The organism is Mycolicibacterium stellerae (genome assembly GCF_003719305.1).
GTDB classification, from domain to species: domain Bacteria; phylum Actinomycetota; class Actinomycetes; order Mycobacteriales; family Mycobacteriaceae; genus Mycobacterium; species Mycobacterium stellerae.
In genome coordinates, this window is record NZ_RARC01000035.1 from 1 (window position 1) to 57,671 (window position 57,671).

A 57,671-nucleotide genomic window follows, 5' to 3' on the forward strand; every position below is an offset into this window, starting at 1 on the left:
GGGCCGGCCCGGTGGCGGTGCTGGGGGTGGAGCCTCGGGGGGCGCCTGCTGGTCATCAGCCATCCCGGAGCCTCGCTTTCATGACGAGTTCGTCTTGCACTGGTCGGTGCCGATTGCGCCACCTGCTGCTTTCGAGGGTACGACGAACCGGACGTCCGGAATGCTGGACACACCCGTTTGACTGGGCGTGTCCGGCGGAAACATCAAGGTTGGCCATGCCACGCGGGTGATCTCGGTTCTGCGGCAGCGAACCGCCTGGCATCAGCCGCCCGAACGTAAGACGGGCTGCAGGCACCCCGGTGCACCCAACTCGATCAGGACTCCGACTGCTCGATCTGCTCCACCGATATGAACGCGGCTAGATCAGTCACGTCCCGACGTTGATCGAACGCGCGTAGCAGCGGGATGTAATACGGCTTGTCCAGATCCCAGTCGTATTGCTGCTCGGCGTTCCTGGGCGGCGGCCGACACAATGTCGGCGAGAAGCCTTGTAGTGCGCCCGTTTCCGTCCACAAATGGATGGATGCGGACTGTCTCGGCATGGACGACAATTCCCAGCTGCCGCGCCGTCCAGTCGCTGGTGTGCTCCCATCGCAAGGCGATCGTCCTGAGCGAGTTGTGTAGCTCCACCGCAATCTGCTCGGGTGCTACGCCGATGTTGCCTTCAAGCTGCCGTGGCTGGCCGGCCCACTCCCGAATCGGCCTGAACAGCCGCGTGCGCAAGTCGCGCACGAAGTGATCTTTCAGAAGATCGTCGAGCGGCAACGACCCGTCGAGCGCCACCGGCTCAACTTCCTCGACCACCTGATCCTGCATGCCTTGTTCGAGGTCGTAAACATCCGCGCGCGTGATCGGCTTGTCCAGGATCTCGACGATCTCAGGTAGCGGAGCGTTAATTTCGTCGTGCGGTGTAGGGGTTTTCCGTATCCGAGCGTCAGCGGCGTCAGCGCTTCGGCGGCTGCTGCTTCGCAAGGTAGGCCTTCACAGCGGCCGATCGACGATGGCCGGCGGGCACGACACGGCCCGCCAGCTTGGCCGATGCCTTCGTAGCCCGCATACCGGCCTTCTTGACCGCAGCCGTCGACACCACAACCTTCTTTGGTGTGTTGCGCTCCATCACGGCACCTCCCTCAGGGCCCGACCTGAAGGGCCGATCGTACCGGCCCGGCACCTGCGATGACCACGGCATTTAGTCGAGCCAGGAGTCGTCGCCGGTCGATAAGCGCAAATCAGTCCTAGCCCGGCGGGAGCGTACTAGACGAGAGCTGGGGTGACCGTGTCCGTCCAGGACCAGGCAAGAAAGGGGAAAACGGCAACAGAGCATCTAGCTCAAGGGGCGGAGTCTAAGCCTCCGCCTACCGGTTCGCCGCGTCGCGGCGCCTGAGAATGCGAACCTTGAGGCGGCGGCGAAAGCGAAGTCGAATGTCGGACTACCGCGCGAGACTGAACGCGTGAAGAAGATCGCCCGCTTAGCCGCGCAGCGGTACCGTCTGGCTCGCCGGACGCAACGAATGAATGTGACAGATGACTGTTAGTCGATCCAACAGAGATCGCGTCAGGAAAGACCCTCGCGCTGAAGTTGCGCGGGCGGCGCGCGCAGCTTCGCCGAATGCGCGCAGACGCGGGGGTGGCCGAGGTTCGGGTCCGGGTAAACCGCTGAGCGAGCAACCCGGTAACTCGTTTCGGTATCTCTATCAGCGCCTGAGCGAGAAGGAGTTTCAGCAGCTTTGTAGCGCACTGATTCGCATCGCTTACCCCGATGCTCGGTGTTTTCCCGTCGGTATGAGCGACGGAGGCCGTGACATCAGCGGCTCTGACGGAGAACTTGCGGTCATCTTTCAGGTCAAATGGACCAGCAAGGCGCTGCAGAATCCGGTGACCTGGCTCAAGAGCGCCGTCGAGGCCGAGCGGGCGAACATCGAGCGTCTCATTCGCGAAGAGGGTGCGACCGAGTACCGGCTTATGACCTGTGTGGCAGGTACCAGCACTCCCAGGACGGGCACCATTGATCGCCTCGACGAGGAACTGGATAAGCTCTCCGAGCAGTACGGCATCCGGATGCGTTGCTTGTGGCAGTCCGACTTGGATTCGATGGTCGACAGTGCGCCCGACGCAACCAAGTGGTCTTACGCCCCAATGCTCGTCGGCCAAGATCTCATTCGCTACCTGATCGACGGGTCTCAAGCCGAAGGGCGCGCCGCCGAGATGCGCCGAACGCTGCTAGCTGTGATGTCCGCTCAGTGGGGCGAGGACGCGAAAGTCAAGTTCAGCCAGGTGGATATGGACCACCTCAACATCGTGGACCTGTTCGTAGACGTCGAGGAAACGCTGGAGGAGCCGGCCGGTAACGCGCTGGACGCCTTCGTAGGTCGTCAGCAGGCTCGCGGCGAAGGCGCTGTGCAGTACCTGCTGCGCACGACGATGCCGTTGACGCTCATTCGTGGCGAGCCCGGCCAGGGTAAGTCAACACTCGGCCAGTACCTCTGCCAGGTTCACCGAGCTGCTCTCCTGCCAGCCAGCGAGATCACGATGGGTAAGGCGCCCGATCACCGGCCTGCGGATGCGAAGCTGGCGCTTCGCGCTGACTTGAAAGAGTATGCGACCTGGCTGCTCGGGCAGGACCCCTGGGGCCACGATGAACAGAAGGTTAAGAGGCCGAGGGCCGCCGAACGAAGCGTTGAGCATTTCCTCGCGTCGCTTTGCGCTTATCACAGCGGCGGACGGTCCGTAAGTGTCGAACAGATCTACGACCTTACCCAACGCTATCCACTGCTGGTCGTCCTGGACGGCCTCGACGAGGTTGCAGACTCCGCGTTGAGATCTGAAGTCGTACAACAGATTGACGCATTCGCGCGCAGGCTGGGCGGCACCTCGCAACGCCGTTTTCAGGTCGTCGTGACGACTCGACCGAATAACGGCGGGTTGAAAGAGCCGTCTGCAGAAATGTTCGAGACGGTCAGGCTGGTACGCCTGTCACCGACACTCCAGCATGAGTACATGCGCAAATGGACCTCTGTTCACCGCATCCGGGGCCGTAAACAGCGACAGTTGATGAAGGTCTTCCGGGACCGTAGTGCTCAGGATCACGTGGCCGAACTCGCCAAGAACCCAATGCAATTGACGATTTTGCTCTTTCTCGTGAATCGTCGTGGCGAGGGAGTCCCGGACGCGCGTACCGCGATGTACAGGCAGTTCATGGAAACCTTGCTGGATAGGGAAGTCGAGAAGGACCAACTGGTCAAGGACAACGTCCCACTGGTCTATGAATTGACCGCGTATCTCGGCTGGCTCATGCAGTCCGGAGTCGAGGCGCGCACTGTGCCGGATCGCCTGGAAACCAAACGTATCAAACGCCATCTGCGCAACTACCTCGATGAAGTAGAAGGCCCGATGGACCTGGTGGACCAATTGTTCAGCGCCATCTCGGACCGCTTCTGGGCGCTGTCCAGCAAGGTGGACGGCACGTTCGAGTTCTCTGTCCATTCGGTCCGTGAGTACTTCGCGGCGCTGTTCCTGTCGGATTACGTCGGTCTCTTCGGAGAGGCCGTAGTGCTGCGAAGTGATGTGCTCCACGCGTTGGTAGATCGCTCATACTGGTCCAACACCGCAAGGTTTTACGCGGGCTTTGCCAACCCGAACGAGCTCATGACGCTAGTCGCCGGGTTGGATGAAGCGATCGAGTCGGGTCGGCATCCGCTACAAGCCCGCGCAGCCGTCCTCACACTCTTGGCCGACGGTGTGTTCGCGCCCGTGGCTAGATCGCAGCGCGCAACTGCAAACCTACTGTCGGATCCATTGTCGATACGGCTCCTAACCGCGACAGGACTGCAATCCCCGCTGACCGATCTTCCTGCCGAACGTGGCGGCAGCGACCTCGCCGCAGCATTGATGGGGGCTAGCGCTGCGGCACCCCACGAGATGCTCTCGCGGGACAGAGTGCGAGTCCTTCCTCGATTGGGAGTCGATCGTGCCGCATTCGAGTCTTGGTGGATCCCGCGATTGATTGCGGCCGTTGGTTCTCCGCATGAGGTGAGCTGGGTTCAACTCGGTGTCAGTTTTGCGGGCGCGACGCTGGACGATGCGACCGCTGCGGCCATCGTGCTCGATGGTGCCGCCAGTCGTCGCGCGGCCATCGCTCTCAAGGCTCGACCGCCGGCCGATTCCACAGCGCATGAAACTCTGATTCGAAGTGTTCTCGACAATGAGGCGAGCGACATCGCAGTAACCGGTACGAGCGTGGCTGGCGACCTGCTCAAAGTGCTACGGCCACAACACTATTTGCGACTAGCGACTCCAGCTGCCGACCCGATCTACCTCGTCGCTGTCGGGCACCTGGTCGATAACGAGGCCGAAAGAAAGGCACGCTCCAGCATATATAAACGCCTGACGACGGTTGATAGACGTTACGAGCGGATCATGCGGGCAAGCGCCGTCCGACGCGGCGAGGCCAAGTCGACCGCTCCTTGGCAACACACCGCACGTGAACTCGCCGCAATACATGGCCAATGCCTGATTGGCGCCGAGATCGCGCTCATTGGCGCCATTCAGCTAGACATCGTGACCGGCGGATCAGTCACCCCTGGTGCTACGGCGTTTGGCAGCTCATCTGATTACGGCATGCTCGTTCAAGAGACTCGCGCTAACAAGTCGTCGGGGCCATGGTGGAGGGGCCAGATCGACTTATGTGATGACGACTTATCCCGCACGACATGGGCGTTGGCTTTCGTTGCGATAGCGGACGCGGAAGTGGTAGCGGAGCACATCGCCGCGTTCGATGAGGTAGTTGAGCAGATCGAGGAGGATACGTTCTTCAGTGCTGCGCAGACCTCCAGCCGCTTGGCGGCCAGTGCCATGGGCCGACGCCTCCGTTCAGAGGTTTGGGAGGCGGCGCAATCTGCGACCGATAGAGCTCGACTACTGATTGCGCACCACACTGCCAGGTTCGATGCCTTCGATCCGCTCGTGGGCTTGAGTGCTAGCCAGTTGAGTCATATGGCACGCTACGAACACGCGTCGTGGCCGGCGGTCCGGGCAATCAGCGTCCGTTTACTCACTGGCGAGCCAATGACTCCTCTCCTCGAGGCGCTGGAGGCATGCGGACCTGATGCGCACATCGTCATACCTGAGGGAACAGCTGAAAGTTCGTCATTGCTAACCGATTCCCTTCTCGAACAACCTCAGAAGTTCCCGCTCGGTTGGGTCGTCGCTGCCGAGCGGTGGAGATCCTCACGGTACGTCGAGCCGCCGCTGTCCAAGCTTGCAATCGCGAACGGGTGGGTTCCTGACCTCTAACGACCGTCAGAAAGAAGCGCGCGTGCACGACTGGATCCCGAGGAGTTCGAGCGTTCGCCGATGAATGCGATGCCAAGGCCGCGTCCACTAGCGGCGCGACACGGATGCGTTAACGGGTTCCGGACGCCATTGATATACCCCGGGTTGGGAACGACCACCAGCAAGTGGGCGCGTACTTCAACTGCGTACCACTAGTAGTACATTTTCAGAATGGCCTCGACGATCAGCGTGAGCGATGCGCGGAAGCGGCTGTCTGCTCTGTTAGAGCAGGTCAACGCCGATCATGAGCCAGTCCATATCACTTCGAAGGTCGGCGATGCGGTGCTCATGTCTGCACAGGACTACGACTCATGGCAGGAAACGGTGTACCTGCTGCGGTCCGCGGAGAATGCGAGTCTTCTCATGCAGTCCGTAGGCCGAGACAAGGTACTTCGCGTCGCACCCGGCGAGCCTCGTTCAGGCGATCAACGAGCCTGAGAAGCGGCCGGGGGGCAACGACTCGCTGGGTCGGCGTCCATAGCTTGCCGGTGAGCGCCGCTATCATGAGCTTCTGGTGCCGCCGATAGGGCTGGCGATTGATGAGCAACATAACAACACAACAAGTCCACATCGACGTCTTCTACGGTGATCGACCCGCGCACGAATCCGAGCGGCGGGCGATCAGCGCGATCCGCACCGAACTGCAGCGGCGCGGCGTATCCGCGGTGCTGCTGGTCAATTTCTTCGTGCTGCGCGGCGCCCGCCAACTCGACTTGGTGATCATCACCGCCACGCGCTGCGTCGTCGTGGAACTAAAAGCACTCGACCCCACCCTGCCGCTGATTGCAACGGCGAATGGGCCGTGGCAACAGGGCCTGCCCAACGGGACGCGCCGTGCCATCGGGCACCGCAATTTCTACCATCAGGCGAAGGAACAGACCCTGGCTCTGTCCGATGAGATGGCAAAGCTCGCCAAAGCCCGCCGCGTGCCTACCCCGCTGAAGAAGGACTTCTACCGCCAGATCGACACCGTGGTCGCGATCGCTCCCCGTGTGCCGGCGGGCTCGCAGTTGCAGGATTTCGACTATGTCGTAGCGCTCGGCCTGGATGGCTTGGTGGACTACCTCACCGCGCCAGGGCGCGGTCTCACCCAGTGGGCGCCCGCCGACTGGGATGAACTTATCCGGGAGTTGGGGCTGTACCCAGAGGCTGACGACGAAGATGAGGTACGGCGCCTCCGCGCCGACCGGGCCGCCATTGAGGACTACCAGCGGCGGTTTCGTGACCGGTGGTCGGGGCGACTTCATCCGCTCATACCCGCCGCTGGTCTGCTCGACGAGCAGGCAATCACCGTCGATGCGGACAGGCTGGCGTCGGCGCTCACCGAGCCTGTCAGCCGGGTGCTGCTCGTGGGGGCGTCAGGCGACGGCAAGACCCACGCCGCCCAGCACGCCGCGCTACGGCTCACCCAGCAAGGTCGCCTCGTAGTGTGGGCTTCGGCCGACGACTACGCGAAGAACGACTTCGGCGTGCTGATCAAACGCGCCGTGAGCCCCTACAGCACCGAACCTGCCTGGGCGTTGCTGCGCAAGGCTGCTGACTCCGGGGCCGGCGTCACCGTCGTCATCGACGCGCTACAGGCCAGCGCGCACCGGCACGATCTGCTCACCCAGCTCAACGCCCTGCTCCTACAAATCCCGGCGTCGGTGTTGGTGACGACATCGTCCGATCACGACATCGTTGAGCTGTTCTCGCCGACCGCGCGCATCCAGCTCGCCTCGCCGCAGGGCGAAGAACGGACCCAGCTTGCCGACACCTACGGGACTGCCGCGGGAGTCGCGGAATTCGCCGAGTACCGCACCCGGTACGACATCAGTGTGGCCGCCCAGGTCATTGGCGAATTGCCCGCCGGGGCGTCGCGCGCCGACGTCCTCGACGCTTACATCAGCCGCCTGACACGCAGCGAGGCGGTGCGCGCCGGCCTTCGCTGCGTTGCCATCGCGATGGACGCCAAGGTGAGCACCGTTATGCCGCTCAACGAAGTGATGGCGATGCTGCGGCGCTGCCCACCTTTGATGAACACCCCCACCGCATTGGATGAGGTGCTGGGCTGCCGCCTGGTTGCGATACACCAAGGGCGGCTGCGCTTTAGCCACGAACGGCAGGGGCGATTCCTGGCCGCCGAACAACTCGTCGTGTCATCGCAGGACGGAGCAGCCCTGGGGCAGGTACTGGCGCAGCCGGCACACGAAGATCTCCGCCAATACGCGCTGCGGGTGGAGCGCGACCCCGCGCGCCGCTATGACGCCATCCGCGAGCTTGCCGATGACCAGTTGTTCGCGGCCGCCGCGCGCGGCGTGTTCGGCGCGGAAACCGCGGCTGCGGCGCTTGCGGAGATGACTGAACTGCTCGTCACGGCGCGGATGAGGACACCGCATGCGGTGTTCGAGGGCCCCACCGACGGCGGCTTCTGGGCTGGAGGCTGGCACGGTCCGTTCCCTTGGTCACCCATCGAGCTGGCACTGTTGCGGGCGATCGGACTAGGGGTGTTGGACGGGCTGCTCCTTGATGACGTAGGCGAGCTGCTCGATGTGACCGACAAAGTGCTGCGCCCGGCGATGATTGCCCTGCGAGAGCAGGGTCACCGCACGAGCATCAGCACCGTGTTCGCCTCGGTCTACGCGGTGCAGTACCCAAGCGAAAGCGACGCCCTGGCCGCCGCCTACGTCTGCGGCGCAATCGACACCGGCCGTCATTGGGGTGATCGCCCCGACTCCGAATCAGGGTTGGCGACGCGGATGTGGCGGGCGAACCCGTCCTGGGGGCGACTGCACGTGGCCGCACTGCTGAGCCGGCCGCTGCGCCACGGCGAGGACGCCGCCAACGTCATCGACATCATCAGCAGCGGTTGGCACGCTGGCGGCTACCACTTGCGCCTAGAGGTGTTGGAGGCCGCACGCTTCGCTCACCATGTTCTGACGCCCGACGAGCGCGAAGCGATCGCAGACGTCCTGGACACCTTCGACGCCAACTACAACATCTTCTTGTCCAGCTTGCTGCTGGAGGTGTTGGGGCGATACGGGCGCATCGAACCGGTCGCCACCACCGACGACATCGAAGCGGAAATCAGCGAGATCATCGCTGACCCCGACGACCCGGATCGACAGCGAATGGCGGTGTCGATCATCTCACGACAGTATGAGGACGAATTGGTCTTCGGACCGTACGGCGAGGTGGTCTGCGGGCTCCCACTCGTTCAGAAGCTGACCCTTTACGCCATGGCCGTGCTCGCACCTGGAGACTTCGATGGCTTCGGCTATCCGGAAGCGGTCCAGGGGCTGGCCGAGGGCATCGCCCGTGCCGACGACCTGATCGGCCGCGCGGTTGCTGAGGCGGCCCGGCGGATGCGGTTGGATACCTTCAACCGACAGGACTGCGTCGCCGGGCATCTCCAGGGGTTGCGCGGCTGGGCGAAAATCAGCGACCGACTGCCCGAAGCGCCAGTGGCCGAGGAGGACGAACCCGCTGCCCTGCTCTTCGTCGGTGTTTGGCGGTTGGTCGACGAACTGCTGTTCCCGCTGCTACGCGGGGACCAATTGCCAACGGGGTTAGCGCAATTCATCTGGGATCGCCTGCAGACGACGTGCCCCGGACCCGCCACTGCAGTGCTCAGCGACATGCGCTTCGCACTAATACCTGGCTACAACAATGACACTGAATTTGCCCCCCACGATCTGCTCCTGATCTCCTACCCCGAACAGATCCGCGTTCTCATGCAGTGGGCGTTAACGCACCGCGACGAACTCAGGGAATGGCCCGAGCCCCACATCGAGCGCTATGTCGTGGACACCCTCGGCCGCGTCGGGAATGCGACCACCGCAGACATGCTGCGGCATTACGTCGACCACCCCGACCTCGGGCAATCGGCGATAGCAGCGATCAAGGCGATCGAGAGCCGCTGCGATGTCGACCGGTAGGTGATCGGCTACGTCGATCCAGCAATCCGGTTCTCGCCGCCTACCGATCCACCATCAGGTCACTGGCGGGCACTCCGAGCGCGTCGGCGATATCGAAGAGCCGCTCGTAGAGCAAACCGCGTTGCCCACTCTCCACCGCGCTCAGAATGGGGCGGGTGACGCCGGACTCATGGGCCAGCTGCTCCTGCGTCATGCCTCGCTCGACGCGGAGCTCGCGTATTCGCTTGCCGACGGACTCTCGTCGACGCTCCCATGCAGCCACACGCTCCGGACTGTTCTGGCTCGGTCGGGTGGGCACGCACATACGTAACTGTGAGTGCACCGTAAAGTCTGTACTACTAGTATTACATTGCCATGATGCACGCCGACACGCCACCAGTTCGACGCGAATGGGTGACCAAACGTGGCCTTCAGATGCTCGACGAACTCGTCGGTGCCCTACAAGAGACCCAGCTCGCGCTGCGCTCAATGCGTGTAGACGTCGGCCTCACCCTTAATGATCTAGAGCGAGACCTGCGGGCGGCGCGAGAATCCGCACGCTTGGCGTACGCCGCAGCCAGTCTTGTCTCCCAAGGCGCTGAACTGGCCGCGAGCTGGTCCGACTATCCATCCCGCCCGAAAGCAGTGCTTGCACGGCATCGTGTAGCCGTTGACTACGGCGCCGCAGCGAAGGTCCCCGCAACGCCGGCAGCTGACCGGTACGGGGAAACACTTCGGGAACCATACGAACGCATGGTCCAACAAGCCCGCGAGTCTCAACCGGCACCAGCGCGCTCGGATCGACGGTGTGGGCATCCAAAACTCGACGGGAAGATTTGCCGCCGACGATTAATACGGATTCGTCCGAACGAGTTCGCCAATCACTGCCCGGATCATCTGGAAGACAGCGAACGGGAACTCTATGAGCGCCACAGGCGACAGGCTGGGAGAGCGATTGCTCACGCGCAACGCGAAGAGTCTCGCAGGATCGCCGACGAATGGCTCGCAGAGCGGGAGGGGCATCGCTTGTGGATCGAGCGGGTGGTCCACTCGACCGGGTGGGTCGATTAATCGGGTTTTGTGTAGCCAGGAGCGCGTGCCGCTATCACCTTGGGATGGTGCATACGCGACCGGGCTGGTATGCCGTCAGCCCCAACAGCGATGAACTCGTCGCCTCAGCGACGCAGCTGCGTGCGGTGACCGCCACTGACACCAGGATCAGCGCGGCCCACGTCGGCCCGGTCACCGAAGCAGCTCTGCGCGGAATATGAAGACTGCGGTGTCGAACGCGTCGTCTTCGACCTGGACACACTGAGCGTGCCCGACACTCTCACGCGGCTCGATGAGTATGCCGCCCTTGCCCGTTCCCTCGGCTGGTCGCCAGCCGAACCGGCCCGCACAGACACCCCAGCCGCGGTGGGTCGTCGCGCACGCGGCACCCCTTCAACTGCTGGATCACGTGACGGGAAGCGATGGCAGAGGTCGACGCGAAATGCGCGCGACACGCTGGCTTCTGTCATGCGACGCTCGACACCGTGAACGAAGAACCGGAGATCTACGTGTTTGATTTCTCCGCCTCTCACGGCGCGGCAGAATACCGGGAGCGGTTGGAGCGCACTCGAACGGAGGCGCGCCAGCGATACCGCGTCCACCTAGCGGCGGCGTTCGACCTGTACGGCGCCCCGGATCCCGAGGCCCTCGCAGACACCGCACTCGACGCACTCACGGACTCGAAGTACGTCGACAGCGGCGAACGTTGCCGGTGCTCATGTCACCCGCGGCTCCCCGAGAGCGACCTTCATGACTACGGATTCGGCTGCGTGTGCATGCAGGCACCGGAGGATCGTCGCCGCGCATTTCATGCGTGGCGCAGTCACATTGGTGCGTTCTGGCGGTCACCCGAAGGAAAGCAGATCACGGCCGCGGAGCACGCCGCAGAAGCCGAACTTGAAGCGTGGCTAGCAGAACAGCCCGGTGTAGTCGTGCGCAGCCACGGCGGGCAGGCCCCGGAACAGTGGCGCGGGGCAGTGGATGGTCGAGTGTTCTACTTCCGCGAACGCCACGGCGAATGGCGGATCGAGCTGAATCTGCGGCCCAGTGGTCGCTTCGCGCGCGCCTTGGTCGGTACGGATAGCGAAGGCGAACCTCGCTATGAGGAGCGCGAGTTGGACTCGGGCGACGTGATTGCCGATGGCACCACCGCTATCGACGGTTACGGCAGCACACCGGTCGAGCGGGCGAAGTTCATCGTGGACACGATCCGCGTGCACCTCTCCCGCGAGGCGTGCGCACTACACGTCGACGATCTGTCATCCATCGAAGCGCTGCTCGGGTGCGCGGTCCGCTGGTGCCCATTCTGCGGCACCCGTATGTCCACCGACTGACTAAGCGCGGTGCAGCTATCGGTGCTCCGCGTGTGCTCACGTGCTGTTAGCTGAGACGAGACGTACTCAGGTGCTATTGGCAACGCTCGATGGTGGGGCGGATCCAGAACTCAGTGTCAATGGATTGGTAACGGCTTCACCCGCCACGTATTCCCGACGAGTGGTATCCAGCGCGGAGCAGGAGTGCCGCGGCTTCGCCCAACACGACGCTGACCAAGAAGAGCATCGCGTCTCGGAACTCCGCACCGTGCCAGCGGGTTCCATTCGGCGTAGTAGTAAGCCCCTCGCTCACTGACAGATGGTGAGCCAGTTCATGCAACACAGTGCTCTCGCGACCAAAAGCTCTGTCCTTCAGGGGAAGTGCCACGGTTGCGGTCGACGGCTCGTAGTGCGCCTTGCCTTGCCCGCGGCGCTCTCTGACATGGACAGGGCCGGCCTTCGGGAACGCCTCTCGGATGGGGCCCAGGGCCAGCACCGCGTCAACGTACCTCTGCACCGAAGGTATGTCGGCGAATCGCTTCTGCAAAGGAACGTAAATTTCCGAACCGAAGAAGTTCACCAGTCCGCCCCTGTCGAGCACTGCGGACCACTGATGTTCGGCCCCGTAGACCGCTGATGCACTCACTTCCGACGCTTACTACTGATTGGAGAGACGTTCGCGCCAGTCGTCGGATCTAGGTCGTCAAGGGCTACGTTGGCGATGATGGCGTCCAGTCGTGCACTGGCGGTGGCATAGAGCATCTGTAGAGCGGCAACCGTTCGTGCGAGGTCACGGGCTGCGCCCTCCCAATGAGTGGCTCGCGTCTGTATGTCGCGGTTCTTCTTCTTGAGGTTGTCGACCTGCTCTTCGAGCGCTACCTCGTTGGGGGAACGGAGGTTTCGAGCCGCTTGTTCGCGCTCAGCGGCGCAATCGAGAAACAAGTCCTTGAGATCGATATGCCGATGTGTAAGAGCCGACCGGGTCACGTCGGCTTCTCGGCGGAGCGTGTCAATCACAAGGCGGTCTTCGAGCGGTACGACGCGGGGCTTCGCGGTGATGAGTAGCCGGCGCATAGCGGCGATGATCTTCTTCCGCTCCGCGTCCCTCTCGCTAGCAACCTGTGGGATGGTGTCGCGGTGAAGTGTCATCTTGGGGTGCTCCGTCGCTTCTTCTTGCGCGCTGTCACAGGAAGCCCCGAATCGGCGATCTGTTCTTCGTATGCGTCGATCAGGCGGTCAGCCCGAATGACCTCTTCGGTAGCGGCACCTTGCTTTGACGCTTCTAGTTCCTGCTGACGCTGCTGCAGCCCTTTGACTGAATCCATGGTGAGCGCCTTGTTTGGGCACACGATTTTGCAGCCGGCAACGTCGGGTTCCTCTCCCTCCTTGGTGCAGGCCGACCACGGTAAGTGGAAGATGCAGTAAGCATGTGTGCCGCCGGCCAGCGGAACTTCGTAGACGGCTTGGCCGACCGATTTCGTAATACGCTTCCACTCGTTGCTGAGTACCGGGGTCATTAGGTTAGCGGGATCGACCAACTCCAACTCAGCTGCTGCGAGGTCGGCTACGCCGAGGGCGCGATCTGCGGCGGGTCCACCGATAACTCCTTCGCGCGACTCGACCACCAAGTGCGCAAGTGCCTGTCCGGTGCGATCTGACGTACGGCGTCCGAGCTTTGATTGTGTGGCGAGTCCGCCGTAACCCTCTGTGACCTGGGTGTCGTAAGGGTCGCGAAGTCGGTGTCCTGCCTGATGTGCCCCCGCGAGGACGCCGCCGATCTCTTGCTGGGTGAGGACCTCAGAGGTGCGGCGAAGCACACCCAGCGTCATAAAGTCTTCGGCGTCGTCAGGAAAGAAGTACTCATCGGGAAGGGCCAATTCTGTTGCAAGGCTGCGCATACGCTTTACAAACTGCCGCAAGTTGTTGGCTGCCGTTGTCGTTGTAAGTGGCCGAGCCGCAACGTCCTCGATCGTAGACCTGACAGCTGTGAAGAGTCGTCCGTGCGTTCCATTGAGTCGCTCAAGGATTCCGACGGCAGTTGCACCCATCTCTGTAATCGCCCATGTGCGTACCACCCCGTCCGCTCGTTGAATACCGTCTACTCCTTCCTGGCCCTTGAATGTTCTGCCATGCAACAGATGTCGCACCAGACCATCGGGGGCCTCGACACGTTCAGTTACTGGCTTGCGTGTCCCGTCGTCTTGGAGTGTCTCCAAGCGGAGGTTGAGCAGTTCATCCGATCTCATTGATGAGTTGAGGGCAACCAGAAACATGCAGGCGCTTTGCAGATCGATCTGGTGCGCCGTCAGACGGTAGTAGTCCAGGCCATCAGGCTGCCAGCACCGCCCGTGGATCATTCCATCTACCTGAGCGGGAACAGGGCATGAAAATAACTCGCTGACCGGTATCTCCGGGTGACGGGCCAGCAGCACAGGTAGCCCGCTGCGTTGAAAGCGAATGGCCCAATTTAGGATGAAAGTCATATACCCCACAGCGATTCCCCCACTACCGGCGTCGGTGCGAGGGAGATGGTCATGGTCCTTCGTCCACGCAGCTACGAGGTCCTCGGCCTGCTGTCTATTCATAGGGGTGTCCTGCACTGTGGCTGGCACGTAGGCGTTGATCGCATCCCTTGCCGACAGGATGTCTTCTGCGAATTGTTCGACGAACGCCAGACTCCAAAGAAGCATCGGCGTAAGCACGGTGTCGGGCATGGGTGGCGTGGCGTTGTCGGAAGGGCCGCTGCGGCTGACGAATATTTTGTCGTCGGCCCACGACGGTGCCGTAAGTCGCTCGCTTGCTGACAAATTCGATGTGAGGTCGTGGAGGAGTCGAATGCTCCCGTAATGCGCGATTGCGGTTTGGGGGTCTACCTGCCCTGCAACCCTGTCTATATACGCATCCATGGTGACGCTCACGACGCCGCTCAGAGAACGGACCTCGGGTGTCTCTTCTGCCACGAAATTGAGGAAAGCTCGCATTAAGCAAACGTGGCTCATGATGCTGTGCGGGGCGACCCACTTCTTGGCATTCGTGCGGCCTCGTTGAACTGCATGACTTGGCTTTCCTTCATTGATGAGGATCCACACTGCCTTCTTGACGGCAACCCGGAATTGGAGAGGAACGGATGCGAAGTTGCAAGTGAGAGTATTTCGCTTGCGCGGCGGCGCCATCGCGGCCAGATTCCACGCGTCTTCGGAGAAGGCGGGTATTGGTGTGCCTTCGCGAAGGATGCGCTTGGCATTCGCGATAACAGGAGCGTCATCGTTCCAGGATTGGAGCGAGGCGACGCCGAAAGATTGCGTCGTCATGACTCACCCCTGTTCACGATTACCGTAGTCCAGACTTGCGACCGAAGCTCAGGACTGACTTTCGCACGCGCCGCAGAGACCGCCTCCGGATCGACGCTGCTCAGCATCGCCGTGAGTTGGTGCCACGGTGTGAGGTACTCCCTGCGCCAACGCTCTCGATCGTCATCGTCTCGCCGCTTTGCGTCCAGGAGGTCCAGCAGTGCCACCAGTGGGGGAAGGTTGCTCATCACGATGTAGGCGTTTCTGCAGCCCAGGCATGAGAGCCACGATTTCGAGCAGTAGGCGCCTGTTTCAGGGTTGTGAAGGATGTCCTGACATCGTGTGCCCTTGGCGGTGGGTGTGGTGTCGAGACCCTCTGCCGCAGCTTCATCTTCGGTTAGGAGGCGGACCGCGATGCCACGTGCCGTATTAATTGCCTTCTGCTGCGCAGTACGGTGAACATCCTCCAACTCGCGAATTCTATTGGGATCTTTGAGGATATACGCATCAATCCACGTGAGATACCGGTTGTCAACCGGGTTCTGCGCTACACGTGTGAGGTAGGTTCTGTGAAGCCGTCGAAGGTCAAGATGTAGCCCGGCCGGCATCCAGTCAATTGTTTTAGGAACGCAGGCGACGCTGTTGACAAGCGTTCCGCTTCTCCTTACGAATAGGATTAGGCTCTCGCTGGATGACTCTTTGAACGACTGGTGTGCATTCGGGAAGTTGTCCAGCAGCGCTTCCGGATTGATTTGTGCAGAACGCCGCGCGGGGGCGGTGCAGTCCATGACAAGGTGCAGTAGTTTGCCGAGTGGTGAAGTGGCGACGACGTTTTCCGCCATCAATGATCTGCTGCCGCGGCGGCGCTTGTGCCGTTCGGAGGTGAAGATCGTGACGCCCTCTGAGCCGGCTGATGCGGCGGTGCTCGGAATCCTTCGACGTGATGTGGTAGATGAGTTCTCTCCCGTTGCAGCAACGATTGCACCATAAGCCGCCAGCCCTTCGTTCGTAGTGAGGAAGAGTAGGGACCGTGCCGCCTCCATTTGAACGTTGTTGTACTGACCAAGTAGACCGAGTGCGCGACCGTCTTCCCTACTCAAACGCTTATGGGGTGCGCGAAGCAAAGCATGGAGTGCCTCCCAACGGGGATGTTCCTCTGCTGGAACTGCTACCTTGTTCCGTTGTGCCAGTGTCCAATTAGGCTCGATTCGGCGCCACGCAGCGCGTAGTGCCCTGGTTGCGTTGGATCGAACCTGCTGTAGCTCGGCGGCGGTGTAGTGATCGGGGAGGGTGGCCTCTACGGTCTCCATGCACCGTTTCGAGAGCGCCTGCGCGGCTTCGTAGGACAGCCCGTCATGCCGCAAGAGTAAGGCGCGCACCGCGAGCAGTCGAGAGTTGCGGGTCGTCGGGGTCTTGTCCGGGTAGGTGTAGCGAATCCACGAGATGAAGTCGGTCCAGTTGTCGGCGGTCAGGCAGTCGAGGTTGTCAATTCCTTGTTTGCACGCCCACCTAAGGAACACCCGACTGCGCGACGAGTTGCCGCGCGCACTTACAATCGAACGCCAAGAGCCGGCGGGTCCGCTGGCGCTCGCAATGCAGGCAACCCATTGTTTGCGCAGCTTTTCGGAGCCGGCCTCGGCTGCGAATTCCAGCGTCATGTGTTTAGTGCCGCCCTCGTCCCAGATCGTGACACTCAAGCCATCTGCGCTCACTCGGTTCTTGCGTTGTCCGTCAGGCAACGATGCGAAGCGTCCCTTAGTCATGAATGCTTGCCTGATAGCCCAAGCCTGGTAGGACGCTCTCATGGCGGGAGTGAAGCGCCTCGTAGACCGATTTGAACGTTGCTTCGCGAAAGATGTTGATGCCACGCAGATCCTTCACTGCGAGCAAGTACGCGTCCATGGTCGTCTGTAGGTCACGATGGCCGAGTTGCCACTGGACAGCCGTGTACGCGTCCTCGTACCGACTCGGGCTGTAAGCGGGAGGCGGCGATCCAATCTCCTCATCAATGACTTTGTGCCAAGCGATGAGCCAGTTCAATGCGAACGAGTAACGCAATGTATTCGCCGTTGGGTACGGGACACTGCCGACGAAACCTGCTGTCTTGCAAGCACTATCCCATCTTCGAGTCGCGCGCTGAACCACCTTTGTCATGTTGCGCTGATTGGCGGGCAGCCCGCTCTCGGTGAGCCAAAGCATGGCTGGTTCCCAGCCGTCCTCGGTCTCCGCCAGCAGCCATCGTCGATCGGGACCCAACAGTTGGTCGTGGTTCACCCAGGATCTGCGCCCGTCGATCTGGATCTCGAGTTTTCCTCGTTTGACTCGATGGTCTGTAATCCTGTGCCACCTGACGTCGCTGTAGCTGTCGTGGCGTCTCCCCAAGGCTACGGCTCTCCGTCGGTCCTGCTGGACGTATCGTCGTAATAGCCCGTCGATCAGCCAAGGCATGACAATTGTGCGTGAGCGCCCTGGCTTTGTAATGGAGCTAGGTAAGCGCATTTCAGCGAATGCACTGGCGGTCTTCTGGGGTAACTCCAAGGTCAGCAGGAGGCTCGTTTCGCCTTCTCGTGTGCCGCAGAAGTAAAGCGTCTCAACGAATGTTGCGTTGCGTTGCGTGTTGCGGCCTCGAAAAGATGGATCTTCACCCGCTCCGACGAGCTTGTTGTTCCCGCTGGTTGTTACCGCGTATCCCCTGAACGCCACATTGGACCAGAGGCGAAAGGTTTCGGGCTCGATCCAATCGACGCGGCGGATGCGAGCGTTCTTACTCCTCCATCCGCCAACCTTAGCTCGGGTCGTGTTTGAATCCCTGAATTTGAGACTCGGTCCGAACTCTTCAATTGGGTTCTCGACCGTGTATTGCTTCCTTAACGCCCACTGGAAGAATAGGGAGAGCGCCGCAACTTCCTTGTTCCATGTCGCCCCGCTGATGGACCTCTCATTACGGACGGGATCGGTGCGCCGTTCCTTCCACTCGCCGAGGTCGTTTGCGTCCATCTCGTGTAGCGCCTTTGGGAGGGAACGGCTTGCGAGCCATCGGATGATGGGGGGGTACACGGTCGCGTAAGTGGTGCGTGTGCCTTGCTTTAGGCGAGACCAACGGGAGGTCCGTAGGAACTCGGTGAAGACGCGTTCTGTCCGGTATCCCTCGGGGTCGGCGCGCAATCGCGCTAGGTCGATGATGACTGGGGTGCCTGGCCTTATGCCCGCCGTTGCTTCCAAGTCTTCGAGCGAGTCGAACCACGCCAACTCGGGGAGGAAGTGCGGTGGAGCAGACGATCCACCACCAGAAAGCACAGTCAGCCAACTGTCGCCCACAACACCCCGTTCATCGGAGATAAACTGCTCGAACATAACATCCCGTATGTCCACAGAAGTGGCGCTGCACGAGGTCGCCCATCACCTGTGTGACGCGGACCCGCCGCACGGACGCGAGTTCGTCGCGACGTTCTGCGAACTCGCCGAGGCGGTGATGGGTGCGGAGGTCGGCCACGTGCTGCGGGTCGTGTACGCCAAGGAGGGGGTGCGGTAGTCGGATGACGATCAAGCGGCGAGGTACGAGCCGCGTTGAGGAGTCCGGCAATCCCACCTAGCGGTAACGTCGAACGGGTGACCAAGCCGGACCCCAAATCCCTTGACGAGGTGTTCAACCGGGTGTTGCACACGGAGGACGACGCACTGCGCGCAGCGCGGGAATCCGCTGCGGCCGCGGATATGCCGGCCATCGAGGTGTCGGCGCAACACGGGAGGCTGCTGTCGCTGCTGGCGCGGATGTCCAATGCAAAGCGGGTGCTGGAGATCGGCACGCTGGCCGGCTACAGCACGATCAACCTGGCGCGCGGTGTCGGGCCCGACGGGCGCGTCGTCACGCTGGAATTCGAGCCGCGGCATGCGGAGGTGGCGCGGAAGAACTTCGAGCGCGCCGGGGTCGCCGACCGTGTCGAGGTCATCGTCGGTGCCGCGCTGGACTCGTTGCCGCGATTGGCGGAACGCGGTGAGGTCTTCGACATGTTCTTCATCGACGCCGACAAGGAGAACAACGTCGGGTATGTCGAGTGGGCGGTCAAGCTGGGCAGGTCGGGGTCAGTCATCGTGGTGGACAACATCTCTCGGATGGGCCGGGTGCTGAACCCCGCCGACGATGATCGCCAGGCCAAGGCCATCCGCGACATGCTCGACATGATGGGCGAAAGCCCGCACCTCGACGCCGCGGCGATCCAAACGGTCGGCACGAAGGACTGGGACGGCTTCGCGGTGGCGCTGGTCAAGTAGCCCGGACTCTCGAATTAGGGACCGACCTCGGCCCGCGTGCATGCGTGACGTGCCTTGAGTGTTGACCCGAAAGGATTAGAGGAGCACGTGATGAGTGTCGATGTCGATGGCAGTGCCATAGGGTCGCGACAGGTCGGCGAGGCCCGCCAGGATGCGCTGCGCGTCCTGGGGTTCTGCCAGTTGCGGTGTCCCGCGGCGACTGCGGGATTGATCTCGGCCCAGCGTCAACGGGTGCAGGACGGCGTCGGTGAGTACGCCGTTGGTGAAGGTGAACTCTGGCAAGGCTGATTCCCAAAATCGCGGCTCCGCGGCGTAGCCGGTCACCACGTCGTAGAGGTCGGCTGCGGTGGAGTTCAGCGGCAGGCCCTGCTGCTCATACACCTCGACTGGGAAGGCGGAGATGGTTTCGAGGTTGAACACGAAGTTGCCCAGCGAGTAGCAGATTGGCCGGCCGTGGTAGATCTCGATGCCGCGCAGCATGTGTGGGCCGTGCCCGATGATGGCGTGGGCGCCGGCGTCGATGAGTGTGTGCGCCAGTGGCTGCAAGAACTCTGCGGGCACATCGTTGTTCCAGCGGCCTTGGATGCCTTCGTGACAGTGCAGTCCGACGAGGACGATATCGGCCTGCCGGGCGGCTTCTCGCACAACGGCTTTCAACGCGTCGACGTCGCGGGTCAACGCGTCGGTCTGAATGCGGGGTGTGTCGTCGGGTACGAAGTGCACGCCGTCCACGGCGATGCCGCCTGGCGGTGGTGGGTCGTAGACGTTGCGGTCGGGGTAGGGGAAGTGGATGCCAGGGGCGGTGGTGTGGCCGGCCGTGACGTTGACCCCGGTCTCGGCCAAAGTCTCCCGCAAGACCTCGAAGCGGTCGGTGCGGACGTAATGGGTCTTCTGGACGCGTACGGGGGCGATACCCGGTCGACCGGCGTCCTCGATGCCGGGGTCGGCGGCCAGCGCAAGGCGGGCATTGCTCGAACCTGCGGCGATGAACGCGACGCGCCCACCAGCGGTGTCGAGGTAGCGGGGTTTGCGCGCCTCTCGCAAGGTGCGGCCGGCGCCGGCGTAGGGCAATTTACGGTGGTCGAATTCGTCGAGTGTGGCGGCCAGGCCGTCGGTGCCGTAGTCGGTGGCGTGGTTGTTGGCCAGACCGAAGAGGTTGATGCCGAGCCACTCGAATTCGTCGAGCAAGGCGGGGTCGACGCCGAGTGGCGTGCCATGCATCGTGGTGGCCGGGTGCCGTGGTGGTGGTGGCAGCACCATCTCGACGTTGGTGACGGTGACGTCGGCGTCGCGGAGTAGCCCGACGAGGTCGAGGAAAGAGGGCGAGGTATCGGCGGAGATGGGGTGGGTGAGGATGGCGTCGCCGGTGGCGGCCACCCGGATCGTCGTATTCACTGATACCTCCGTGGTCATGGACGCTCTTCGGCTCGCGGTTGCGGGATGTGGGGGCCGGTTCATTTTGGTGGCATCCGGATGGCGCCGTCGAGGCGGATCGTTTCGCCGTTGAGCATCGGGTTGGCGATGAGGTGCGAGACCAGCTGGGCGTACTCGTTGGGTTTGCCGAGCCGGCTGGGGTGGGGGACAGCGGCGCCAAGGGTCTTCTGTGCGGGTTCGGGAAGGCCGAGCAGCATCGGTGTTTCGAAGATGCCGGGGGCCACCGTCATCACCCGGATCTGGTGTTCGGCGAGGTCGCGGGCGGCCGTCAAGGTGAGTCCATGCACGCCGGCCTTGGATGCGCTGTAGGCGGCCTGGCCGATCTGTCCGTCGAACGCTGCGACGGAGGCGGTCATGACGATGACACCGCGGTCACCGTCGTCGGGCTCATTGCGCTGCATGCGCTCGGCCACCAACCGCAGCACGTTGAACGTGCCGACCAGGTTGATATTGATTACTTTCTGGAAGTGGTCGAGGTCGTGGGGCCCGCGCTTGCCCAGGATTCGTGCTGGTGGGGCGATTCCGGCGCAGTTGACGGCGACGCGCAGCGGGGCGTCGCCGAAGGCGTCCAGCGCCTCTTCGACGTCGCCGGGGGCGGTGACGTCGGCTCGGACGAAGTGGCAACGGGGGCCGACCTGTTGTGCAGCGTCGGTGCCCGCCTCCGCCGACAGATCGACGATCACTACGTGTGCGCCCTGGTCGTGCAGCTGTCTGGCGGTGGCCAGGCCCAGTCCCGAGGCTCCGCCAGTGATCAGTGCGCCTTGTCCATCGATGTTCATCAGAGAGTCCCGTCGGTGAGTCGTGAAAGTTCGTGCTGGTCGGATGATTGGGCGGTCAGGGCCTGCCAGATGTCGCCGTTGTAGTGGGAGCGCACCAGGTCGGAGATGTGGTTGGACCAGCTAAATTCGGTGCCGTACTCGTCGCGCCAAGCCCACAGCCGAGAGGTGTAGTGCTGCAGGGGATATTCGGTCGTCAGACCCATAGCGCCGTGGAGTTGATGCGCCGATTGCGCGACCTTGGTGGCGACGATGGAGGTCTGCACCTTGGCTGCGGCGATCGCCAGTGAAGCTTCGGCGTCCAGGGCGGCACCGGCATGGGCGGTGTGATCGACGGCGGACTGCACCGCGGTTTCGGCGGCTGCGACCTCGGTAGCCATCGCAGCCAAGCCGTGTTGGACCACCTGGTGGCTGGACAGAGGGCGGCCGAACTGGGTGCGTGCGGCGGTGTAGCTGATCGACAATTGCAGGCAGGCACGCAACGCCCCCAAGATCTGGGCGCTGCGTCCGAGCGCACCGAGCAATTCAGTCTCGACGACCACCGACGGGTCGCAGTGCAGGACAGAACCGCGCAGGAGGGCTCGGCCCGCGTGGTCAGGCTGGGTGCGCAGCAGCGCCGTCCCGCCCCCGGCTGTGCGTCCAACCACCCAGAGGTGTTCGCAGCCCGTCGTGTCACCGGCGGTGGTCGAGGCGATGTCGAGATGGTCACCAGGCAGGGAGCCAAGCCAAGAGACGCGGGCGATCCCCACCGACAATGTGCCCTCGGGCAACGCGGTGCCCGAGGAGGCCGCCAGATGCCCGGCCATCAGGAGAGGTTCGGTGAGCGGGCCGTCGAGCCCGGCTTGAGCTGCCCGCGCAATGACGCTGACGGCATCGGACAGCTCACCGCCCACACCACCAAGTTCTTCGACCAGCCCGACGCGGGTCAGGCCGCTGCCGGCCAACGCGTTCCAGGTCGCAGAGCCGACCGAACAGCCCACGCTGCCTGCCCCGGTACCGAGGATCTGGGTGAGGAGATCTTCCACTTCAGTCATGACACTCCCAAGGCACCGGCGATGATGCCGCGCATGATCTCGTTGGTGCCGCCGCGCAGCGTGAATCCCGGTGCGTGGGTTTGGGCGTGATGGAGATGCTCGCTGAGCTGTACGCGCCGCGCGGCGTCCGTCAACGTGGGAAGCCAGCGGCGGGCGATCTGAATGCTGTCGTTCTCCAGCGTGGTGCCGAGGTCTTTGACCACCGCTGCGGCCACACCGGGTGCGACAGGGCCATCGAGGTGATGGCTGATCCGCGCGGACATCGCGCGCAACACGCTGAGTCGGGCGACCAGGGAACCCACGTCGGCGTCGCGGGCGGGATTGGCGCCGATGCCGGTCAATCCGTCGACCATGGGGAAGGTTGACAAGAACCGTTCCGGCCCGCTGCGTTCGAAGCCGAGTTCGCCGAGCACCTGACGCCAGCCGTTCCCCACGGCACCGAGGACCATCACGTCCTCGACGTGTACGTCATCGAAGGTGACCTCGCAGAAATGGGTTCTGCCGCCCAGCATTTCGATGGGACGCACGGTGATGCCGGGGGCGCTCATGTCGATGATGACCTGGGTCAAGGCGTCGGTGGTCTTCTGGCCGGGGACGCCGGTGCGCACCAGCGCCAGCATGAACTGCGACTTGTCGGCGTGGCTGGTCCATATCTTGGCTCCGGTGATCGACCAGCCGGTGTCGGTGCGGGTGGCGCGGGTGCGGATCGACCCCAGATCAGACCCGGACTCCGGCTCGCTCATGCCGATGCAGAAGAAGACGTCCCCGCGGGCCAGGGCGGGCAGAAAGAACTGGCGCTGGGCTTCTGTTCCGTGGCGCAGCAGGCCGGGCCCGATCTGGCGATCGGAGAACCAGTGCGCGGCGACCGGCGCGCCGGCGGCCAGAAGTTCCTCCATGACCGCGAAGCGGGTCATCGTCGAGGCGTCGCGGCCTCCGTAGCAGGCGGGCCAGGTCATGCCGATCCAGCCGTGGCGGCCGAGTTCACGGGAGAACGCCGGCGAATGTCCGGACAGCCAGCTGTCACACGCGGGTGTCATCAACCCTTGCTCGAGGGCGTCTGCAAGGAAGTCGCGCACGCGCGCACGCTCAGCGACGGTCTCCGGCGTTTCGGCGGTGATCGACTCCCGGAAGATGTTCAGGTCAGCGGTGGCGGGTGTCGTCATCGCAACCCCGCAAACGCGTCCCGGAACGCGGCGGTGTCCATGCTGGAAAGCTGCTCGCGCAGTTCGTATTCCAGCGCCTCGTCGTGACTGCGCCAGGATTCCCCGGCGGTCAGAGTCGCCTTGATCTGCGCCACCAGCTCACGGGGTGCGCGGGCGGCCACAGCGCACATCTGCAGCGCGGTGCCCAACAACTGATCATCGGGTACGCAGTCCCAGGCCAGCCCCATCCGGGCGGCCTGCGCGCCGTCGACTTTGGCCCCGAACACAGTCAGAGCCGCGGCGGTCTGCGGGCCGGCGAGTTCGCGCAGCATCCAGGTGCAGCCCCCACCGGGATGGATGGGGATCCGCACGAAGCGGGCATCGAACACCGCCGAGACCGCGGCGACCCGCAGATCGCAGGCCAATGCAAGGTTGAGTCCTGCACCCACGGCGGGACCGTTGACCGCGGCGACCGTAGGCAGTGAACACCGGCGCACGTGCAGGAACGCCGCATAAATGGCGGTGAGTTCGCTCGCCTCGGCAGCGGCCAGCAGGCGGCGGTCCGCGCCGGCGCAGAACGTGCTGCCTGCGCCGGTCAAAACCACCGCATGCACGGCGGGGTTGGCCTGCAACTCGTCGACCGCGGCGATCAGTTCATCGGCCAGCGCCAGCGTTATGGCGTTGCGCTGCACCGGATCATCGAGGGTGATCACCCCGACCCCATCCACTTCGCGAACCTTCACTACTGCCATGTGCCACTCCTTTTCGCAAGTTACTTGCGCATTGGGCGAATCTGTCGCAAGATTAACCTAATGGCGGCGAGAACGAAACCAGCTCGCCACATCTGAGGCCAGCGCCGACCGGGATCTGCCGGTCGCACCTCGATCGAAAGGGCGGGAATGACCAGCAGGGTTGTCGTAGTGACGGGAGCCGGGCGAGGAATCGGAAGAGCGATCGCCGGATCACTGGCCAAATCAGGCTGGGCTGTCATCGTCAACGACCTGGGTGCCGGTCCGCGGGGCGCTGGGGCAGATGCCGGACCGGCCGAAACCGCCGCCCAGGAGATTCGCGATGCCGGCGGTACCGCGATCGCCAGCGGCGCCGACATCAGCGACTGGGACGCCACCCGCGCCATGGTGCACTCCGCCGTGGAGGAATTCGGCCGCCTCGACGCCGTGGTGAACTGCGCAGGCATCCTGCGCGACAGCATCTTTCACAAGATGCCCGAAGCCGATTGGGACGCAGTGCTCAAGGTTCACCTCAAGGGATGCTTCGCGGTCAGCCGCGCCGCCGCCGAAGTGTTCCGGGCGCAATCGGGTGGCGCGTATGTGCACATGACCTCCACCGCTGGCCTGATCGGCAACCTGGCTCAGGCCAACTACTCGGCCGCCAAACTCGGCATCGTCGGCTTGTCGCGGTCCATCGCTTTGGACATGGCGCGCTACAACGTGCGCTCGAATGCGATCGCGCCGTTCGCGTGGAGCCGGTTGATCGGCACGCTGCCCGAGGACACTCCCGAAGAGAAGGCAAGGGTGGCGCGGATGAAAGCCATGACGCCCGATCAGATCGCCCCGCTGGTCGGGTTCCTGCTCAGCGCCGCCGCCGTCGACATCACCGGTCAGGTGTTCGTGGTGCGCGGCAACGAGGTCATGTTGATGAGCCAGCCCCGTCCGATCAAGACGATGGCACGTCCCGACGGCTGGACCGAGGAGACACTCGCCGGCCAGTTCGCCCCCGCGATCCGCAGCAGCCTGGTCCCGCTGGAGACCTCGCCGCAGTTGTTCTCCTACGACCCGGTGTAGCCGGAAAGGCCTGGGCTGCAATGACGATCGATACCGACCGGCTTCTTGACTGGGAGTTTCCTGTCACCGAGCACACCTGCTCGGCGCGCGACGCGATGCTCTATGCCCTAGGAGTGGGGCTGGGAACCGACCCCAGCGACGGTACCGAACTCACCTACCTTTACGAGTGTGACCTGGCGGTGTTACCCACCATGGCGGCGGTCATCGGCCATCCAGGCCCGTGGTACGCCGACCCCGGCACCGGTATCGACTGGGTGCATGTCGTGCACGGCGAGCAGTCCCTGCAGATCCACCGGCCGCTGGTCGCCGACAGCACGATGCGCTGCTACACCAGGGTGGTCGACGTCGAAGATAAAGGCGAGGGCCGCGGAGCGCTGGTGCGCTGGCAACGACGCCTCGTCGGCGCCGAGACGGGCGAGCCGGTGGCCACTGCGGACAGCACTCTGTTCTGCCGCAAGGACGGCGGTTTCGGTGGTCCTTCCCGGCCCAAGAGGGCGCTGGCGGCCTGGCCGCAGGGTGAACCCACCGGCTCGGTGCGGCAACGCATCTCGCCGCGGGCGGGGCTGATCTACCGGCTCAGTGGCGACTACAACCCCGTACACGTCGACCCCAAGGTTGCGGTCGACGCCGGCTTCGATCGGCCCATCCTGCACGGACTGTGTACCTTCGCCCACGCCACGTGGGCGGTCCTGCGCGAAGTCGCCGACGGCGACGCCTCAGCCTTGGTGTCGGTTGCTGCCCGCTTCAAAGCCCCTGTGTACCCCGGTCAGGATCTGCGCACCGATATCTGGCGAGACGGCACCACGATTCGGTTCCGCAGCTTTGTCGGCGCCGACACACTGGTCCTCGACAGCGGCCGCATCGAGCTGCGGGAAGTGGAGGCACACCAGTGAACGCCACAGAGGACGACTCGCCAGACATCCGCTACAGCGTCGCCGACAACGGTGTCGCCACCATCACGTTCAATCGCCCCCAACAACTCAATGCGCTGACCACGGCCATGCTGACCGAGACCTTGCCGCAGATGTGTGCCGCCGCAGGCTCCGACCCTGCAGTCAAGGTCGTCGTGATCACCGGCACGGGACGCGGATTCTGCACCGGCGCTGATGTCAGCAACCACATTCCGTCGCTCCTGTCTGCACCGGACTCCACCACCCTGCAGCGCCCCCTTGGCTCGCTGGTGCTGCCGGTATGGCAGATCCCCAAACCGGTCATCGCCGCCCTCAACGGCGTCGCCGCCGGCGGCGGCATGTCGCTGGCATGTGCCGCCGACTTCCGCATCATGGCGCAGTCGGCGTCCTTCGTTGCCGCCTTCGTACGACGGGGACTGATGCCCGACAGCGGGCTGACCTACCTTCTGCCCAAGCTCATTCCGCGGTCGCGGGCACTGCGGATCATGATGACCGGCGCGAAGGTGAGCGCCGCCGAGGCGCTCGAGCTGGGCCTGGCCGACGAGGTGGTGCCCGACGACGAATTGGCCGCGGCCGCCCACGCCTTCGCCGCACAGCTCGCTGCCGGGCCGGCGATCGCCCTGTCGTTCACCAAACGCGCCGTGCAACGCGCCGACGAACACACCCTGGCCGCGCAACTCGAATTCGAAAGCTGGGGCCAGACCACGTGTTTCAAGACCGACGACTTCCACGAAGGGCTGGCCGCATTCGCGCAGAAACGCCCGCCCGTCTTCAGGGGACGCTGAGATGACCTTCACCGACATCCTCTACGACGCGACCGACGGTGTTGCGACGATCACCATCAACCGGCCCGAGGCGCTCAACGCCCTGCGCACGGTCACCGTCACCGAACTCATCGAAGCCTTCCGACGCGCCGACGATGACCCCACCATCGGCGTGGCCATCCTCACTGGCGCCGGTGATCGCGCCTTCTGCGTCGGCGCCGACCAAAAAGAACTGGTCGCCAAGCTCGACGCTGCAGGCTGGCGCGCCATCGCCCGCGACCTACGCGATCTGTTCGCCACCATGCGCGGGGCCGGCATCCCCATCATCGCTGCCGTCAAAGGCTGGTGCATCGGAGGCGGCCACGAGCTGCACTGCTTTGCTGACATCACCGTCGCCGACGCGAACGCCCGCTTCGGGCAGGTCGGGGCGAAAGTCGGGGGAGCGCCGATCTACATGACACGGCTGCTGCCGAAGATCGTCGGGGAGAAGAAGGCCCGCGAAATCCTGTTCCTGTGCGAGAAATACACCGCCACCGACGCATTGAACATGGGGCTGATCAATCGGGTCGCCCCGGCCGGCACCGTCGATGAGGTTGCCGCGCAGATCGCCGCCGACCTGCTCGCGAAAAGCCCCACCGTGCTGCGCATCCTCAAAGCGGCGATCGCCGGGGAGGACGTGTTGGGCGACGACGTGATCCCGATGATCGTCGAAAGTCTCGCCTCGTTCTTCGGCTCCGCCGAGCAGCGCGAAGCCACCACCGCCTTCGCCGAGAAGCGCGAACCCGACTACCAGCAATTCCGGAGGTAAACCGTGACCATCCCCCAGGCCGGTCCGGCCGTAACCGGACCTCTCAACGGCGTCAAAATCGTTGCCTTCGAACATGCTTGGGCCGCACCGTACGGCACCATGATGCTCGCCGACATGGGCGCCGACGTCGTCAAGATCGAACCGCCCGGTGTCGGAGACCACGTGCGCAATTGGACACGCAACGACCTCGACGGGCTCAGTCCGCACTTCCTGGCAGTCAACCGCAACAAGCGCTCCCTGGTGCTCGACCTGAAGAACCCCGACGGTCTGCGCACCGCGAAAGACTTGATCGCCCAAGCCGATGCCGTCGTGGAGAACTTTGCCCCCGGGGTGATGGCACGGCTGGGCCTGGACTACGAGACGGTGTCCGCCGACCATCCCGACCTTGTGTACTGCTCCATCAGCGGCTTCGGAGAAACCGGGCCCTACCGCGACCGCCGCGCCTACGACCTGCTCATCCAGGCTGAAGGCGGGCTGCTGTCGGTGACCGGCACCGACAGCGACTCACTGGCCAAGGTCGGCACCGCCGTCGTCGACGTGCTGGCCGCCATGGTCGCCGCGTTCTCCGTCGCCAGCGCGTTGCGCGGCAAGGAGGCGCTCGGGCAGGGCCGCTACATCGACGTCTCCATGCTCGACGTTGCCGCCTCGTCGATGGCGTTCAACCTGTTCAGCTACGGCCTGTCCGGGGTGATTCCCGGCCCTATCGGCACCGCGCACCCGCTGCTAGCTCCCTACGAGGTGTACAACACGGCGACCTCCCCCATCGCCATCGCCATCCTCACTGAGGCGCACTGGGGGACGTTCTGCCGCCTCATCGACCGCGATGACTTGCGCGACCGCTCCGACTTCGCGACCGCACCCATGCGGGTGCACAATCGCGAACTGCTCAACGCCGAACTGCAACCGGCATTCGACAAATGGGAAGGTGCGGACCTGGTGGCCGTCCTCAGCGAGGCCGGCCTGGCGTGCGCGAACGTCAACAATGTCGAGGCGCTACTGGACCATCCCCAGCTGCACGACCGCGACTTCTACAGCCGGTGGAACGTGCGCGGCCACCAGGTCACCGCACCCGGGGCGCCGTGGCGGATGACCGATTCCCCGCAACCGGTCGACCAGCTGCCGGCCGACCAGCCCGGCGAACACGCCGCCTCGGTGCTCGCAGACTGGCTCGGCATCGACAGCTCGGAAATCGAGGTGCTGACGCAGAAGGGAGCGCTGGGATGACCGGCATCACCGCGGCAGCCAGTTACGTTCCGCGCTACCGGCTTTCGGGTGCCGAGATCGCCCGCAGCTTCCGCCGCGACGGCAGCAACGGGCTGCGTAGTCTCGCCGGACCGGACGAAGATGCGCTAACCCTTGCGGTCGAGGCCGCGCGACGCCTCCCCGCGGGCATGCTCGACCGGGCGACCTCGGTGGTCTTTTGCTCGACGACCGCGCCATACCTGGTGAAGAACAACGCCAGTGCGGCACACGCGGCGCTGGGTCTGGATCCCACGGTCCCTGCCTATGACGCCGGAGGCGCATTGCGCTCGGCGGTCGGAGCACTGATGTCCGGGGCGCCTGGCACGCTGATCCTTGCTGCCGACGTGACTACCGCGCGGCCGGGGGCTCCAAACGAACTGACCCACGGCGACGCAGGCGTAGCTGTGCTTCTCGGAGATCGGGATTCATCGGCGATTATCGAGTACACGGCCAGCCACACCGAGGAAATTCTCGATCACTGGCGACATCCGGACAGTCATTGGATCAGCCAGTCCGAGGATAGATTTCCGGTGAGTATTTATCTGGCCCTGCTGCAGAACACGTTGACTCGCGCCGACTTCGGCGGAAGTGACTACGTGGTGCTCAGCGCGGCATCCTCGCGGCTGTCGAAGGCCGCCGAGAAGCAGCTCGCCGCGGTCGGCAAGGTCAGCCGCGTCGATGGAGTGGGGTATGGCGGCGTCGCCGATCTGCTGATGAATCTGGTGGAAGTGCTCGGCGGCGCGAGCACCGGCCAATCGATTACGGCGGTGAGTTTGGCCGACGGCTGCGACATCCTGCGGATCCGCGTGGCCGACGGTGACGGAAGTCTGCGCTTCCGGCCGGCTCTTGTCGAAGAGGGCGTCACCCCCGCCTACCTGGATGCGCTCACCTGGCGCGGGCTGTTGGACCGCGAACCCCCACGCAGGCCCGAGCCGCGCGTCGTGAGCGCGCCTGCCGCGCTTCGGGGGGCGTCGTGGAAGTTCACCCTCAAGGCCTCGGTCTGTGGCGCGTGCGGGAATGTGTCGACGCCTCCGCAGCAGGTCTGTCTGCGCTGCGGGTCGGCCGAGCAGGGTGAGCCCATCGCGATGTCGGATAGGGCCGCGGTGATCCGCACCTTCAGCATCGACCGGCTGGCCTACACCCTCAACCCGCCCATGGTGGCCGCGGTGGTGGGTTTCGAAGGTGGCGGCCGGTTGGAGGTCGAGCTCACCGACACCGACCCCGACGCCGTGGCGGTGGGTGCACCCGTTCGGATGACGTTCCGCCGCCGGCATTCCTCCGGCGGCGTGCACAACTACGTCTGGAAAGCCACGACGGACGGTATCGCATGAGCAGCAACGGGATTCGCGACAAGGTGGCTATCGTCGGCATGGGCTGCACTCGGTTCGGTGAGCTGTGGGATCGCAGCACGTCCGACCTGTTGGTAGAAGCAGTCACCGACTGCCTCAAGGACGCCGACACCGACATCGGTGTCGTCGACGCGTTCTGGCTTGGCACGATGGACTCTGGCTACAGCGGGCTTACCTTGTCCACGGCGCTGAAGGTCACCGGAAAACCGGTCACCCGGGTAGAGAACATGTGCGCCTCGGGTTCGGAGTCGCTGCGCGGGGCGGTGTACGCGGTGGCCTCGGGTGCATACGACGTGGCGATGGCAACCGGCGTGGAGAAGCTTAAGGACTCCGGTTACTCGGGCCTGGTCCGTCAGGATCCACCCGATGACGGATCGTCGGTGGAAACCACGGCACCAGCGGCCTTTTCATATCTCGCGCCGGCCTATCAGCAGGCCTACGGTCTGGACGACACCGTCATGCGCGAGGTGCTCAGCCACATCGCGGTGAAGAATCATGCTAACGGCGCCAAGAACCCGCGAGCCCAGTTCCGCACTCCGGTCAGTGCCGACACGGTGTCCTGCTCGCCGCTGGTCGCCGGCTCGCTAGGGGTGTTCGACTGCTCCGGTGTCGCTGACGGTGCCGCCGCTGCGCTGGTGGTCCGCGCCGAAGACGCCTACAGGTACACCGACACACCGATGTTCATCAAGGCGCTGTCAGTGACCGCCGGCGACGGGTACTCGATCCTCGACGACGAAGCCTCCTTCGCCTCGATCCCCGAGGTCGCCGCTTGCGCCGCTGACGCCTACCGTCAAGCCGGCATCAAGAACCCGCGTCGGGAGGTGTCGCTGGCCGAGGTGCACGACTGCTTCACCCCCACCGAACTGGTCCTGATGGAGGAGCTGGGCTTCTCCGAACGAGGCCACGGATGGAGCGATGTCCTTGATGGGGTCTTCGATGCCGACGGAGCGTTGCCGGTGAACATCGACGGCGGCCTCAAGTCGTTCGGCCACCCGATCGGTGCGACCGGTTTGCGCATGATGTTCGAATGCTGGCTGCAGTTCCGCGGCCAGGCCGGTCCACGCCAATTGTTGGACCCCACCATTGGTCTCACGCACAATCTCGGCGGCCGTCCAGGGCGTTGTGTGTCGTTCGTGGGCATTGTCGGCAAGGAACCGTCCGACGGATAACCCGCACGCTTGCGTGCAACCACCACCGAAATCCTCGAAAGGAACCTCATGGCCATCTTGGAAGCCGCCGATCTGAGCAAGGATCTGGAGGGCACCTACTACAGCCCCAAAATGCAATGGTGGTGTGCGCACGCCGATTTGGTAGATGACGCCGGCAACGAAACAGGCCTGTACTTTTGGCCGGCGCTCGGCTCGCTCGACGAGGCGTGGATCTGCTCGCTGCACACCATAGACGAGATGCTCGACCTCACCCAGCTCTACCAGCCGCTGGGAACGTTCAAGACCTCGCGCTCCGGTGTCGACGTCCAGTTCGGCAACCAGTACATCCGCGGGACCTTCCCGAACTACGAGATTTATGTCGAGGGCGAACCCAACGGTGAGCAGGTCTCGCTGCAGGTTGAGATGACCGCGGAAACACCGGCATTCGAGGCCGTTCCCAATCTGCGCGGCATCACCTGGCACTACGTTCCGCGGTTCTCGGTGCGGGGGACGCTGACCCGTGGCGGCAAGGCCACCTCGGTATCCGGGGTCGGGTACCTGGAGCGGCGACGCGGCCGATTCTGGACCCCCGGCATCAATCGCGGTCTATGGGAGAGCATCCCCGGCGCCGGGCCCGCACCCTTTGCAATCCCGCTGTTCTACAAGGTGTGGAAGAACGACGGCACCATTCAGCTGCAGACGTTGACATTCACCGTCGACGGCAGGCAGATGGTGGACTTCGAAAACGTCGAGGTCGACATTCAGGAGACCGCAAACCTGCCCGGATTCGAAGAGATCGACCACCCGATGCGCTACCGGCTCACCGCCGATGGTGACGGTGGCACCGCCACCATCGACGTCGTGCGTAATCCGCACCGGCTCGGCCTGCGTAACTATTTCGACGACCCGGATCCGCGCGCCAAGTGGACCGGTCTTTACGGCGCCGGCCACGCCACCGGCGTGGTCACCTACCGCGGCGAAGAGCACCGCGTTGATGCACCGAGCTATGGCAGCGCTCTGTTCTTCTACGAAAACAGCTGAGCCAGCATTGACGTAGACCTGCCCAACCAGCTTGCGTGCGCAACGACGCCGTCGGCTGGCGGGGCAGTTCACGCCGGTATCGCCGGGTCATTACTGCTACCATTAGTCGAATAATGCACCTAACGGGGCGATCGCTCGCCTGACGATACGGCGGCAGGCGTGAAGAGAGGTCTGGGGTTGGCCGACATCGGTGGCGGCAGTGGGCAACGCGCCGCGAAGTCCGGTTCTTCAACGCTCGCAGTTCGCAGCAGCCGTCCATTGCCCAAACTGGCCGCCATGCTCGCGCAGGAACTTCGCTCGAAGATCCTCGGTCTCGGCCTAGAGCCGGGCGCACCGTTGCCCAGCGAACCGGAGTTGATCGAACAAAGCGGGCTCGGACGGGCCTCGGTGCGCGAAGCCATCCGACTGCTTGAGGCCGAGGGCCTGGTGGTCATCCGCCGTGGCTCGCACGGCGGGATCTTCGTGGCCCAGCCCAACCTGTCCAACCTCAGTGCGAACATCGCGCCGGTGTTGACCTTGTCCAAGGCGCCGCTTCGGGATCTGACCACCTACCGCAAGATGGTCGAACCCCCGGCCGCCGGTATGGCGGCGCGCCTGGCGACTGAGGCCGAGAAGGCCGATCTGCTGGACCTCGCCAGCCACAACCCCGGAGCCGGGTACGTCAACGAAGTCGCGTTCCACGAGCGGGTCGCCGAACTCACCGACAATTTGCTGCTGCGCGTGCTGGTGCGGGTGCCCCACGATTTGTTGCGCGAACACCTCAAAGGCGAAGCCCTCGATGACGCCGTCGTCGCCGAGGCCAACAACGCCCACCGCGCGATCGCCAAGGCCATTCTGGCCGGCGACGCCGAACGTGCGGAGCGCGCCATGATGAAACACCTGGAAGCCTTCGAGGAGCGATTCGATGGGGCAGGCCGGCTCGACCGCCCCATCGTCGCGCAGGACCAGTGGCTACGGAACGCGCCCGAGGGTATCGGCGAAGTCATGAGCGGCTGGAGCTGACCTTCTCAGCGGTCCTGCCGCTGGAGAGATTCTGTCCGTCAGTTGGCCGGTTGCGCGGCGGTCCAGATATCGGCGAACTGGGTGGCGACGACCTCGTCGTAGGGAACGTCCTCCTTGATCAGGCCAGTCTGGTGATAGATCTTCATCGCCGCGTCATAGGTGGATGCGGGGATATCGGAGGAGAAATGCGACCGCGATGCGCTGTAGATCTCGGAGACCAATTGCGGATCGAGATCCCTAAACAGCTCCTGCAGAGCCGGCAGCGCCGTGTCGGGATCCTCGCGAAGGGTGTTGTTGGCCCGAGTTACCGCACGGACCAGCTTCTCGGCCACCTCCGGGTTGGCGTCAATCCACTCTTTGGTCGCCTGCAGCGTGGAAGTCGGCAGCTTGGAATAGGTGCTCTCCTTGGTGGTGTTGCGCAGATCGAACACGACGCGTCCCACCCCGGCTTCGGTCATCTGAGTCAGGTCAGGCTCGTAGCTGACCAGCGCATCAACGGCACCGGTGCGCAGAGCAGCGCTGGCTTCCGCGCCTGTGCCAACCGCGATGATCGTAACGTCGGTGTCTGGGTTCAAACCGTACTCGCGCAACACGCCGCGGACGATGGTGTCACCGGTGGATCCTGATGCCGCGACTCCAAATCGCTTGCCGCGCATCGCATTCACGAACGCCTGCGGATCGTCGGCGGGAATGTCAGGGAACGAGTTGCCCCCGACGAACGCGTAAATCGTGGCCATCTCCAACCCTGCCAGGCTTTGGATGGCCTGCCCCTTGGTGGACAGTTCGATGGGCGTGTCGAATCCGGTGGTGACGGCAACGACACTGCCGCCGAGCAGAGCCGAAACGGATGCGTCGCCGCTGTCGGTCGACACGATGCTGACGTCAAGCCCTTCGTCCTCGTAGTAGCCGAGACTCTTGGCCAGGAACGCAGGGCTGAAGGTCATGAGATTGACCCCCGCGATCTTGATGGAGGTGGAACCCGCCTCACTGGAGCCGGGCTTGCCTGCGCATGCGTTGAGCAGCAGCAGCAGTGGCACCACGACCGCGAGCAGCGCGGTGATGCGACGATGCATGAGGGTGTGTCCTTTCGTGGAGCGTTACACCGCTGTGGTGATTCCCCAGCCGGCGAGGGATTTCTCGAGAACTCGGAGCAGTTGATCGATGACCATGCCGAGGACGGCGACGACCACCAGGTAGGCGAAAACGGTTGTGGTATCGAACAATCCGGAGGCGCGCGACAGCCGCAGCCCGAGCCCGTGCTCGGAGATGATGAGTTCGCCGACGACCGCGCCCATCAGTGCGAATCCCATGCCGACGCGGGTGCCGGCGAGAACCCACGGGACCGAGGCGGGCAGGCTGACCTTGCGGAAGACGAACCAATCGCCGCCGCCCATCATCTTGACCTGGTTGATGAGGCGTTTGTCTACGTTCATCAGTCCGGAGTAGGTGTTGAGCAGCATCACGAAGTAGCACAGTGAGACCACCAACGCGATCTTGGAGGCTGGGCCGATGCCGAACCAGATGATGAACAGCGGCGCCAAGGCCAGCCGAGGGGTGCTGTAGAGCGCGAGGATGTAGGGATCGACGATCTTCTGCAGGAGCGGAACCTTGTAGAACAGACAGGCCGTGCCTACGCCGGCGACGGCGCTGATCGCGAAGCCGACCAGAGTGTTCTGCAGCGTAAAGGCAATGTCGCTGTAGAGCTGCTGGGTGAAGACGAGCTCCGATAGGCGACTCAGCACGGCGGTTGGCTCGCTGACGTAGAACGGGTCGATGATGCCCAGTTCGACGCCACCCTGCCAGAGCGCCAGTGCCGCCAGCAGGAAGAGGAGCCGCAGACCCAAGAGGCGAAGGGCGGGTAGCACGGCGCGGCGACGTTTGCGCTGCACCGGTGGCGCGGTGTCCGTTGCAGGATCCTGCGGACGATCCGCGGTGACTGTGTTAGGCATGGGCGTCTTCTCCGGCCATCAGCTTGTGCAGGATCTCGTCGTAGAGTTCGCGGTACTCCCTGCGTTTCATCACCTGAGCCAGGTCGCCCCGCGGACGCTCGATGTCGACCTTGTAGTCCTCCACGATGCGGCCGGGTCGAGCGCTGAACATCAGGATCCGGTCGGAGAGCAGCACCGCTTCACCGGGATCATGGGTGACGAACAGCACTGTCTTGGGGTCCATCTCCCAGACCCGCATCAATTCCTGCTGCATCACGATCTTGGTCAGCGCATCCAACGCACCGAAAGGCTCGTCCATCAAGATGATCTCCGGCGTTTGTGCCAGCAGCCGCGCGAACTGGACCCGCTTGCGCATCCCCCCGGATAGCTCACTGGGACGTCGATCCTCGAAACCCTTTAGCCCGACCAACTCCAGTAGTCGCCGCGCCTCCGATTTGTCGACCTTGCGCCTGACCTGCATTGGCAACGACACGTTGTTCATCGCCGTGGCCCACGGCAGCAGAGTGTCCTCTTGAAACATGTATCCGGCACGGCCGTTGATGGAGGTCAGTTCTTGTCCGCCGATGCGGATTGACCCCGAATCGATGGACACCAAGCCGGCGACGGCGTTGAGGAAGGTCGACTTGCCGCAGCCACTGGGACCCAACAACGAGACGAACTGGCCTGGCTCGATAGTCACCGACACGTCGGCGAGCACCCTCAAGTCGTGGTCGCCCTTCGTGGGAAACGCGACGTTGACGTCATGGGCGTCAACGCCCACGGTGCCGGTCGGAACGGGCCCCCCGACTGCCGTCGGCCGCGACGCCGCCGAGCGGGATTCCCGAGCCGCCGGCTCCAGGGTGGATGTACTGGAACGGATCACCGGTCTCCTCGCTTCTGATCCATCAGGTGAATTGTGCGCATGATTCCCCTAATCGAAGCACGTGGCGTACGTCACGTCAACCGTCGGACGTGAGCTACTCCCAACGGCGCACGGCGAGCCCCTCCGTCGGACACCGTCGACGAGGCGGCGCCGGGAAGTGGTGCGCCTAGGGTGGTCATCGCGTGCGTCATCTTCGAGGCGGCGTAGGGATGGAGAAGAACGGTGACCGATCGGCCACAAGAGCGAAATGCACTGCTGCTGATGGACTTTCAGACATCGGTGATACCAGCGTTCGGCGGTGATAACCGTTTGCTGCGCCGGATCGCCGAGTTGAGCGAGGCCACCCGCCACCGCGACGTGGACGTCGTGCACGTGCGCATCAGTCTCCCGCGCGGGCTAGCGGAGGTCGGACCGGCCAACCGAGTATTCACCGAAGTCGCCACATCCCTCGCCAGTGAGGCCGATACGGGCGTGCATCCGGCGATCGCACCCGCGGCCGACGACTTCGTGGTGACCAAGAAGCGTGTCAGCGCCTTCTCCGGCAGTGATCTGGACCTACTGCTGCGCGCCCGGCGCATCGGCACCGTCGTGCTCGCGGGTGTGTCCACCTCTGGAGTCGTCTTGTCGACGGTTCGGCAGGCCGCCGACCTCGACTATCGAATCGTGGTGCTCGCCGACGGATGCGCCGACAGCGACGACGATGTCCACTCGGTCCTGCTGCGCAAGGTGTTTCCTCCCCAAGCGGACGTCATGTCCATCGGCGACTGGTCGACTAGTCTCTAAACCCCCACGGACCAGCGGGCGCGTCACCCGGCGATCGCCGCGAGCGCGAACTGGCGCAACGGTTTCCAGGGCACCGCACGTCCGCCGCGCAGCAGCTGACCGTAGTGCTCGGGGACGACCGGATTGATGATCAAATCCAACACGGCGACAGCGGCGCTGGCCCCTGTGGTGCGTCACCGATGTCCCACCAGACCGACGACCGCCCACGACCATGGTGTCGAAGGCGGTGCGAGACGCTCGAATCGACGATAATGTCGAATACCCAACGCATTATGGCGGCAGGCTTGGCGAGAGCGCTGGCCGGGCTGGCCGCAGTGCACCGCGCGGATGCGCGGCCCGGCGAGCGACGTCTATTCGCCAACGCCGGCGTGGACTGAACAGGGTGCCGGGGGCGGGACCACATCCGTCCGCGGCCCCTCAAGATGGTGCGTCACCCCACCATTCATCGGGTTCGCCGTGACGACCGCGCGGTGTCGACCGATATCGATCGTAGGTCAGTCTGATTTGGCCACTAGATCTTTCGGTGCGCCTCCGGGCCTCATGGCTGGCGCGGTACCCGGACATCGACTCCGCCGATGCGCCCAAGTGAGGTACGAATCTCGAAGGATCACATCGTCGGCCCGCCGTCCGGTCGCCATCCCTCTTTGGCCCATCGCCCGTCGATGATCGAGCCGAGCCGCGGGGAACCACCGAGGGCGGGATCCCGGCAAGTCACGTGACTCCAACCACACCAGTACTTGACAGTGATGCCACCCACACCAAATACTCAACGCGCATGTCGGATATACGTCACTTGCGTCGACAATCTGAAAGGGAGTGTCCATGGCGGTGTGTACGCAGTCCCGGCCAGGTCACCCGCGGACGTGACCAGCCGGCCCCGTCTCCGGGCAGTCGTCGAGACCGCTGCGCGGTCGCGGCGGTCGGTTCACAGCGGAGCGCGTTATCGGGCGCCATCCCCGCGTCACCACCCATCAGCGCACCCACCAAGAAACGGAGAACATCGTGAGGCACCTGTCATTTGGGACCCGCACCTTACAGCGGCTTCCCGTCGAGCCGGCGGCCGTCGTGCGTCGACGCCCCGTCTGGGTGATCGCCCTCCGGATGGTTCTCGCCGTCGTTCTCGGGGTCGCGTCGGCGGTCGTCAACGCGCCTGGCGCGCAGGCGGATGAGAGTCAATATCTGGAGTTCTACACTCCGCCCGACCCGCTGCCGGTGGGTCAGCCCGGTGACCTCATACGAAGCGAACCTTCACGTTTGGTGCTGGAGCCCTCGGGCCAACTGGGCGCCTTCGTCGGGACCGGAACCCGGATCATGTACCGCAGCACCGATGCACAGGGCAAGCCGGTAGCGGTCACCGGCACCTACATCGAGCCCGACGTACCGTGGCCCGGCAACGGGCCGCGACCGCTGCTGGCCTATGCGACAGCCCCCTACGGGATGGGGGAGCAGTGCGCCCCGTCGCGTCTGTTCAACCAGGGCATCCACGCGTCCCTGCAAACCGGATTCGACCTGATGTTCAACGTCGAGGAAGGCTTCATCGCGACCCTGCTGGCCCGCGGGTTCGCCATCGTGGTCACCGACGGCGTCGGCTCAGGCGTGCACGGACCCCAATCGCCGCAGTTCCTGAACCGGATGGCAGGCGGGCACGCCCTCATCGACGCAGCCCGCGCGGCGATGAAGCTACCCGCCACGTCACTAGACCCGCACGGCCCGGTCGCGTTCTGGGGTTGGCTCGCCGGTGGACACGCTGCGCTGTCGGCAGCCGAACTGACCAGCAGCTACGGACCCGAACTCCAGGTCGTCGGAACCTACGCCGCGGCCACGCCGACCAATCTCGCCGACATGCTGCCCGGAATCGACGGCAACTTCCTGGCCGGGGCGACCGGGTTTGTGCTGCGCGGGATCATGGCGTCTTACCCTGGAACCGAACAACCCATCCGTGACGTGCTCACGCCACGCGGGTTGGAGATGCTCGACAACACCGGTCGCCAATGCCTGATGCAGACCGGAATCGACTACATGTTCCGGCATCTGCAATTCTGGTTCAACGGCGACGTCTTCGAGATGGCGAAGAACGATCCGTTCAAGACCATCCTGGGCGCCCAGCGGCTCGGCAACGAAAGACCCACCGGGCCGGTCTACTTCACACACAACAGGTGGGACCCGTTCGGTCCCTACCAATCAGCGCTGGACACGGCCCGCGACTACTGCGCGATGGGTGCCGACGTCACGTTCTGGACGAACGAGCAACCGCCGCTGTTCAACAAGCTGGACGTCAACGCGATGCTGCCGGTGTTCGTCGACGGCGAGCGAAGCATGGCGTGGGTGACCGACCGGTTCAACGGCGTGCCCACCGCCTCCAACTGCGGCGAACTGTGACGGCAGTGGGTCGACCTGGATTCGTGGGGCGTCGGCGTGGGGGCACCAGCATGACCTTCGACCAGGCCTGTCGCGGCTATTCTGCGGGTATGCCCTCTGCGCGCAGCTCCCGACAGGCCGACGGCCGGGCACGGAGCCAACCCCGCAAGCAACGCGACGCGGCGCCCGAAGCGGAACGGGCCCCGCATGCGGCAACGGCCAAACCCAGCACCACTCGGCGTGAACTGGTCGAGCAGCGGATCATGGAAGAGGCAACCGAATTGTTCGCCGAGCGCGGGTTCGCCGCGACCAGTCTCGGAGACATCGCCGAGGCCGCCGGATTGACCCGCCCCGCGATCTACCACTATGTCGCCAACAAGGACGAACTCCTGGCGCGACTGGTTCACGAGAAGACCGAGGAACCCGCGATCTTGCTGCGCCTCATCAACGAGCGCACCGACCTGGGTCCCACCGAGAAGTTGAGGACCATGGCCACCGAGATCGCGCGTGGCCAAGTGCATTCCCCGGCGCGCTTCCGATTACTGGTGCGCTCCGAAGCCGAGCTGCCCGAACAGCTTTCCGAGGTCTACCAACAGAGCAGGCGCAACGTCCTGCAGGAATTCGTTCGTGTCATCGACGGCGGCATTGCCTCCGGTGTGTTTCGACCGGTGGACCCTCGCATCGCAGCCCTCGGCGTGATCGGGATGCTGAACTGGATCGCGTGGTGGCACCACCCGAGTGCGCCCGACGGAGACCGGGTGATCGAGCAACTCGCCGACATGGCGGTCCAAAGTGTCCTGCACGAGAAGGACGGTACGCACTACGACAGCGGTCCCTCGCGGGCCATCGCCGCCTTGCGGCACAACCTCGACTATCTCGAACGCCAATTTGGCGGAGGATCGAAGGGGTAGGTCTTTCGGCCCATGTGTGCTGAGGTGGTCGGTAGGGGCCTAGCGTCAGTACCTCTTGGCGAGCCAGTCGCCGATGTCGACTGCGGCGAGTGACGCACCGGTGGGTTCGCCTGGTTTGAGTGACCCGCCGAAGTGGGTGCCGGCCACCTGGGTGTGCGTTACGTCGGTGGCGCCGAGTGCGCCGACCATCGCGCGGGCGTCGTGCGGGAAGCAGGCCTGGTCGCCGGTGAGTTCGACGAACAGCGTCGGGGCACGCACGCCAGGCGCGCATCGCAGGAAGTCGGCGTTGGCGGTGTTGGCCGACCACGTGGACAGCCACGCGTCCGGGGTGGCGAACCGACCGAAGCCGACGAGGCCGTAGTTCGTCAGATCTGGGCGTCGCCCGAACAGCGACCCGTAGGGCCGGTCGTTGGGGTCGAGCGACAGGTCGGTGAATCGGAGGTCCGCGTCGGTGCGGTAGACGGTCAGCACGCGCGGCGCCAGGGCGGCACGGCGGTCGGCGGGGTCGGCCGAGGACTTGAACCGCCGACGCGCCGCAGCGGCGTCTGCGGCCCGGGTGCGCGCCTCGGCGTCAATGCGGGCGATGCGGGCCCGCTGCGCCGCCCGGTAGCGGTCCACGAACTCAGCCGGGTACGTCGAGGGAGCTGGGGCCGGGTGGTAACCGTTGGCCTCAGAGAAGGGGTCCAGCGTCGGATCGACGCTGAGTGGGTCAGTTTCGTCGCTGACCGACGGGTCGATGAGGCGCTGCAGGAGCTGTCCCTGCCCGGGGTGTGGCGCCATAAAAACGGCACCATCTGGTGCGGGCATGTCGGCGGCCGTCAGGTCGACGGGGCGTCCCGACGGCGACGCGGTCAGCCGTTGCTCTGGTGACAGGCCCGCCTGCTGGTGGTAGAACGCGAACAGCGTGCCGCCACCTGAGTGGCCCAGTGTGATGCGGTGGCCAAACCCCTTGTCGCGCAGGAATACCTGGCCCACGGCGACGTCGAGCAATGCCTGCTCATGAATGAGGTTGAGGTCGTTGTTGGTCGACCGGGTGCCTTGCGTCCACACGGCGTAGCCGCGGGCCACCAATTCGGGGACGAGCACGTGGTGGGTGAGGTCTTGACGTGGATGCATCAGAGTCACGACGGTGTCGCAGCCCGGCAGCATCCGCAGCACCCCGGTCACCGTGGCTCCGTCGGAGGTCGTCAGTTCGTGGGCTGAGGTGATGGTGTCGGTCGGCAACTCGGCGGCGGTCAGGTAGCGGCCCGCGCCGAGCCGTGTGGTGGGGCTGGGCGAGTTCACCGTGCCTCCAACCTCATCGCGTCCTTGTCCCACTGCGTGATCACCGCATCGATCAACCCGGCGACGCTGCTGTACCAGACGGCATGTCGGCATCCGGTGGCGCGGCGGTCGATGACGATCGGCCCAGGTGCGCTGATCCTGAAGTAGGGTCCGACGCGATCGATGGTGACGGTGGGACTTTGTCCTGCCTGCACCACGACCGGACGGTTCTCCGGGACGTCGAGCACGAACAGCGCGGTCACGAGACGGGCACCCCCGTGGCGGGGGCGCCGTGCAGGCGTTGCCATTGGTCGGCGCGTTCGACGATGAGTTCGGCCTTGCGGACCAGCAGCGCGTCCATCGAGGGTGCCGGACCGGACACCACGTCGATCAGGGCGTCGATGGTGAGGTTGGCGTCGAGGTCCTCCTGCGGGGTCACCGGTCGCATCGCGCGCGTGATCTCGATCATGTAGCCGTTGGGGTCGTGGGTGTAGATCGATTCGATGGTCTCGTGCTGGATCTGCATCTCCACGGGCCACTCGCTGGCGTCGAGACGGCGCCGGTAATCGAGCAGGTGGTCTTCGCTGTCGACGTGAATGGCGAGGTGGCGTGAGCGGATGAACCAGACCGGCACGGTTTCGTCGAACCGGGAGTAGGAGTCGCCCTGTGGGCCACCGGCGAACGGTTCGAGCCCGAAGTAGTAGAAGAACGCGAGCCGGTCGTCATTGCCGATGTCGAAGAAGAAGTGGATGAAGTCGGGGTGTTTGTCCGGGCCCCAGCCGGCGGCGCAGATCGAGTGCACCACCGGGAACCCCAGTGTGTCGCGGTAGAACCGGACGGTCGCCGCGGGATCGAAGGTGGGGTACGCGACGTGATCGACGCCGCGGACGAAGTGGTGTGAATCAGACATGCGGTCCTCCTTGGGGTGGGGTGGCTCGACGGGATGGCCGTCAGGCAGGGATGGAGGCGAGATCGGCTCGCAGCAGGCTGCCGGCGCCCTCGATGGTGACCGGCAGGTCCAGGCTGCGCAGCAGGCTGTAGGCGCCTGCGGTGGCGGCCGAGAGCACGGGCAGGCCGAATTCCCGTTCGGCGGGTTCGATCAGGCCAAGGGATGGCATTTGGACACAGCAGCTCAGCACCAGCGCGTCGACTCCGGTCAGCTCCATCGACCGGGCCGCCGCCATCACCTGCTCGCCGGGGATGCAGCCGACGTCGGCGTTATCAGCGACTTCCAGGGCGCGCCAGTCAACGACGTCGAAGCCTTCGGCGATCAGGTAGTCCACGACCTGCTGCGCCAGGGGCTTCATATACGGGGTGACCAGCGCGATCCGCTTCGCGGCGAGCACGCCGAGCGCCTCGACAAGGGCTCCAGCGCTGGATCTGACCCGGGTGTCCGAGCCGCCGGTCGCGAGCTGTTCGGCCACCGCAGCTTCGACGCGCCGGTGCTCACCCGGGCCGCCCACCATCACCGCCACCAGGCAGGCGTAAAGCAGCACGGCTGGGTCGGCATCGGCGATCTCCATGATGCAGCGCTCTCGCTGGGCATTCATCGACACCAGCTGCTCGGGGGAGACCGTGTGCATCCGCATACGCGTGGAATGAAACGAAAAGCGCGACAGCGGGTGCCGCGCCAGCAGGGCAGGCATCTCGGTTTCGACAGTGACGTTGGAACTCGGTACTACCAGTCCGATTCGATGCGGCGTGGTCATGTCGGTATGGGTCCTTCCAGCAACTGCTTGACGTTAATGATGATTATTCGACACTCGTGAGTGTGCGAGTTCTGCGCCGTTTCGTCAACCACGATCAAACGAGCGTCCGAGAACCGAATAATGGTTGGCGGTGTGACTGTTGACACAAGCACCATGCGCGTCCAATACTCGACACTGGCGTTGGCTCCGTTGGGGCAGTCGGGCCGCTCAAGTGGAGGGACATCGACAGATGGCATACGTGATCGGCGTGGACGTCGGCGGAACGTTCACCGACGCCGTACTCGACGACGGCTGTGGCATGGTGATCGCGGGCAAGGCACCGTCCACGCCACCGGACTACTCGGCCGGCGTCATCGACGTCCTCGGCGTGTTGGCCCAACAGCTGGGCCAGTCCGTCGAAGACATGCTGTCCGACGCCCATCACATTGCGCACGGGACGACGTCCTCGCTCAACGCGCTGGTGATGAACCGGGTTCCCGACATCGGGTTCATCACCACCAAGGGGCACCGCGACTCGATCTTCATCATGAACGTCGAGGGTCGCTACCTCGGCCGCTCCACCGAGGAACTACAGAACCCGCTCTGGCAGAGCAAGTCTCACGGCCTGGTGCGCCAGCGCCACGCACTGGAGGTCACCGAGCGGCTGGACCGCGACGGCCGGGTGGTGGTGGCACTCAACGAGGACGAGGTCCGCAACGCCGTCGTCACCCTGGTCGCCGACGGCATCTCCGCGATCGCGGTGTCGCTGCTGTGGTCATTCCGCAACCCGGCCCATGAGCGCCGGATCCGTGAGATCGCCCACGAGATCGACCCCGACCTGTTCGTGGCCATCTCCAGCGAAGTGTCACCCCGCATCAGGGAATTCGCCCGCAACGCCACCACGATCATGAGCACGCAGATCGGACCCGGTCTGCGCGATTACCTCGGCGAGCTGGAAAGCAGATTGCGGGAGCTGGGCATGACCGGGCCCCTGCTGGTGATGCAGAGCAACGGCGGCGCCGTCGCGGCAGCGGAGGCTCCGGGAAATGCCATCTCGACGGTCGGATCGGTACTCACCGGCGGGGTGGTCGGCGCGGTGTCGCTGGGCCGACAACTCGGACACCGCAACATCATCGCCACCGACGCCGGTGGCACCACCTTCCTGGCCGGCCTCATCGTCGACGGCGAACCGGTCCGCTCCTCGACCACCGTGATCAACCATCACCCGATCAACGTCCCCACCCTTCAGGTGCACGCCATCGGATCCGGCGGCGGGGCGATCGCCTGGCTCGACGCCGGCGGCAATCTGCAGATCGGCCCGCACAGCGCCCAGGCCGTCCCCGGGCCTGCGTGCTACGGCAACGGCGGCACCGAACCCACCAACACCGACGCCAACCTGGTCTTGGGCATCATCGGAGAACGTGGCCTGCTCGGCGGACGACGGACGCTCGACATCGGCCTGGCCCGTGAGGCGATCCGCACCCGCATCGCCGAACCCTTGGGGTTGACCGTCGAAGAGGCCGCGGCCGCGATCTTCGAAGTCCAAAACGCCCAAACCGGTGACCTGCTGCGCAAGACCGTCGTGGAGGCCGGCCACGACCCGCGCGAGTTCATTGTCTACGCGTTCGGCGGTTCGGGCCCCGCCCACTGCGGGTTCTACGCCCAGGAGATCGGGGCCACCGACGTCGTGGTGCCGCTCGGACAGGTGGCCTCGGCGTTCTCCGCCTACGGCCTGGCGTCCTCGGACATCGTGTTAGCCAAGGAGCTGTCGGATCCGGCTGCGATGCCGTTGGATCCCGCACGCGTGCAACGCAACTTCGAGGGCCTGGAGGCCCAGGTCCGGGAGATGCTGGCCCGGCAGGGCTTGACCTTCTCATCGGTCGAGATCGAGCGGGAGATCGATATGCGCTACTCGATGCAGCTCGCCGAAGTGGCCACCCCCGTCCCCAACGACAGCCTGACCGCCGCCGACGTCGCCGCCAGCGTCGAGGTGTTCGAGCAGCGCTACGCCGACCTCTACGGCAAGGACAGCGGATTCCGCGAGGCCGGCATCCAGGCCATCACCTACCGGGTGCGCGGCACCGGCGTGCTGCCGTTCTCACCCACCCTGCCCGAGGTCAAGCAGGCCGACTCCAGTGATGCCTCCGCGGCCCTGACCGGCACCCGCAAGGTGTGCCTGGGTGGGCGCGGTGGCTACGTCGACACCGACATTTACGAGTACACCAAGCTGCGCGCCGGGCACGTCCTTGCAGGGCCCGCGGTGATCGAGGTGCCCACCACAACCGTCGTGGTGCCCGCAGGCACCACCGGCACCGTCGACCGGCTCGGCAACCTGCACATCGCCGTCGACCACGCCTGAATAAGAGGAGAAGCCACCATGACCGCCCCCATCCCCGGCTCCGAGATCTTCTCCAGCCGACCCATCGACCCCGACACCCTCTCCCGCATGATCGGTGCGACGGTGCCCACCCACACCGTCACCCAGGAGCAGATCGACGCCGTCGACCCGCTCACCTACGAGGTGATCCGGCACCGCCTCTGGTCGGTGACCGACGAGATGGGGGAAGCGCTCAAGCGCATGTCCGGTTCACCCATCGTCACCGACGCCAACGACTTCGACTTCGCCATCAGCGACGAACTCGGCCAAGAGGTGCAGGTCGGCCTGTACAACACCATGCTCGTGGGCGCCGTGGACCTCGCGATCTACTGGACCCTGCGCCACCGCGCGCAGAACCCCGGAATAGCCGAGGGCGACATGTTCCTGTGCAACGACCCATGGGTCGGCGGCGGGCTGCACCAAAGCGACGTCATCGTCTACCAACCGGTCTTCCACGACGGCAAGTTGTTCGCCTGGACCAGCGCCATCTGCCACGAGCCCGACCTCGGTGGGTCGGGACTGGGGTCCTTCGACCCCTCGGCCAAGGACGTCTTCTCCGAATCCCTGCCCACCCCGCCCATCAAAGTGATGCGCAACCACGAGATCCAACGCGACGTCGCCGACGCCTGGATCCGGCGCTCCCGGGTACCGATGCTCGTCGGCCTCGACCTGCGGGCCAAGATCGGCGCCAACACCGTGGGACGCACCCGGTTGACGTCGGTCATCGAGCAGTACGGTGCCGACACCGTCAAGGCGGTGATGAAGCGGATGATGAACGACGCCGAGACCCGCCTGCGCCACAAGCTCACCGCCCTGCCCGACGGCACCTGGCGCGCCACCGGCTATCAGGATCAAAGCTCCGTCGGGGACCGCGCCGTGCACAAGATCACCGTCGCCATGACCAAGAACGGCGACCACCTCACGTTCGACTTCACCGGCACCGACCCCCAGACCGGCGTGATCAACTGCACCTACGCCGGCATGCGCGGCGGCGTGATGCTGGCGGTGCTGCCGATATTGGCAGGAGACATCCCCTGGTCGGCCGGCGGACTGATGCGATGCTTCGACCTTGTCTCAGAGGAAGGCACCATCAACAACGCCACCTTCCCGGCCGCGGTCAGCCGCGGCCCAATCGGCCCGGCCTGGCTGACTGGCAACCTCATCGCCGAGTGCCTGGCCCAGATGCTGGACCAACGCATCGAACTCGGCAAGAGCGTTCAGGCGTCCTGCTGCGGCACCTGGGACACCGCGGTCATTGCCGGCCTTGACGAACGCAACGACCAGAGCGTCCCGTTCCTCAACATCATGATGGAACCCATGGCCGGCGGTTACGGTGCTCGCCCCGTCGCCGACGGCATGGACACCGGCGGCCTGTTCTGCATCCCGATGGGACGCATCCCCGACACCGAGATGACCGAGTTCCTCTATCCACTGCTCACACTGTGGCGCCGCGAGGAGCCCGACTCCGGTGGCGCCGGCCGCATGCGCGGCGGGGTCAGCGCGTCGGTGGCTGTCACCCCATACGGCAGCAGCCTGCCCATGGGCCTGGTCTTCGCCTCCGCAGGCAAGGCCATCGCCCAGAACAACGGCCTGGCCGGCGGCCAGCCCGGCAACACCGGATTGGAGATCCTCGCGCGCGACGCCGGTATCGCCGAGATGCTCGCCCAAGGCCGGCTGCCTGGCGACCTCGCCGATTTGGGGGGCACCCGCGAGATCGGCGCCTGCTACGCCGAAAGTTACCTTGCCCCAGGCGAAGTGCTCTACATGCACTGGCAAGGAGGCGGCGGTTACGGCGACCCGTTGCGCCGCGAACCCGCTGCCGTCGCCCGCGACGTCGTCAACGGCAAGGTCAGCGCCGAAGGTGCCCGCATCAATTACGGCGTCGTCGTCGCCGATGGTGACTTCGACACCGCAGCCACCGCGGCGCTGCGCGACGACATCCGTGCCGAGCGACGCAGCCGCTCCGACATCCCCCAAACCCAGCAGGCGAACGTTCACCCCGAAACCGGCCGGCGCATCGACGACAACCTCGCCGAGATCACCATCGGAGACGCCCGCGTGATCGCCTGCGCGCATTGCGGCCGACTGCTCGGAGACAGCAAGACCGGCCGACTCGATCTGGCCCGCTACGAGGGCCCCTCCACCGACGCCGGACCCCAAGTCACCTCCGACCCGACCGAATACATCGACACTCCAGTGGTTTTCAGGCAACTGTGCTGCCCGGGCTGCTGGACTGCCGTTTATTCCGGCATCGTCCCCGCCGATCACCCCGACCACGTCTCCGACCTGGCCCGACTGCTCCCGGCGGTCGCCGAGTGAACGCAGTGATGCCAGCGCACAGACCCACGACGCCCTACGGCTGGAACGGCCGACTCGTGCCGTATCCCGCCGATCGTGCCCGCCACTACCGCCAGACCGGCCAATGGAGCGACGCCCCGACCAGTGCTCGCCTCCATGAGACCGCGGTGCGCCACGGCGACCGCGTCGCGCTCATCACCGCCGACGCCACCTTCACCTACCGCCAACTCGACGAGCGCACAGACCAGGTCGCCGCCGCGCTCACCGCGCTCGGTCTGCGCCGCCTGGACCCCGTCCTGTTCCAAGTCACCAACAAAGCCCACGCCGTGATCGCCTGGTACGGATGCCTCAAGGCGGGCCTCATCCCGGTGGCTACCCTCGCCGCGCACCGGGCACACGAAATCGGGCACATCAGCGCCAAGGTCGGCGCGGTGGCCCACATCGTCGAGGCCGGATTGAAGTTCGATCTGGTCGCTTTTGCCCACGACGTCGCCCGTGAGCATCCAACTCTTCGCCACGTCCTGACCATCGAGGCACCCTTTACCGCCGACGGCACCACCCGCATCGAGGACCTGGGATCCGAGGTCGACCCGGCCACCGCCCGCGCCTTGGTCGAATCGGTCGAAGTCCAGACCGATCCCGGCGACGTCGCGGTCTTCCAACTCTCCGGCGGGACCACCGGGGTGCCGAAGGTCATCCCACGCATCCACGCCGAGTACTGGAACAACGCATTGTTCTACGCGCAGGCCCTGGGCTGGACTCCCGAAACCAAAGTGGCGCACCTGATTCCACTCATCCACAACGCCGGCATATCCTGCGCACTGCACGCGACCCACGCCGTCGGCGCCGCCCTGGTCGTGGCGACACCGGACGCATCCTCGGCATTCGAGTTGATGGCCCGCCACGAGGTGACCGACGCGCTGTTCGGCCACGGCCACTACCAAGCGGTGCAGTGGCCCGAGTTCGACAAGGCCCGCCGCACTCTGCGTCGGGCGATACTGTCCGGCGCCAAGGTCAGCCACGACCTATTCCGTCGCGTCGACGATGGCGAGCACCGTTGGGCGGGACAGCTCTTCGGGATGTCCGAGGGCCTGTTCACGGTCACCCCGCTCGATGCCCCCGAGGTCGCCCGCAGGGAAACCGTCGGGGTGCCCATCGCCCCGTCGGATGAGGTGAGGATCCTCGACCCGTCCAGTGAGCAGGAGGTCCCCGCCGGCGCGGTCGGCGAATTGTGTTGCCGCGGGCCGTACACGATCCCGGGCTACTTCGATGCGGCCGACCACAACGCGACCGCCTTTACCTCCGACGGGTTCTACCGCACGGGCGATCTGGCCTCGATCCGCGAAATCGACGGACGCGGTTACGTGTGTATCGAAGGGCGCATCAAGGACCTGATCAACCGCGGCGGGGAGAAGATCAACGCCGAGGAGATCGAGGTGCTGCTGCTTCGGGATCCCCGCATCGCGGCCGCCGCCGTGGTCGCCATGCCTGATCTGCGGCTCGGCGAGCGCGCCTGCGCCTACCTGGTCTCGAACGACGGCGCCGAGCTGACCATGCCGCAGGTGCAGTCGCACCTCGACGGCCTCGGGGTCGCCAAGTACAAGTGGCCCGAACGGCTGCAGTGGACGGAAGCCCTGCCGCTGACCAACGTCGGAAAGATCGACAAGAAACGGCTCCGCGCAGACATCGCGGCACTCCTGGAGGCCGAGGCGGCGACATCGGTTGCGCGAGTTGTTGATTCGTTCGGCAACCGCGCGTCGGTACGCGAAAGGCGTGACGCATGAAGTTGAAGACGATCGCGGTCCTGGGAGGTGGCCCGGGCGGTCTGTACGTGGCGCGGTTGCTCAAACTGAGCCACCCCGACGCCCAGGTGACCTTGTACGACCAGGGAGTGCCGGAGAAGACCTTCGGGTTTGGTGTCGGATTGGCCTCGCGCACCCAACGCAACCTGCGTTTGGCCGACACCGCGTCGCTCGACGCGATCGTCGCCGCGTCGCACCCGCACGACATGTCCATGCGCGTCGGCGACCAGCACGCACGGCTGGCTCACGGCGAGTTGCTGGCCATCGGGAGGGCTACCCTCCTGGGCGTGCTGCAGCGATTCGCGCAGGATGCCGGGGTGCAACTGCGGTTCGACGAGCGACGATCGGTGGCCGATCTCGACGCCGATCTGATCGTCGCCGCCGACGGGATCAACAGCACCACCCGCAGCGAATTGGCAGACGACTTCAAGCCCGACATTGCCGAGGGGCAGGGACTGTACCTGTGGTGTGGCACCGAATTCGCGCTGCCGAGTGCGGTATTCACCCCGGTCACCACCGAGCACGGGTCCTTCGTCGCCCACGCCTACCCGTACGCCGCCGACCGCAGCACGTTCTTGATCGAAACCGACGAATCGACTTGGCGGCGAGCGGGATTCGAGGAAACAACCCGTGACACGCCGGCGACTCGGACCGACCAGGCCTCGCTCGACTACCTCCAGGAGGCCTTCTCCGACGCGCTGCACGGGCATCGGCTGATCGGCAACCGCACGCGCTGGATGCGGTTTCGCACCGTGCGCTGCGACACGTGGCACACAGGCAACGTGGTACTGCTCGGAGACGCCGCGCACACCGCCCACTATTCGATCGGGTCGGGCACCAAGCTGGCAATGGAGGACGCCATCGCGCTCGACCGCGCGATCGTCGCCGCCGACACCCTCGACGAGGCGTTCGACGCCTATGAACAGGATCGCCGTCCGGCTGTCGACCACCTGCAGTCGATCGCCCTGCGCTCGATGCTGTGGTGGGATTCGTTTCCCGACCGCATGACCACGATGCCGGTCGAGCAGTTGATGCTCGCTTACATGACACGCGCAGGCAAGGTCACGGTGGAACGCTTCGCCGAATCGGCTCCGCACGTCGCGCGCAGGGGAGTGGCCGCCTATGCCGCCGTCAGCGAGGACGACGTTCCCCCCTCGGGCGACCTGGTCGACTGGATCCTCGGTCGGCCCTTGATCCGTGGCTCACGCCGATTCGACGGCCGAGTAGTGCCCCGAACGATCGGTGCCGAGCCCACCACGCATCGCGTCGACGTCGGCACGGCACCGGCATGGGGGGACGACGCCGACCGACTGCTCACTGGGTTACCGCCTGCCGAGATCTACCAGCTTGCCGGGCCTGCGGACCGCGAATCTTTGCTCAACCGCTTCGATTTCGCCGAACGGCTGCGCCGTGCCACGGGGGCGCTGGTGGCGGTCGACGTGCCGGAGGATCTGCGCGCAGACGCAGCGGCCGCGTTGGTCAGCGGACGCGCCGACCTCGTCAGTCTCACCGGCTGACCGCGTTCGCGGCGTGCGCTGGTTCTCCGTCCCCGCGGAGGCCGGGCTCACCACTGTCCACCGTGACTTCGTCGACGAGGGTCGGGCCGCGGCCCAGATGCTGATCGACGTCGGTGCCGACGCGCCGCGCACACTCATCTTTCCCACGTCCCTCGTCGTACGTACGACGTTCGTCTATGCCTACGGGTTCGCCGAGGACATCGACTCCAGCCACGCGCTCTATGCCAGCCTGGTGATGCAGATGGTGCGGGCGTCGGAGGCCTACATCGGCTCGATAACCCTCAATCGATTTGAAGCTCCTGCGTAGACGCAGCGATCGACCGGAACCAACCGTCCGGGGCGTCGGAGGCTGGAGCAGCAGAGCTCGTGTCGCAAACGCCCTCGGGGTTGCCCGATCAGAGGAGCAGGCGCGTCACACGGGTAGACGAAGACTCAGCCCCCTGCCGAACCTTCGTCGATTGCGAGGTGCCGCTTGCCAGCCTCACACAACAACTCGAACGCGCCGTTGCCGACCATGCGCACCGTGCGAGCTACCACGCGCCAGCCAACGTCGGCGCGTTGCAGCGACCACACATTGACCCCGACCCGATGTACGCGGTAGCCCTGCGAGTCGCCATGGTTGGCGAGGTGCTGGATTTCGCCGTGTGAATCGGGAGTCATCAGAGCGATGTACGAGACGGCGGTAGCTTTGTCACCGTCCAAGTCGACTAGCGGCAGATTACCGAAGTGCGCCAAACCAACGTCGATGGCCTTCCGGTGCTCGGCACGCCCTAGCACCTCTGCCATGGCGTTTCGGTCGTGTGCCTCGCCACCGTTGCCGCGATCGACGACGACGTCTTCGGCGTAGAACACGTCGACCAGGGCACGATCACCGGTGTCCCCCGTCAGGGGATGGGTGGCTATTAGGTTGTAGATCTCCAGACGGTCTTCGATCAAGCGAATCCGCTCTTCGATGGATGAGGACAAAGCGTGACTCCTTCACCTAGACGAATCACCGACTGACAGTCTTCTTACGGCTTTTCAGCTTCACCACGCACCTCGATCAGCAACGCAGGATGGGGTGGCAGTTCCTCCACGACCGCAACGTTCGAGGGTTCCGCTGCTATTCCCGCAGCCCGACGCCTGAGACCTTCGCGTCATGCGTTTGCTCTGCGGTGCGGGCACCAGATGGTCGAGCATAGGGGCGCCAAGAGATGGCTGGCACGCCGACCTCGCGTCGCACAAGAGATGCTCACAGCTCGCTGAACACGACCGAGTCAAGTGGGGCGTGATCGCCGAAGTCGCGGGGCTCGTGCGGTGAATATCGGCAGTCCCGGCGAGCGCCGAAGTTTTGGCAAAGTAGTTCGGCGATTCCTGTCAATCTCCACAGATTATTTCGGGAAAGCGCTTGCGCAAGCGCTTGCGTAGTTCATAGGCTCCTGACGAACGCACTGAGTGATCGGCGTCACACCGAGGACAAGGGAGTCCACATGTTCGCAAAGCGCAGCAGAAGCACGGTCGCATTCAGCACGGTTCTCATGACAGGCTCGCTGGTTCTTGGCCTGACCGCCTGCAGCGGATCGGGTTCCGACAGCGTCAAGGTCGGGCTGATCACCAAGACCGATTCGAACCCGTACTTCGTGAAGTTGCGTGAGGCCGCCCAGGCGCAGGCCGATAAGGATGGCGCCGAGTTGGTCGCGCTGGCGGGTGCCTTCGACGGTGACAACGAGGGTCAGGTCGCGGCCATCGAGAACATGGTCGGTCAGGGCGTCAAAGGCATCCTGATCACCCCGAACTCCTCCACCGGGGTGCTCGACTCGATCAAGAAGGCGCGCGACGCAGGCGTCGTCGTCATCGCTCTCGACACCGCGACCGACCCCGAAGACGCCGTCGACGCCACGTTCGCCACCGACAACAAGGCCGCAGGTGTCAGCCAGGGCAAATGGGTGAAAGGCGCACTCGGCAACGCAGCGCCCCAGGTCGTGATGCTGGACGGGACCCCGGGTGGAACCGTCGACACGTTCCGTCATGACGGATTCCTCGAGGGCTTCGGCATCACGAACGACTCGCCGGAGATCGTCGGCCGGGAGAACACCAACGGCGACCAGACCAAGGCGCAGACCGCCATGGAGAACATTCTGCAGCGCGCTCCGGGAATCAACGCGCTCTACACCATCAACGAACCGGCAGCCGCCGGCGCGTACCAGGCGATCCAGTCCGCCAACCGCGCAGGCCAGATCACCATCGGGTCGATCGACGGAAGCTGCACGGGCATCGCGGACGTGAAGTCGGGCAAGATCGGCGCAACGGTGCTGCAGTTCCCGGCGAAGATGGCCGAGCTGGGCGTGCAGGCCGTGGTCAAGTTCGCCAAGGACGGCACCAAGCCAAGCGGATTCAACGACACCGGCTCGCAGCTCGTCACGGACAAGCCTGTTGCCGGACTCGAGTCGAAGGACACCGCCTGGGGCGAAAAGAACTGCTGGGGTTGAGCTAATAGATGACCACCAGCGCTCCTACGGCAGCGACGCCATCGGTATCGAGCCGCTTCAGCGTGGGGAACCTCCTGCGTGAACCGCTGTTCGGTCCGCTGGTGGCGCTCGTCATCGCAATCGTCATCTTCAGCGCGGTCTCGGATTCGTTCCTCAATCCGCAGAACGTCTCGCTGATCCTTCAACAGTCGGTGGTTGTCGGCATCCTCGCCGTTGGCCAGACGCTGATCATTCTCACCTCCGGGATCGATCTGTCGATCGGCGCGGTAGCGGTCTTCGGAACCATCGTGATGGCGCAGAGTGCGGGCGCAGGAGGGCCGGTCGTGGCGCTCGGGTCGACGCTGCTGGTGTGCGTGGTGTTCGGTGCGATCAACGGCGGGCTCGTCACGACCCTGCGATTGCCACCGTTCATCGTCACGCTGGGAACGTTCACCGCGATACAGGCGGCCACCCGCCTGCTCGCGGGCTCCGAGACCTACCGCGTGGAGCAAGGGCCGCTCACCTTCCTTGGCACGTCCTTTCGCATCGGGGCGTTCTCGACCACATACGGTGTGGTCACGATGCTCCTGGTGTACCTCGTGATGGGATACTCACTGTCCCAAACATCTTGGGGTAAGCACATTTACGCCGTCGGCGGTAACCCGCAGGCGTCGAATCTGTCGGGCATCAAGTCTGGGCGGGTGCTGTTCTCCGTCTACCTCGCGACGGGTGTGATCGCAGCCATCGCTGCGTGGGCTGCCCTCGGTCGAATCCCGAATGCCGACCCGAACGCCTACCAGAACGCCAATCTCGAGACGATCACCGCGGTGGTCATCGGAGGGACCAGTTTGTTCGGTGGGCGCGGAGGCGTCGGCGGAACACTGGTGGGCACGCTGATAGTCGGCGTTCTCCGTAACGGTCTCACCCAGGCCGGCGTCGACAGCCTCTACCAGAACATCGCGACCGGAATTTTGGTGATCGTCGCGGTGGCAGTGGATCAGTTCGCACGCAGGAGATCACAATGAGCGCACCCGTTCTCGAAGCGCGCGGACTCGTCAAGAAGTACGGTCACGTGACCGCGATCAACGGCGCCGACTTCGAGCTCCGCGAGGGCGAGGTCCTTGCCGTCATCGGTGACAACGGTGCCGGAAAGTCCAGTCTGATCAAGGCTTTGGCGGGAGCGGTGATTCCAGACTCAGGCGAGATACTGATGAACGGAACCCCTGTGTCGTTCAAGAACACCCGAGACGCCAGAGCAGCCGGAATTGAAACGGTGTACCAGGATCTCGCGGTGGTCCCGGCGCTCGACATCGCGTCGAACCTGTACCTGGGGCGCGAGGTGCGACGAAAAGGCATCGTGGGCAGCCTGTTCCGCCGATTGGACATGCCGAGAATGCGCGAGGGGGCGTCGCAGCACCTCGCGGATCTGAAGATCGGCATCAAGTCGGTGAACCAGGCGGTGGAGACACTGTCGGGCGGGCAGCGTCAGGGTGTCGCAGTGGCGCGGGCTGCCGCGTTCGGCCGCGGCGTGATCATCATGGACGAGCCGACTGCTGCTCTCGGCGTTCGGGAATCGGGACAGGTCATCGACTTGATCCGGTCGATCCGCGACCGCGGCATTCCCGTGGTGCTCATCAGCCACGACATGCCGCACGTGTTCGAGGTGGCCGACCGGATACACATCCACCGGCTCGGGCAACGTGCCGGCGTCGTCGATCCGAAGAAGCGCTCGATGTCTGAGGTGGTCGCGCTCATGACCGGTGCAGAGGAGCCGAGCGATGAGGAACGCGCCGGTCTCTGAGAGACCCCCGGTCGGGGTTTTCGTCGGGTTGGCGACTCTCGACGTGATTCACCGCATCGCGAAAGCGCCTGCGGTGAACCAGAAGATCACTTCGACCGCCCAGTTCGTCGCTGCGGGAGGACCAGCCGCGAATGCGGCCGTCACCTTCGCGGGGCTGGGCGGCGACGCGATCCTCGTGACCGCCCTCGGCGACGATCCGGTCGCCGAATTGATTCGCGCCGACCTCGCTGCGTACGGCGTCAGCGTCGTCGACGCGGCGGCAGGCACCACCCGAGCGGTGCCCGTGTCCGCTGTATCGGTCGTCGAATCGACGGGCGACCGATCGGTCGTCTCGCTCGACGCCGTGAACTCCGACGCGTCGCCACCGGCAGACCTCGGTGACCTCGTGGCGGACGCCGACGTGGTGCTCGTCGACGGGCACCACCCCCTGATCGCCCGTGCTGCCGTCCGACATGCGGCAGCACGGCCCGTCTCACTCGTGGTCGACGCAGGCCGATGGAAACCGGTGATCAGCGACATCGTGGCGCACGCGACGGACATGGTGTGCTCCAGCGACTTTCGAATGCCTGGCTCCGAAACCCCGGAGTCCACGGCCGAAGCCCTGGTCAGCAGCGGCGTCCCCACTGTCGTCACCACGCACGGCGGCGACCCCGTCGAGTGGTGGTCGGAGGGTGACTCCGGGTCAGTGCCGGTGGACCCGGTGGTGGTGGTCGACACGCTGGGCGCCGGTGATGCCTTCCACGGCGCGTATGCGTACTTCTCGACCCAGATCGAGAGCGGTGTCGCCGAGCGCATCGACCGCTCGGCTCGCGTTGCGGCGCTGCGGTGTTCGGTGGTCGGGCCGCGGGCATGGCTGAGCGAACTCCCCGTTGAACGGACTCGAAAGCGAGAGCGGTGACCATCGAGCAGGACGTGCAGGACGTGACACTGGACCAGTTGGTCGAGTGGGCCAACGCGCTCGTTGTCCCCGGAGAACGCCGTATTCTCGGCCTCACCGGCGCACCGGGAGCCGGAAAGTCCACCGTCGCGGAGCAACTCGTCACCGCTCTGGGGCCTGATGCCGCCGTGCTGGTTCCCATGGATGGCTTTCATCTGGCCAACGAGGTCTTGATCGAGATGGGGATCCGGGACCGCAAGGGTGCCTACGACACGTTCGACGACGGCGGGTATGCCCGGCTGATCGCCACCCTTCGGGCACAGCGCGTGGACGATCCCGTCGTGTACGCGCCCCGGTTCCGGCGCGAGATCGAAGAGTCGATCGGGTCGTCCATTCCCGTCCCGCCCACGGTGCCGTTGGTCGTGACCGAGGGAAACTACCTTCTGCTGGAATGCGATGCGTGGCCTGCGGCACGCTCCCGCATCGACGAGGTCTGGTTCCTGGCCCCCGACACCGACGTTCGCCATGCCCGCTTGCTGCGCCGACACGAGGCGCACGGAAAGTCCCCGCAGGACGCGGCGTTCTGGGCCTACGGGTCCGACGAGCGCAATGCCCAACTCATCGAGTCGACCGCAGGTCGAGCGGACCGCATCGTATGTCTGCGGTGACCACGATGGGCGATGTCGCGCGCATCGCCGGAGTCTCCGCGTCCACCGTCTCGCACGTGCTCAACGGCACACGCAAGGTTGACACCGCCACCCGTTTACGCGTTGAAGCGGCCATCGAGAAGACCGGGTACCGGCGCAACGTCGTCGCACGCTCCCTCGCGGCCGGACGCACACACACGGTCGGACTCTCGATCTCCGCGTTGACGAACCCGTACTTCGGGAGCCTGGTTCACGCCGTGGAACGTGCCCTGTCGGACGCCGGCTACGTGCTGATCGTCGGCGACTCCCATGACAACGTGGACTCGGAGAAACGCGTCACCGACTCGCTTCTGGACCGGCAGGTCGACGGGATGATCGTGGCACCCGCGGCAGGGTCGGAGCGGGTCAGCCTCCCCGAAATCGCCCGTACCGGGACTCCTCTGGTTCTGATCGACCGCGGTGTCGACCTCGGGAGCGACCAGGTCG

The 57,671-nt window shown here is 64.7% G+C and carries 50 protein-coding genes and 2 pseudogenes (1 of these 52 running past the window's edge); 31 read left to right on the forward strand and 21 right to left on the reverse strand.

The genetic code is table 11. From position 1 onward, the window contains the following. Nucleotides 1-363 precede the first annotated feature (363 nt). Together D6M19_RS28825 and D6M19_RS28830 are read right to left on the reverse strand one after the other, a co-directional pair. Nucleotides 364-972, reverse strand: coding sequence for a Fic family protein (locus D6M19_RS28825; RefSeq protein ID WP_234835100.1), 609 nt, complete (start codon nt 970-972; stop codon nt 364-366). Then, nucleotides 944-1,117, reverse strand: coding sequence for a hypothetical protein (locus tag D6M19_RS28830; RefSeq protein WP_164478745.1), 174 nt, complete (start codon nt 1,115-1,117; stop codon nt 944-946). The genes D6M19_RS28825 and D6M19_RS28830 overlap by 29 nt, the downstream gene beginning before the upstream one ends. A gap of 665 nt (nt 1,118-1,782) precedes the next feature. Here D6M19_RS28830 and D6M19_RS28835 point away from each other — a divergent pair. From D6M19_RS28835 to D6M19_RS28845, 3 genes are all read left to right on the forward strand, one after another. Continuing rightward, on the forward strand, nt 1,783-5,292 hold the full coding sequence (locus D6M19_RS28835; RefSeq protein ID WP_123028716.1) for an NACHT domain-containing protein: 3,510 nt from the start codon (nt 1,783-1,785) through the stop codon (nt 5,290-5,292). A gap of 210 nt (nt 5,293-5,502) precedes the next feature. Next, nucleotides 5,503-5,769 (forward strand): type II toxin-antitoxin system Phd/YefM family antitoxin, encoded by a 267-nt coding sequence (locus D6M19_RS28840; protein ID WP_123028717.1) that lies wholly within the window; start codon nt 5,503-5,505, stop codon nt 5,767-5,769. Between the two features lie 101 nt (nt 5,770-5,870). Then, the gene (locus D6M19_RS28845; RefSeq protein WP_123028718.1) at nt 5,871-9,248 is read left to right on the forward strand and encodes a nuclease-related domain-containing protein; all 3,378 of its coding nucleotides are present in this window, start codon (nt 5,871-5,873) and stop codon (nt 9,246-9,248) included. Between the two features lie 40 nt (nt 9,249-9,288). On the opposite strand, the gene D6M19_RS28850 is transcribed toward D6M19_RS28845, so the two are convergent. Next, nucleotides 9,289-9,546 (reverse strand): type II toxin-antitoxin system RelB family anti-toxin, encoded by a 258-nt coding sequence (locus D6M19_RS28850; protein WP_074362888.1) that lies wholly within the window; start codon nt 9,544-9,546, stop codon nt 9,289-9,291. Between the two features lie 56 nt (nt 9,547-9,602). On the opposite strand from D6M19_RS28850, the gene D6M19_RS34405 reads away from it, so the two are divergent. The 3 genes from D6M19_RS34405 to D6M19_RS28860 all read left to right on the forward strand — a co-directional run bounded on the left by D6M19_RS34405 (nt 9,603) and on the right by D6M19_RS28860 (nt 11,611). Next, nucleotides 9,603-10,298 (forward strand): hypothetical protein, encoded by a 696-nt coding sequence (locus tag D6M19_RS34405; protein ID WP_206428667.1) that lies wholly within the window; start codon nt 9,603-9,605, stop codon nt 10,296-10,298. 47 nt (nt 10,299-10,345) lie between these two features. Next, on the forward strand, nt 10,346-10,498 hold the full coding sequence (locus D6M19_RS34410; protein WP_164478747.1) for a hypothetical protein: 153 nt from the start codon (nt 10,346-10,348) through the stop codon (nt 10,496-10,498). 201 nt (nt 10,499-10,699) lie between these two features. Then, entirely contained in the window at nt 10,700-11,611 is a 912-nt protein-coding gene (locus tag D6M19_RS28860) for a hypothetical protein (protein WP_234835101.1), read from the forward strand. A gap of 136 nt (nt 11,612-11,747) precedes the next feature. Here the strand turns inward: D6M19_RS28860 and D6M19_RS28865 are convergent, their stop codons facing one another. From D6M19_RS28865 to D6M19_RS28885, 5 genes are read right to left on the reverse strand one after another with little or no spacing between them, the layout of a single operon-like run. After that, nucleotides 11,748-12,236 (reverse strand): TIGR04338 family metallohydrolase, encoded by a 489-nt coding sequence (locus D6M19_RS28865; RefSeq protein WP_123028720.1) that lies wholly within the window; start codon nt 12,234-12,236, stop codon nt 11,748-11,750. Then, nucleotides 12,233-12,739 carry a hypothetical protein gene (locus tag D6M19_RS28870; RefSeq protein WP_123028721.1) on the reverse strand — a complete coding sequence of 169 codons (507 nt, stop codon included), beginning with the start codon at nt 12,737-12,739 and terminating at the stop codon, nt 12,233-12,235. The genes D6M19_RS28865 and D6M19_RS28870 overlap by 4 nt, the downstream gene beginning before the upstream one ends. Next, nucleotides 12,736-14,901 carry a hypothetical protein gene (locus D6M19_RS34415; protein ID WP_164478748.1) on the reverse strand — a complete coding sequence of 722 codons (2,166 nt, stop codon included), beginning with the start codon at nt 14,899-14,901 and terminating at the stop codon, nt 12,736-12,738. The genes D6M19_RS28870 and D6M19_RS34415 overlap by 4 nt, the downstream gene beginning before the upstream one ends. Continuing rightward, the gene (locus D6M19_RS34420; RefSeq protein WP_164478749.1) at nt 14,898-16,643 is read right to left on the reverse strand and encodes a hypothetical protein; all 1,746 of its coding nucleotides are present in this window, start codon (nt 16,641-16,643) and stop codon (nt 14,898-14,900) included. The genes D6M19_RS34415 and D6M19_RS34420 overlap by 4 nt, the downstream gene beginning before the upstream one ends. Next, nucleotides 16,636-17,877: a site-specific integrase gene (locus tag D6M19_RS28885; RefSeq protein ID WP_164478750.1), complete on the reverse strand. Its 1,242-nt coding sequence runs from the start codon at nt 17,875-17,877 to the stop codon at nt 16,636-16,638. Before D6M19_RS28885 ends, D6M19_RS34420 begins: the two co-directional genes overlap by 8 nt. Nucleotides 17,878-18,256: 379 nt before the next feature. On the opposite strand from D6M19_RS28885, the pseudogene D6M19_RS28890 reads away from it, so the two are divergent. After that, nucleotides 18,257-18,412: pseudogene (locus D6M19_RS28890) on the forward strand (TIGR04338 family metallohydrolase); the annotation flags it as partial. A gap of 77 nt (nt 18,413-18,489) precedes the next feature. Next, nucleotides 18,490-19,152, forward strand: coding sequence for an O-methyltransferase (locus tag D6M19_RS28895; protein ID WP_123028725.1), 663 nt, complete (start codon nt 18,490-18,492; stop codon nt 19,150-19,152). 75 nt (nt 19,153-19,227) lie between these two features. Here D6M19_RS28895 and D6M19_RS28900 read toward each other — a convergent pair whose 3' ends face one another. Genes D6M19_RS28900 through D6M19_RS28920 form a run of 5 tightly spaced genes read right to left on the reverse strand, consistent with a single transcriptional unit; the run spans nt 19,228 to nt 24,290 of the window. Then, nucleotides 19,228-20,547 (reverse strand): CapA family protein, encoded by a 1,320-nt coding sequence (locus D6M19_RS28900; protein WP_206428668.1) that lies wholly within the window; start codon nt 20,545-20,547, stop codon nt 19,228-19,230. Between the two features lie 59 nt (nt 20,548-20,606). Then, a complete protein-coding gene (locus D6M19_RS28905) occupies nt 20,607-21,365 on the reverse strand; it encodes a 3-hydroxyacyl-CoA dehydrogenase (protein ID WP_123028727.1) in 759 nt (252 codons plus the stop codon). Further along, the gene (locus D6M19_RS28910) at nt 21,365-22,396 is read right to left on the reverse strand and encodes an acyl-CoA dehydrogenase family protein (protein ID WP_123028728.1); all 1,032 of its coding nucleotides are present in this window, start codon (nt 22,394-22,396) and stop codon (nt 21,365-21,367) included. Before D6M19_RS28910 ends, D6M19_RS28905 begins: the two co-directional genes overlap by 1 nt. Then, complete coding sequence (locus D6M19_RS28915; protein ID WP_123028729.1) at nt 22,393-23,559, reverse strand: acyl-CoA dehydrogenase family protein; 1,167 nt, start codon at nt 23,557-23,559, stop codon at nt 22,393-22,395. Before D6M19_RS28915 ends, D6M19_RS28910 begins: the two co-directional genes overlap by 4 nt. Further along, nucleotides 23,556-24,290 carry an enoyl-CoA hydratase-related protein gene (locus tag D6M19_RS28920; protein ID WP_123028730.1) on the reverse strand — a complete coding sequence of 245 codons (735 nt, stop codon included), beginning with the start codon at nt 24,288-24,290 and terminating at the stop codon, nt 23,556-23,558. Before D6M19_RS28920 ends, D6M19_RS28915 begins: the two co-directional genes overlap by 4 nt. A 147-nt stretch (nt 24,291-24,437) precedes the next feature. Between D6M19_RS28920 and D6M19_RS28925 the strand changes: the two genes are divergently transcribed. The 9 genes from D6M19_RS28925 to D6M19_RS28965 all read left to right on the forward strand — a co-directional run bounded on the left by D6M19_RS28925 (nt 24,438) and on the right by D6M19_RS28965 (nt 33,605). Further along, a complete protein-coding gene (locus D6M19_RS28925) occupies nt 24,438-25,340 on the forward strand; it encodes an SDR family NAD(P)-dependent oxidoreductase (RefSeq protein ID WP_123028731.1) in 903 nt (300 codons plus the stop codon). 20 nt (nt 25,341-25,360) lie between these two features. Continuing rightward, nucleotides 25,361-26,233 (forward strand): MaoC/PaaZ C-terminal domain-containing protein, encoded by an 873-nt coding sequence (locus D6M19_RS28930; RefSeq protein WP_123028732.1) that lies wholly within the window; start codon nt 25,361-25,363, stop codon nt 26,231-26,233. Then, nucleotides 26,230-27,036 carry an enoyl-CoA hydratase/isomerase family protein gene (locus D6M19_RS28935; RefSeq protein WP_164478751.1) on the forward strand — a complete coding sequence of 269 codons (807 nt, stop codon included), beginning with the start codon at nt 26,230-26,232 and terminating at the stop codon, nt 27,034-27,036. Before D6M19_RS28930 ends, D6M19_RS28935 begins: the two co-directional genes overlap by 4 nt. Nucleotide 27,037: 1 nt before the next feature. Further along, entirely contained in the window at nt 27,038-27,823 is a 786-nt protein-coding gene (locus D6M19_RS28940; RefSeq protein ID WP_123028734.1) for an enoyl-CoA hydratase-related protein, read from the forward strand. Nucleotides 27,824-27,826: 3 nt separating this feature from the next. Continuing rightward, complete coding sequence (locus D6M19_RS28945; protein ID WP_123028735.1) at nt 27,827-29,047, forward strand: CaiB/BaiF CoA transferase family protein; 1,221 nt, start codon at nt 27,827-27,829, stop codon at nt 29,045-29,047. Beyond that, nucleotides 29,044-30,396: an OB-fold domain-containing protein gene (locus D6M19_RS28950; RefSeq protein ID WP_123028736.1), complete on the forward strand. Its 1,353-nt coding sequence runs from the start codon at nt 29,044-29,046 to the stop codon at nt 30,394-30,396. The genes D6M19_RS28945 and D6M19_RS28950 overlap by 4 nt, the downstream gene beginning before the upstream one ends. Next, nucleotides 30,393-31,583, forward strand: coding sequence for an acetyl-CoA acetyltransferase (locus D6M19_RS28955; RefSeq protein WP_123028737.1), 1,191 nt, complete (start codon nt 30,393-30,395; stop codon nt 31,581-31,583). Before D6M19_RS28950 ends, D6M19_RS28955 begins: the two co-directional genes overlap by 4 nt. 48 nt (nt 31,584-31,631) lie before the next feature. Further along, nucleotides 31,632-32,603, forward strand: a complete 972-nt coding sequence (locus D6M19_RS28960; RefSeq protein WP_164478752.1) for a hypothetical protein — start codon at nt 31,632-31,634, stop codon at nt 32,601-32,603. 177 nt (nt 32,604-32,780) lie between these two features. Continuing rightward, a complete protein-coding gene (locus D6M19_RS28965) occupies nt 32,781-33,605 on the forward strand; it encodes a FadR/GntR family transcriptional regulator (protein ID WP_164478753.1) in 825 nt (274 codons plus the stop codon). A 38-nt stretch (nt 33,606-33,643) separates the two neighbouring features. On the opposite strand, the gene D6M19_RS28970 is transcribed toward D6M19_RS28965, so the two are convergent. From D6M19_RS28970 to D6M19_RS28980, 3 genes are read right to left on the reverse strand one after another with little or no spacing between them, the layout of a single operon-like run. After that, nucleotides 33,644-34,678: an ABC transporter substrate-binding protein gene (locus D6M19_RS28970; protein WP_123028740.1), complete on the reverse strand. Its 1,035-nt coding sequence runs from the start codon at nt 34,676-34,678 to the stop codon at nt 33,644-33,646. A gap of 24 nt (nt 34,679-34,702) precedes the next feature. Further along, nucleotides 34,703-35,554 (reverse strand): ABC transporter permease, encoded by an 852-nt coding sequence (locus D6M19_RS28975; RefSeq protein WP_123028741.1) that lies wholly within the window; start codon nt 35,552-35,554, stop codon nt 34,703-34,705. Next, nucleotides 35,547-36,416 carry an ABC transporter ATP-binding protein gene (locus D6M19_RS28980; RefSeq protein ID WP_123028742.1) on the reverse strand — a complete coding sequence of 290 codons (870 nt, stop codon included), beginning with the start codon at nt 36,414-36,416 and terminating at the stop codon, nt 35,547-35,549. Before D6M19_RS28980 ends, D6M19_RS28975 begins: the two co-directional genes overlap by 8 nt. A gap of 222 nt (nt 36,417-36,638) precedes the next feature. Between D6M19_RS28980 and D6M19_RS28985 the strand changes: the two genes are divergently transcribed. From D6M19_RS28985 to D6M19_RS28995, 3 genes are all read left to right on the forward strand, one after another. Further along, nucleotides 36,639-37,199 (forward strand): cysteine hydrolase family protein, encoded by a 561-nt coding sequence (locus tag D6M19_RS28985; protein WP_234835102.1) that lies wholly within the window; start codon nt 36,639-36,641, stop codon nt 37,197-37,199. Between the two features lie 1,101 nt (nt 37,200-38,300). Next, on the forward strand, nt 38,301-39,578 hold the full coding sequence (locus D6M19_RS28990; protein WP_123028743.1) for a lipase family protein: 1,278 nt from the start codon (nt 38,301-38,303) through the stop codon (nt 39,576-39,578). Between the two features lie 89 nt (nt 39,579-39,667). Then, nucleotides 39,668-40,468, forward strand: coding sequence for a TetR/AcrR family transcriptional regulator (locus D6M19_RS28995; RefSeq protein ID WP_234835103.1), 801 nt, complete (start codon nt 39,668-39,670; stop codon nt 40,466-40,468). Nucleotides 40,469-40,513: 45 nt separating this feature from the next. Here the strand turns inward: D6M19_RS28995 and D6M19_RS29000 are convergent, their stop codons facing one another. Genes D6M19_RS29000 through D6M19_RS29015 form a run of 4 tightly spaced genes read right to left on the reverse strand, consistent with a single transcriptional unit; the run spans nt 40,514 to nt 43,440 of the window. Then, complete coding sequence (locus D6M19_RS29000) at nt 40,514-41,752, reverse strand: alpha/beta hydrolase (RefSeq protein ID WP_123028744.1); 1,239 nt, start codon at nt 41,750-41,752, stop codon at nt 40,514-40,516. Beyond that, the gene (locus D6M19_RS29005) at nt 41,749-41,994 is read right to left on the reverse strand and encodes a hypothetical protein (protein WP_123028745.1); all 246 of its coding nucleotides are present in this window, start codon (nt 41,992-41,994) and stop codon (nt 41,749-41,751) included. The genes D6M19_RS29000 and D6M19_RS29005 overlap by 4 nt, the downstream gene beginning before the upstream one ends. Then, the gene (locus tag D6M19_RS29010) at nt 41,991-42,641 is read right to left on the reverse strand and encodes a VOC family protein (protein ID WP_123028746.1); all 651 of its coding nucleotides are present in this window, start codon (nt 42,639-42,641) and stop codon (nt 41,991-41,993) included. Before D6M19_RS29010 ends, D6M19_RS29005 begins: the two co-directional genes overlap by 4 nt. Before the next feature lie 40 nt (nt 42,642-42,681). Then, entirely contained in the window at nt 42,682-43,440 is a 759-nt protein-coding gene (locus D6M19_RS29015; RefSeq protein WP_123028747.1) for a maleate cis-trans isomerase family protein, read from the reverse strand. A 229-nt stretch (nt 43,441-43,669) separates the two neighbouring features. Between D6M19_RS29015 and D6M19_RS29020 the strand changes: the two genes are divergently transcribed. From D6M19_RS29020 to D6M19_RS35010, 5 genes and pseudogenes are all read left to right on the forward strand, one after another. Next, the gene (locus D6M19_RS29020; protein WP_123028748.1) at nt 43,670-45,778 is read left to right on the forward strand and encodes a hydantoinase/oxoprolinase family protein; all 2,109 of its coding nucleotides are present in this window, start codon (nt 43,670-43,672) and stop codon (nt 45,776-45,778) included. A gap of 18 nt (nt 45,779-45,796) precedes the next feature. Next, entirely contained in the window at nt 45,797-48,115 is a 2,319-nt protein-coding gene (locus D6M19_RS29025) for a hydantoinase B/oxoprolinase family protein (RefSeq protein WP_123028749.1), read from the forward strand. A gap of 8 nt (nt 48,116-48,123) precedes the next feature. Continuing rightward, complete coding sequence (locus D6M19_RS29030; protein WP_123028779.1) at nt 48,124-49,878, forward strand: (2,3-dihydroxybenzoyl)adenylate synthase; 1,755 nt, start codon at nt 48,124-48,126, stop codon at nt 49,876-49,878. Next, on the forward strand, nt 49,875-51,413 hold the full coding sequence (locus D6M19_RS29035) for an FAD-dependent monooxygenase (protein WP_123028750.1): 1,539 nt from the start codon (nt 49,875-49,877) through the stop codon (nt 51,411-51,413). Before D6M19_RS29030 ends, D6M19_RS29035 begins: the two co-directional genes overlap by 4 nt. Before the next feature lie 163 nt (nt 51,414-51,576). Next, nucleotides 51,577-51,687, forward strand: a pseudogene (locus tag D6M19_RS35010) (DUF2786 domain-containing protein); the annotation flags it as partial. 158 nt (nt 51,688-51,845) lie between these two features. Here the strand turns inward: D6M19_RS35010 and D6M19_RS29045 are convergent. Continuing rightward, nucleotides 51,846-52,379: a nuclear transport factor 2 family protein gene (locus tag D6M19_RS29045; RefSeq protein WP_123028752.1), complete on the reverse strand. Its 534-nt coding sequence runs from the start codon at nt 52,377-52,379 to the stop codon at nt 51,846-51,848. 503 nt (nt 52,380-52,882) lie between these two features. Between D6M19_RS29045 and D6M19_RS29050 the strand changes: the two genes are divergently transcribed. The 6 genes in view from D6M19_RS29050 to D6M19_RS29075 are tightly spaced (at most 8 nt apart) and all read left to right on the forward strand, a layout consistent with a single transcriptional unit that may run on beyond the window. Continuing rightward, a complete protein-coding gene (locus D6M19_RS29050; protein WP_123028753.1) occupies nt 52,883-53,881 on the forward strand; it encodes a substrate-binding domain-containing protein in 999 nt (332 codons plus the stop codon). Between the two features lie 8 nt (nt 53,882-53,889). Then, a complete protein-coding gene (locus D6M19_RS29055) occupies nt 53,890-54,885 on the forward strand; it encodes an ABC transporter permease (protein ID WP_123028754.1) in 996 nt (331 codons plus the stop codon). Then, the gene (locus D6M19_RS29060) at nt 54,882-55,661 is read left to right on the forward strand and encodes an ATP-binding cassette domain-containing protein (protein WP_123028755.1); all 780 of its coding nucleotides are present in this window, start codon (nt 54,882-54,884) and stop codon (nt 55,659-55,661) included. The genes D6M19_RS29055 and D6M19_RS29060 overlap by 4 nt, the downstream gene beginning before the upstream one ends. Then, nucleotides 55,639-56,559, forward strand: a complete 921-nt coding sequence (locus tag D6M19_RS29065) for a PfkB family carbohydrate kinase (RefSeq protein ID WP_123028756.1) — start codon at nt 55,639-55,641, stop codon at nt 56,557-56,559. Before D6M19_RS29060 ends, D6M19_RS29065 begins: the two co-directional genes overlap by 23 nt. After that, nucleotides 56,556-57,206, forward strand: a complete 651-nt coding sequence (locus tag D6M19_RS29070) for a nucleoside/nucleotide kinase family protein (RefSeq protein ID WP_123028757.1) — start codon at nt 56,556-56,558, stop codon at nt 57,204-57,206. The genes D6M19_RS29065 and D6M19_RS29070 overlap by 4 nt, the downstream gene beginning before the upstream one ends. A gap of 5 nt (nt 57,207-57,211) precedes the next feature. Beyond that, nucleotides 57,212-57,671, forward strand: the start of a protein-coding gene (locus D6M19_RS29075) for a LacI family DNA-binding transcriptional regulator (RefSeq protein ID WP_234835105.1). Its footprint extends 530 nt past the window's final position; only the first 460 of its 990 coding nucleotides appear in the window; the start codon lies at nt 57,212-57,214; its stop codon lies off the right edge, out of view.

Excerpts from the sequence above, each read along its gene's own strand:
- D6M19_RS28950 (WP_123028736.1), top strand. The coding sequence starts at position 29,044 with ATGACCGGCATCACCGCGGCAGCCAGTTACGTTCCGCGCTACCGGCTT.
- D6M19_RS28925 (WP_123028731.1), top strand. The coding sequence starts at position 24,438 with ATGACCAGCAGGGTTGTCGTAGTGACGGGAGCCGGGCGAGGAATCGGA.
- D6M19_RS29020 (WP_123028748.1), top strand. The coding sequence starts at position 43,670 with ATGGCATACGTGATCGGCGTGGACGTCGGCGGAACGTTCACCGACGCC.
- D6M19_RS28920 (WP_123028730.1), bottom strand. The coding sequence starts at position 24,290 with ATGGCAGTAGTGAAGGTTCGCGAAGTGGATGGGGTCGGGGTGATCACC.
- D6M19_RS29025 (WP_123028749.1), top strand. The coding sequence starts at position 45,797 with ATGACCGCCCCCATCCCCGGCTCCGAGATCTTCTCCAGCCGACCCATC.
- D6M19_RS28955 (WP_123028737.1), top strand. The coding sequence starts at position 30,393 with ATGAGCAGCAACGGGATTCGCGACAAGGTGGCTATCGTCGGCATGGGC.
- D6M19_RS34415 (WP_164478748.1), bottom strand. The coding sequence starts at position 14,901 with ATGACGACGCAATCTTTCGGCGTCGCCTCGCTCCAATCCTGGAACGAT.
- D6M19_RS29050 (WP_123028753.1), top strand. The coding sequence starts at position 52,883 with ATGTTCGCAAAGCGCAGCAGAAGCACGGTCGCATTCAGCACGGTTCTC.
- D6M19_RS28910 (WP_123028728.1), bottom strand. The coding sequence starts at position 22,396 with ATGACTGAAGTGGAAGATCTCCTCACCCAGATCCTCGGTACCGGGGCA.
- D6M19_RS28830 (WP_164478745.1), bottom strand. The coding sequence starts at position 1,117 with ATGGAGCGCAACACACCAAAGAAGGTTGTGGTGTCGACGGCTGCGGTC.
- D6M19_RS28885 (WP_164478750.1), bottom strand. The coding sequence starts at position 17,877 with ATGGACGCAAACGACCTCGGCGAGTGGAAGGAACGGCGCACCGATCCC.
- D6M19_RS29015 (WP_123028747.1), bottom strand. The coding sequence starts at position 43,440 with ATGACCACGCCGCATCGAATCGGACTGGTAGTACCGAGTTCCAACGTC.
- D6M19_RS28995 (WP_234835103.1), top strand. The coding sequence starts at position 39,668 with ATGCCCTCTGCGCGCAGCTCCCGACAGGCCGACGGCCGGGCACGGAGC.
- D6M19_RS28840 (WP_123028717.1), top strand. The coding sequence starts at position 5,503 with ATGGCCTCGACGATCAGCGTGAGCGATGCGCGGAAGCGGCTGTCTGCT.
- D6M19_RS28960 (WP_164478752.1), top strand. The coding sequence starts at position 31,632 with ATGGCCATCTTGGAAGCCGCCGATCTGAGCAAGGATCTGGAGGGCACC.
- D6M19_RS29055 (WP_123028754.1), top strand. The coding sequence starts at position 53,890 with ATGACCACCAGCGCTCCTACGGCAGCGACGCCATCGGTATCGAGCCGC.
- D6M19_RS28870 (WP_123028721.1), bottom strand. The coding sequence starts at position 12,739 with ATGACACTTCACCGCGACACCATCCCACAGGTTGCTAGCGAGAGGGAC.
- D6M19_RS28905 (WP_123028727.1), bottom strand. The coding sequence starts at position 21,365 with ATGAACATCGATGGACAAGGCGCACTGATCACTGGCGGAGCCTCGGGA.
- D6M19_RS29065 (WP_123028756.1), top strand. The coding sequence starts at position 55,639 with ATGAGGAACGCGCCGGTCTCTGAGAGACCCCCGGTCGGGGTTTTCGTC.
- D6M19_RS28990 (WP_123028743.1), top strand. The coding sequence starts at position 38,301 with ATGGTTCTCGCCGTCGTTCTCGGGGTCGCGTCGGCGGTCGTCAACGCG.
- D6M19_RS29060 (WP_123028755.1), top strand. The coding sequence starts at position 54,882 with ATGAGCGCACCCGTTCTCGAAGCGCGCGGACTCGTCAAGAAGTACGGT.
- D6M19_RS29035 (WP_123028750.1), top strand. The coding sequence starts at position 49,875 with ATGAAGTTGAAGACGATCGCGGTCCTGGGAGGTGGCCCGGGCGGTCTG.
- D6M19_RS28915 (WP_123028729.1), bottom strand. The coding sequence starts at position 23,559 with ATGACGACACCCGCCACCGCTGACCTGAACATCTTCCGGGAGTCGATC.
- D6M19_RS28940 (WP_123028734.1), top strand. The coding sequence starts at position 27,038 with ATGACCTTCACCGACATCCTCTACGACGCGACCGACGGTGTTGCGACG.
- D6M19_RS29010 (WP_123028746.1), bottom strand. The coding sequence starts at position 42,641 with ATGTCTGATTCACACCACTTCGTCCGCGGCGTCGATCACGTCGCGTAC.
- D6M19_RS28845 (WP_123028718.1), top strand. The coding sequence starts at position 5,871 with ATGAGCAACATAACAACACAACAAGTCCACATCGACGTCTTCTACGGT.
- D6M19_RS28930 (WP_123028732.1), top strand. The coding sequence starts at position 25,361 with ATGACGATCGATACCGACCGGCTTCTTGACTGGGAGTTTCCTGTCACC.
- D6M19_RS28860 (WP_234835101.1), top strand. The coding sequence starts at position 10,700 with ATGGCAGAGGTCGACGCGAAATGCGCGCGACACGCTGGCTTCTGTCAT.
- D6M19_RS34405 (WP_206428667.1), top strand. The coding sequence starts at position 9,603 with ATGATGCACGCCGACACGCCACCAGTTCGACGCGAATGGGTGACCAAA.
- D6M19_RS28975 (WP_123028741.1), bottom strand. The coding sequence starts at position 35,554 with ATGCCTAACACAGTCACCGCGGATCGTCCGCAGGATCCTGCAACGGAC.
- D6M19_RS29030 (WP_123028779.1), top strand. The coding sequence starts at position 48,124 with ATGCCAGCGCACAGACCCACGACGCCCTACGGCTGGAACGGCCGACTC.
- D6M19_RS28835 (WP_123028716.1), top strand. The coding sequence starts at position 1,783 with ATGAGCGACGGAGGCCGTGACATCAGCGGCTCTGACGGAGAACTTGCG.
- D6M19_RS34420 (WP_164478749.1), bottom strand. The coding sequence starts at position 16,643 with ATGACTAAGGGACGCTTCGCATCGTTGCCTGACGGACAACGCAAGAAC.
- D6M19_RS28970 (WP_123028740.1), bottom strand. The coding sequence starts at position 34,678 with ATGCATCGTCGCATCACCGCGCTGCTCGCGGTCGTGGTGCCACTGCTG.